General features: G+C 70.4%; 37 protein-coding genes, 1 tRNA gene and 3 pseudogenes. 24 read left to right on the top strand and 17 right to left on the bottom strand.

The annotated features are described in order from the left end of the window. Positions 1–278 precede the first annotated feature (278 nt). From ACFVWD_RS43845 to ACFVWD_RS43825, 5 genes are all read left to right on the top strand, one after another. Entirely contained in the window at positions 279–1,220 is a 942-nt protein-coding gene (locus tag ACFVWD_RS43845; RefSeq protein ID WP_389603585.1) for an ABC transporter ATP-binding protein, read from the top strand. Further along, positions 1,217–2,575 carry an ABC transporter permease gene (locus ACFVWD_RS43840; protein WP_389603583.1) on the top strand — a complete coding sequence of 453 codons (1,359 nt, stop codon included), beginning with the start codon at positions 1,217–1,219 and terminating at the stop codon, positions 2,573–2,575. The genes ACFVWD_RS43845 and ACFVWD_RS43840 overlap by 4 nt, the downstream gene beginning before the upstream one ends. 4 nt (positions 2,576–2,579) lie before the next feature. Next, positions 2,580–5,333, top strand: coding sequence for an alkaline phosphatase family protein (locus tag ACFVWD_RS43835; protein ID WP_389603581.1), 2,754 nt, complete (start codon positions 2,580–2,582; stop codon positions 5,331–5,333). Between the two features lie 226 nt (positions 5,334–5,559). Beyond that, on the top strand, positions 5,560–6,540 hold the full coding sequence (locus tag ACFVWD_RS43830; protein WP_389603579.1) for an ATP-binding cassette domain-containing protein: 981 nt from the start codon (positions 5,560–5,562) through the stop codon (positions 6,538–6,540). Next, on the top strand, positions 6,537–7,328 hold the full coding sequence (locus ACFVWD_RS43825) for an ABC transporter permease (RefSeq protein ID WP_389603578.1): 792 nt from the start codon (positions 6,537–6,539) through the stop codon (positions 7,326–7,328). The genes ACFVWD_RS43830 and ACFVWD_RS43825 overlap by 4 nt, the downstream gene beginning before the upstream one ends. Here the strand turns inward: ACFVWD_RS43825 and ACFVWD_RS43820 are convergent. Beyond that, a complete protein-coding gene (locus tag ACFVWD_RS43820; protein ID WP_389603576.1) occupies positions 7,309–10,443 on the bottom strand; it encodes an ATP-binding protein in 3,135 nt (1,044 codons plus the stop codon). The genes ACFVWD_RS43825 and ACFVWD_RS43820 overlap by 20 nt on opposite strands. A 224-nt stretch (positions 10,444–10,667) precedes the next feature. Beyond that, positions 10,668–11,720, bottom strand: a complete 1,053-nt coding sequence (locus tag ACFVWD_RS43815) for an aldo/keto reductase (RefSeq protein ID WP_389603574.1) — start codon at positions 11,718–11,720, stop codon at positions 10,668–10,670. Between the two features lie 271 nt (positions 11,721–11,991). Here ACFVWD_RS43815 and cpt point away from each other — a divergent pair, with 271 nt between their 5' ends. Further along, a complete protein-coding gene (cpt, locus tag ACFVWD_RS43810; protein ID WP_389603573.1) occupies positions 11,992–12,513 on the top strand; it encodes a chloramphenicol phosphotransferase CPT in 522 nt (173 codons plus the stop codon). Positions 12,514–12,726: 213 nt separating this feature from the next. Here the strand turns inward: cpt and ACFVWD_RS43805 are convergent, their stop codons facing one another. Next, positions 12,727–13,644: a LysR family transcriptional regulator gene (locus ACFVWD_RS43805; protein WP_389603571.1), complete on the bottom strand. Its 918-nt coding sequence runs from the start codon at positions 13,642–13,644 to the stop codon at positions 12,727–12,729. A gap of 100 nt (positions 13,645–13,744) precedes the next feature. Here ACFVWD_RS43805 and ACFVWD_RS43800 point away from each other — a divergent pair, with 100 nt between their 5' ends. Continuing rightward, a complete protein-coding gene (locus tag ACFVWD_RS43800; protein ID WP_389603570.1) occupies positions 13,745–14,761 on the top strand; it encodes an NADP-dependent oxidoreductase in 1,017 nt (338 codons plus the stop codon). A gap of 540 nt (positions 14,762–15,301) precedes the next feature. Here ACFVWD_RS43800 and ACFVWD_RS43795 read toward each other — a convergent pair. Continuing rightward, positions 15,302–16,342, bottom strand: coding sequence for an epoxide hydrolase family protein (locus ACFVWD_RS43795; RefSeq protein WP_389603568.1), 1,041 nt, complete (start codon positions 16,340–16,342; stop codon positions 15,302–15,304). Between the two features lie 37 nt (positions 16,343–16,379). Between ACFVWD_RS43795 and ACFVWD_RS43790 the strand changes: the two genes are divergently transcribed. Next, positions 16,380–16,940, top strand: a complete 561-nt coding sequence (locus tag ACFVWD_RS43790; protein ID WP_389603566.1) for a TetR/AcrR family transcriptional regulator — start codon at positions 16,380–16,382, stop codon at positions 16,938–16,940. A gap of 45 nt (positions 16,941–16,985) precedes the next feature. Here ACFVWD_RS43790 and ACFVWD_RS43785 read toward each other — a convergent pair. Together ACFVWD_RS43785 and ACFVWD_RS43780 are read right to left on the bottom strand one after the other, a co-directional pair. Next, a pseudogene (locus ACFVWD_RS43785) lies at positions 16,986–18,060 on the bottom strand (transposase); the annotation flags it as partial. 264 nt (positions 18,061–18,324) lie between these two features. Then, positions 18,325–18,825, bottom strand: a complete 501-nt coding sequence (locus ACFVWD_RS43780; RefSeq protein WP_389603564.1) for an SMI1/KNR4 family protein — start codon at positions 18,823–18,825, stop codon at positions 18,325–18,327. A 411-nt stretch (positions 18,826–19,236) separates the two neighbouring features. Between ACFVWD_RS43780 and ACFVWD_RS43775 the strand changes: the two genes are divergently transcribed. From ACFVWD_RS43775 to ACFVWD_RS43760, 4 genes and pseudogenes are all read left to right on the top strand, one after another. Continuing rightward, positions 19,237–20,286: an NADP-dependent oxidoreductase gene (locus ACFVWD_RS43775; RefSeq protein ID WP_389603562.1), complete on the top strand. Its 1,050-nt coding sequence runs from the start codon at positions 19,237–19,239 to the stop codon at positions 20,284–20,286. A gap of 48 nt (positions 20,287–20,334) precedes the next feature. Continuing rightward, positions 20,335–20,478: pseudogene (locus ACFVWD_RS43770) on the top strand (MerR family DNA-binding transcriptional regulator); the annotation flags it as partial. A 425-nt stretch (positions 20,479–20,903) separates the two neighbouring features. After that, positions 20,904–21,462 (top strand): annotated as a pseudogene (locus ACFVWD_RS43765) (IS5/IS1182 family transposase); the annotation flags it as partial. A 132-nt stretch (positions 21,463–21,594) separates the two neighbouring features. Then, positions 21,595–22,050, top strand: a complete 456-nt coding sequence (locus ACFVWD_RS43760) for a hypothetical protein (protein WP_389603561.1) — start codon at positions 21,595–21,597, stop codon at positions 22,048–22,050. Between the two features lie 524 nt (positions 22,051–22,574). Here ACFVWD_RS43760 and ACFVWD_RS43755 read toward each other — a convergent pair. Then, the gene (locus ACFVWD_RS43755) at positions 22,575–23,372 is read right to left on the bottom strand and encodes an SAM-dependent methyltransferase (RefSeq protein WP_389603560.1); all 798 of its coding nucleotides are present in this window, start codon (positions 23,370–23,372) and stop codon (positions 22,575–22,577) included. A 253-nt stretch (positions 23,373–23,625) separates the two neighbouring features. Here ACFVWD_RS43755 and ACFVWD_RS43750 point away from each other — a divergent pair, with 253 nt between their 5' ends. The 5 genes from ACFVWD_RS43750 to ACFVWD_RS43730 all read left to right on the top strand — a co-directional run bounded on the left by ACFVWD_RS43750 (position 23,626) and on the right by ACFVWD_RS43730 (position 27,158). Next, positions 23,626–24,300, top strand: a complete 675-nt coding sequence (locus tag ACFVWD_RS43750) for a hypothetical protein (protein ID WP_389603559.1) — start codon at positions 23,626–23,628, stop codon at positions 24,298–24,300. A gap of 120 nt (positions 24,301–24,420) precedes the next feature. Continuing rightward, positions 24,421–25,068 carry a hypothetical protein gene (locus ACFVWD_RS43745; protein WP_389603558.1) on the top strand — a complete coding sequence of 216 codons (648 nt, stop codon included), beginning with the start codon at positions 24,421–24,423 and terminating at the stop codon, positions 25,066–25,068. A gap of 85 nt (positions 25,069–25,153) precedes the next feature. Next, positions 25,154–25,585: a hypothetical protein gene (locus ACFVWD_RS43740; protein WP_389603557.1), complete on the top strand. Its 432-nt coding sequence runs from the start codon at positions 25,154–25,156 to the stop codon at positions 25,583–25,585. Positions 25,586–25,819: 234 nt separating this feature from the next. Beyond that, positions 25,820–26,407, top strand: coding sequence for an RNA polymerase sigma factor (locus ACFVWD_RS43735; protein ID WP_389603588.1), 588 nt, complete (start codon positions 25,820–25,822; stop codon positions 26,405–26,407). After that, positions 26,397–27,158 (top strand): hypothetical protein, encoded by a 762-nt coding sequence (locus tag ACFVWD_RS43730; protein ID WP_389603556.1) that lies wholly within the window; start codon positions 26,397–26,399, stop codon positions 27,156–27,158. The genes ACFVWD_RS43735 and ACFVWD_RS43730 overlap by 11 nt, the downstream gene beginning before the upstream one ends. On the opposite strand, the gene ACFVWD_RS43725 is transcribed toward ACFVWD_RS43730, so the two are convergent. The 4 genes from ACFVWD_RS43725 to ACFVWD_RS43710 all read right to left on the bottom strand — a co-directional run bounded on the left by ACFVWD_RS43725 (position 27,136) and on the right by ACFVWD_RS43710 (position 31,375). After that, entirely contained in the window at positions 27,136–28,083 is a 948-nt protein-coding gene (locus tag ACFVWD_RS43725) for a serine/threonine-protein kinase (RefSeq protein WP_389603554.1), read from the bottom strand. The genes ACFVWD_RS43730 and ACFVWD_RS43725 overlap by 23 nt on opposite strands. Further along, positions 28,080–29,942 carry an ABC transporter ATP-binding protein gene (locus ACFVWD_RS43720; protein ID WP_389603553.1) on the bottom strand — a complete coding sequence of 621 codons (1,863 nt, stop codon included), beginning with the start codon at positions 29,940–29,942 and terminating at the stop codon, positions 28,080–28,082. Before ACFVWD_RS43720 ends, ACFVWD_RS43725 begins: the two co-directional genes overlap by 4 nt. A gap of 122 nt (positions 29,943–30,064) precedes the next feature. Beyond that, a complete protein-coding gene (locus ACFVWD_RS43715) occupies positions 30,065–30,241 on the bottom strand; it encodes a hypothetical protein (protein WP_389603552.1) in 177 nt (58 codons plus the stop codon). A gap of 30 nt (positions 30,242–30,271) precedes the next feature. Beyond that, complete coding sequence (locus ACFVWD_RS43710) at positions 30,272–31,375, bottom strand: helix-turn-helix transcriptional regulator (RefSeq protein WP_389603550.1); 1,104 nt, start codon at positions 31,373–31,375, stop codon at positions 30,272–30,274. A gap of 130 nt (positions 31,376–31,505) precedes the next feature. Between ACFVWD_RS43710 and ACFVWD_RS43705 the strand changes: the two genes are divergently transcribed. Together ACFVWD_RS43705 and ACFVWD_RS43700 are read left to right on the top strand one after the other, a co-directional pair. Beyond that, on the top strand, positions 31,506–32,108 hold the full coding sequence (locus ACFVWD_RS43705) for a DinB family protein (RefSeq protein ID WP_389603586.1): 603 nt from the start codon (positions 31,506–31,508) through the stop codon (positions 32,106–32,108). A 160-nt stretch (positions 32,109–32,268) separates the two neighbouring features. Further along, positions 32,269–33,369, top strand: coding sequence for a winged helix DNA-binding domain-containing protein (locus tag ACFVWD_RS43700; protein ID WP_389603549.1), 1,101 nt, complete (start codon positions 32,269–32,271; stop codon positions 33,367–33,369). 13 nt (positions 33,370–33,382) lie between these two features. Here the strand turns inward: ACFVWD_RS43700 and ACFVWD_RS43695 are convergent, their stop codons facing one another. Continuing rightward, on the bottom strand, positions 33,383–34,363 hold the full coding sequence (locus ACFVWD_RS43695) for a phosphotransferase enzyme family protein (RefSeq protein WP_389603548.1): 981 nt from the start codon (positions 34,361–34,363) through the stop codon (positions 33,383–33,385). A 281-nt stretch (positions 34,364–34,644) separates the two neighbouring features. Here ACFVWD_RS43695 and ACFVWD_RS43690 point away from each other — a divergent pair, with 281 nt between their 5' ends. Continuing rightward, positions 34,645–35,814 (top strand): acyltransferase family protein, encoded by a 1,170-nt coding sequence (locus tag ACFVWD_RS43690; protein ID WP_389603546.1) that lies wholly within the window; start codon positions 34,645–34,647, stop codon positions 35,812–35,814. 70 nt (positions 35,815–35,884) lie between these two features. On the opposite strand, the gene ACFVWD_RS43685 is transcribed toward ACFVWD_RS43690, so the two are convergent. Next, a tRNA-Met gene (locus ACFVWD_RS43685) sits at positions 35,885–35,962 on the bottom strand. A 202-nt stretch (positions 35,963–36,164) separates the two neighbouring features. Here ACFVWD_RS43685 and ACFVWD_RS43680 point away from each other — a divergent pair. Both ACFVWD_RS43680 and ACFVWD_RS43675 read left to right on the top strand, forming a co-directional pair. Next, the gene (locus ACFVWD_RS43680; RefSeq protein WP_389603544.1) at positions 36,165–37,190 is read left to right on the top strand and encodes an MDR family NADP-dependent oxidoreductase; all 1,026 of its coding nucleotides are present in this window, start codon (positions 36,165–36,167) and stop codon (positions 37,188–37,190) included. Positions 37,191–37,261: 71 nt separating this feature from the next. Next, complete coding sequence (locus ACFVWD_RS43675) at positions 37,262–37,726, top strand: MerR family transcriptional regulator (RefSeq protein WP_389603543.1); 465 nt, start codon at positions 37,262–37,264, stop codon at positions 37,724–37,726. 26 nt (positions 37,727–37,752) lie between these two features. Here the strand turns inward: ACFVWD_RS43675 and ACFVWD_RS43670 are convergent, their stop codons facing one another. Further along, on the bottom strand, positions 37,753–39,222 hold the full coding sequence (locus tag ACFVWD_RS43670) for an aldehyde dehydrogenase family protein (protein WP_389603541.1): 1,470 nt from the start codon (positions 39,220–39,222) through the stop codon (positions 37,753–37,755). 79 nt (positions 39,223–39,301) lie between these two features. Continuing rightward, on the bottom strand, positions 39,302–40,048 hold the full coding sequence (locus tag ACFVWD_RS43665; protein WP_389603540.1) for an aquaporin: 747 nt from the start codon (positions 40,046–40,048) through the stop codon (positions 39,302–39,304). Between the two features lie 281 nt (positions 40,049–40,329). Between ACFVWD_RS43665 and ACFVWD_RS43660 the strand changes: the two genes are divergently transcribed. Beyond that, complete coding sequence (locus ACFVWD_RS43660) at positions 40,330–42,060, top strand: IclR family transcriptional regulator C-terminal domain-containing protein (RefSeq protein WP_389603539.1); 1,731 nt, start codon at positions 40,330–40,332, stop codon at positions 42,058–42,060. Between the two features lie 47 nt (positions 42,061–42,107). Here the strand turns inward: ACFVWD_RS43660 and ACFVWD_RS43655 are convergent, their stop codons facing one another. Continuing rightward, a complete protein-coding gene (locus ACFVWD_RS43655) occupies positions 42,108–43,298 on the bottom strand; it encodes an MFS transporter (protein WP_389603538.1) in 1,191 nt (396 codons plus the stop codon). Positions 43,299–43,406: 108 nt separating this feature from the next. After that, positions 43,407–45,332: a glycoside hydrolase family 5 protein gene (locus tag ACFVWD_RS43650; RefSeq protein WP_389603537.1), complete on the bottom strand. Its 1,926-nt coding sequence runs from the start codon at positions 45,330–45,332 to the stop codon at positions 43,407–43,409. 285 nt (positions 45,333–45,617) lie between these two features. On the opposite strand from ACFVWD_RS43650, the gene ACFVWD_RS43645 reads away from it, so the two are divergent. Beyond that, positions 45,618–46,355 (top strand): SAM-dependent methyltransferase, encoded by a 738-nt coding sequence (locus tag ACFVWD_RS43645; RefSeq protein WP_389603535.1) that lies wholly within the window; start codon positions 45,618–45,620, stop codon positions 46,353–46,355. Positions 46,356–46,713 lie beyond the last annotated feature (358 nt).

The raw sequence follows: 46,713 nt of genomic DNA, 5'->3' as shown, positions 1-46,713 counted from the left end.
GCGGCCACCACGCCCACGCCGACACAGTGGCAGCCACCAACGTCCTACGGGCCGGGCTGGTCCGCCGCAACGCCAACCCGGCATAGCGAGAAGCCACCGGCTTCAGCCGGGGGAGGAGTCACAGGAACGGTTGCCCAACTCTGGCTCGATGCTGACCATTTTGTGCACCCGGACTTGCCGACGCCTTGACGATCCGTTTCCTGCATGTTCAACCAGCCGCCTGTGCCTGCGTTGTGTGCCGTCCCTAAGGTCCCTGAGTGTTTCGGAAGAAGGGGCTCATGGACACACCACTCGCAGTCCAGGCTCGCGGGATCACCAAGTGTTTCGGCGACGTCGTGGCACTCGACGGCGTCGATCTGGAGGTGGCGCAGGGGCAGATCCACGGCCTGGTCGGACCGAACGGCGCCGGCAAGACGACGCTGCTCGGTCTCCTGCTGGGCCTGGCCGTCGCCGACAGCGGCCGCCTCGAGATCCTGGGCACGCCGCTCAGGCGTGCGCTCGCCGCCCCCGACGGTGTCGCCGGCTTCGTGGACGGGCCCGGCCTCTACCCCTCGCTCACCGCCCGGCAGAACCTCGCCGCGCTGGCCGCTCTGCGAGGCCGCGACGCACGTACCGCGGGGGTCGACGAGGTGCTCGACCAGGTCGGGCTCACCGATGTCGCCGACGACCAGGCCCGCGGCTTCTCCCTCGGCATGCGTCAACGGCTCGGCCTCGCCGCCGCCCTGCTCACCAAGCCCCGGCTGCTCGTGCTCGACGAACCGTCCAACGGCCTCGACCCGGCCGGTAAAAGGCACGTACACGGTGTCCTCACCCGGCTCGCGGCGGACGGAACCAGCGTCGTGCTCTCCAGCCACCGCATGGACGACCTCCAGGCACTGTGCTCCGAGGCCACCATCGTCGCCACCGGACGGGTCGTCTTCACCGGCCCGCTGAGCAAGCTGGCCGCCGAGAACCGTGAACTCGACTACCGGATGCTCACCTCCGACCCGCAGGCCGCCCGCCAACTGGCCCTCGACACGGCCGGAATCCGCGTCGTCGACGACACCGGGGCACGGCACGACGCCGAGGTGCTCGTCGTACGCGCGCCGGTGCCCGCCCTCGACGAACTGGTGGTGCGGATCGTGCAGGCGGGCATCGCGTTGCGCGAACTCGCCCCCCTGGTGTCGCCGCTCGAAGCCGCGTTCCTCGCCCTCACCGAGCAGAAGGAGAACGGCCGGTGACCGCGACCATCGCCGACGACAACGTTGCCGCAGCCCGCCGCGTCTCGGTTCCGCGCGCCTACCGCTTCGAGCTGGTCAAGCTGGTCTCGCAATGGCGGATCCGCCTGCTGGTCCTCGCCTGCTGGATCGCGCCGGCGCTCTTCGTCGCCGCGGTGAGCCAGCAGAGCACGCTCCCCTCCGACACCCTCTTCGGCCGCTGGATGCACGCCACCGGGTGGGCCGGAGCGCTGGTGATGCTCGGCTTCGCGGGCACCTGGGCGCTCCCGCTGCTGACCTCCCTCGTCGCGGGCGACGTCTTCGCCTCCGAGGACCGGCTCGGCACCTGGCGCCACCTGCTCGTGGCGGTCCGCTCGCCCAGGCGGATCTTCGCCGCGAAGGCACTGGCCAGCCTCACCGTCATCCTGCTGCTCGTGGCAGGGCTGGCCTGTTCCAGCACGGCCGGCGGGATCGTCGCGGTCGGCAACCAGCCGCTGGCAGGACTCGACGGCCACCTGCTGACGCCGGCGGACGCCGCCGGCAAGGTCCTGCTCGCCTGGGTCTGCGTACTCGCCCCGACCCTGGCCCTCGCCGCGATCGGACTGCTCGGGTCCGTCACGCTGGGGCGGTCCCCGATGGGTCTGCTGCTGCCCGCGCTCGTCGCGCTCGCGATGCAGCTCGCCCAGATGATGCCGCTGCCCGTCGCCGTACGCCTCGCCCTGCCCAGCTACGCCTTCATCGCCTGGAACGGTCTGTTCACCAGCCCCACGCAGCTCGGCCCGCTCCTGATCGGCATCGTGGTCAGCCTGCTGTGGGCGGTGACCGCAAGCGTGCTGGCCTACGTGCTTTTCCTGCGGCGCGACTTCACCAACCCGACCTACGACGGCTCGGGGCGCCGCGCGGTTACCGCCGGAGTCCTGCCGCTCGTCGGGCTGGTCGCCGTCACGGTCGCGGTGCTCGCCTCGGCGACCGGGGCCACGGGCTCGGGGATCGAGCAGGACAAAGTGCAGCGCTCGGTCGCCACGGCGTTCGCCCACCTCTATCGCCTGCAAACCGAGCAACTCAACCGTCCCGCCGTCACGGAAGCGCAATTGAAGGCCACGGCGACGTGCGACAAGGGCAGCGTCAAGGTCGCCGTCGCGGGGCCGGGCAACGACTGGCGTTGCGTCGTGTCCTGGCATCTCCCTGGCGTCGAGGTCGTGGGGACGGCGATCTACCAGCTCGACGTCACACCTGACGGTCGTTTCATGGCCGACGGCGACGGACCGAAGGAAGTGAACGGCTACTTCCTGGTCCGCACCCCGACCGGGGACGCACCCAACCCGCTTTGGCAGTTCGACGGCAACGTCGACCTGCTCGACACCGCCCCGAAGGGATAACTCCATGCAGGTAGCACGGCAGCGTCGGAGTATCGAGAAGGAACAGATCAACCTTTTTGGCAGACGCTTCGGCCGCCGGAGCACTCTGGTAGCGGCGGGCATCGCTGTGGCCCTCGCCGTCACGGGCACCGCTGTTGCCTCGACGAGCCAGTTCGGCACCCAGCAGGTCGGCCAGGTCACCGCTCACGGCCAGGTCATCTCGAGCGACCAGTACATCGCCCCGTACGGCAGCCGCACCGTCATCAACAACGGCAAGATCATGTCGTCCTCGGTCAGCCCGGACGGCAGCCATCTCGCGGCCTCGATCGCCGACGGTGATGCGTCGCTGGTGGTCATGGACCTCGAGACCGGGCAGGTGAAGCAGCGCGTCGGCACCGCCTCGACGGACGACCTGCGCATCACGAGCGGCGCCGTCGGCCAGGAGGGCCCGACGTACTCGCCCGATGGTTCGCAGCTGTGGTTGGGCCAGAGCGACGGCTACACCAGGTTCACCGTGAACTCGGACGGCACCCTCGCCAACCCGACGACCATCTCGATCCCGGCCGACGGCTCCAAGCACGCACTGGTGGGTGCCGCGGTGTTCTCGGCCGACGGCTCCACCGTGTACTCCGCGGTCAACGGCCAGAACCGGGTGGCCGCCATTGACGCGGCGACCGGGACCATCAAGCAGAGCTGGGCCGTTGGCAACGCACCCCGCGGCATCGCCGTGGTCGGCAACAAGCTCTACGTCAGCAACGAGGGCGGGCGCCCGGCCAAGGCCGGCGACACCACGATCAACTCCTACGGCACCCAGGTTCCGGCCAACCCGCAGACCGGTGCCACCACCACCGGCACGGTCAGTGTCATCGACCTGGCGGACCCGACCGCAGCCGTCGGGAGCATCGACGTCGGTCTGCACCCGACGGCCCTGTACGCCAAGAACGGGGCGGTGTTCGTCACCAACACCGCCGACAACAATGTGTCGGTCATCGACACCCGCAAGAACAACGTCGTACAGACCATCGCCACCCAGCCGTGGCCGGAGGCATCGGTGGGCTACGAGCCCAACGCGGTGACGCTCACCGACGACGGCCGTCTGCTGGTGACGCTCGGCCGCGCCAACGCCGTCGCCGTCTACCGCTACAAGTCCCCGCAGGAGCCCGCCAGTTACGTCGGCCTGCTCCCGACGGACTACTTCCCCGCGGAGATCACCACCGTGGGCAAGAAGGTGGTCGTCTCCAACACCCGTGGTATCGACGCCCGCCGCCCCACCAACAAGGCCGGGCACGGCACCCACGACACGACGTCGAGCCTGACACAGTTCACCCTGCCGGACGACAGCGTCATCAGGTCCCAGACGGGCAAGGTCTTCCGACAGAACGGCTGGACCCGCGGCTCGGTCTCGCTGGCCCACGGCAAGGGCAACCAGAAGCCGGTACCGGTCCCGGCGCGGCTCGGCGCTCCCTCGACGATCAAGCACGTCTTCATGATCGTCAAGGAGAACCGGACCTACGACCAGGTCTTCGGTGACATGCCGCAGGGCAACGGCGACCCGTCGGTGACGCAGTTCGGCGAGAACGTGACGCCGAACCAGCACGCGCTGGCTTCGCAGTTCGGGCTGTACGACAACACCTACGACATCGGCACGAACTCCGCCGAGGGTCACAACTGGCTGATGCAGGCCGACGACCCGGAGTACACCGAGTCCTCGGCCGGTGAGTACACGCGCAGCTACGACACCGAGGACGACGCTCTCGGCCACCAGAAGTCCGGCTTCATCTGGACGGGTGCGCAGGTGGCTGGGAAGTCCGTCAAGGACTTCGGCGAGTTCCAGTCGTTCGAGAGCAAGCCGACCGGCGCGTCCTGGCAGAACCTGTACTGCGACACCAAGAACATGGAGGCGACCGGGCAGGACACCGCCTACCCCATTCAAACGGGCTCGGCGATCCCGTCGCTCAACAAGGTGTCGGTGCCCGGCTTCCCCCTGTTCGACACCAGCATCCCGGACATCTACAAGGAGCAGATCTGGAAGCAGGACTTCGAGAAGAACGGTCCGGCGAACCTGAACATGTTCTGGCTCTCCAACGACCACACCGGTGGTCCGGCGAACGCGGCCGCTCAGGTCGCGGACAACGACCTCGCGGTCGGACGGATGGTCGACGAGATCTCGCACAGCAAGTACTGGAAGGACTCGGCGATCTTCGTCGTCGAGGACGACTCCCAGGCAGGCCTCGACCACGTCGACGGCCACCGTGCCCCGATCCAGATCATCAGCCCCTGGGCGCAGCACGGCACCGTCGACAGCCACTACTACTCGCAGATCACGATGATCCGGACCATCGAGCAGATCCTCGGGATCCATCCGATGAACCAGAAGGACAGCGCGGCCAGCCCGATGCGGGGGGCGTTCACCCAGCACACCGACTTCACGCCGTTCAAGGCGCTGCCCAACCGGACCTCGCTGACCGACGGCCTGAAGACCCCGCCCGCCTGCGGCGTGGACACCCCGGCGCCGCAGGACCCCAGTGCAGCGGCCGTGCCCTCGGCAAAGGTGCCGGCGGGCAAGCAGGCACTCGCGGCGAAGTGGGAGGAATGGAAGACGCACCAGCGGCTGACCGGGCCGGGTGCCATTCCCGACTTCGCGAACCCCGCACAGATGAACCACTTCACGTGGTACCAGACACATGGGTGGACGAAGCCCTACCCCGGCGAGGACAAGATCTTCGCGCCCAAGGACGTCCCGGGCGCCTACATCCCCTCCTCGGAGTCCGACGGCTGACGCAGGCTCATCGCGTCAAGGGGCCCCTGGCCGGCGTCACCGCCGTCCAGGGGCCCCTTCTGTCCCCACGCGAGCCGAGTTCGCGCTCCTCGTGGTCGAAGTCCGCCGGGCCCGAAGTCCCGCCACCGCGCGGAGGCAACAAGGCATTGCCCTCCGCCGCCCGGTTCCAGGGCACTGAAACCACCGTGAAACCGCGCTGAATGCGCCCTGGCGCAACCTCCTCGGCATGACGACAACGACAACGCACTCACTCGCCATCGCGGCCAAGGGGCTGCGCAAGGCCTACGGGGACAAAGTCGTGCTCGACGGCATCGACCTGGCGGTGCCGACCGGCACCGTCTTCTCCCTGCTCGGCCCGAACGGCGCCGGCAAGACCACGGCCGTGAAGATCCTCTCCACCCTCATCACCGCCGACGCCGGCGACCTGCACGTCGGCGGCCACGACCTGGCCGTCGACCCGCGGGCCGTGCGGGCCGCGATCGGCGTCACCGGGCAGTTCTCCGCCGTCGACGGCCTGATCACCGGCGAGGAGAACATGCTCCTCATGGCGGACCTGCACCACCTCTCCCGCAGCGAGGGCCGCCGTACCGCCGCCGAACTCCTTGAGCGCTTCGACCTCACCGAGGCCGCGAAGAAGCCCGCCCAGAGCTACTCCGGCGGCATGAAGCGCCGCCTCGACCTCGCCATGACCCTCGTCGGCGACCCGCGGATCATCTTCCTTGACGAGCCGACCACCGGCCTCGACCCGCGCGCTCGCCACAACATGTGGGGGATCATCCGGGAGCTGGTCTCCGGCGGCGTCACCGTCTTCCTCACCACCCAGTACCTTGAGGAGGCCGACGAACTCGCCGACCGCATCGCCGTGCTCAACGACGGCAGGATCGCCGCCGAGGGCACCGCCGAGGAGCTGAAGCGGCTCATCCCGGGCGGACACGTCCGGCTCCGCTTCACCGACCCGGCCGCGTACCAGTCCGCCGCCGTCGCCCTGCGCGAGGTCGCCCGCGACGACGAGGCACTGGCACTGCAGATCCCCAGCGGCGGCAGCCAGCGCGAGCTGCGCTCCATTCTCGACTGGCTGGAGTCGACCGGCATCGAGGCGGACGAGCTGACCGTGCACACCCCCGACCTCGACGACGTGTTCTTCGCCCTGACCGGCGCCACCAACGTGCCCAGCCAGCCCAACCAGTCCAAGGAGACTGTCCGATGAGCGCCCTCTCCCTCGCCGTCCGCGACTCGTCCACGATGCTGCGCCGCAATCTGCTGCACGCGTGGCGCTACCCATCCGGAACCCTGAACCTGCTGCTCACGCCGATCATGCTGCTGCTGCTCTTCGTCTACATCTTCGGCGACGTGATGAGCGCGGGCATCGGTGGCGGCGGCGCGGACCGCTCCGAGTACATCGCCTACATCGTCCCGGGCATCCTGATGATGACCATCGGCGGCACCGTGATCGGGGCCGCGGTGTACGTCGCCACCGACATGAACGAGGGCCTCATCGCCCGCTTCCGCACGATGGCGATCCACCGCGGGTCCGTGCTCATCGGGCACGTCGTCGGCAGCGTGCTGCAGTGCATCGCCAGCGTGGTCCTCGTCGGCGCCGTCGCCGTGGCCATCGGCTTCCGGTCCACCGACGCCACGGTCCTGGAGTGGCTGGCGGCGTTCGGGCTGCTCACGCTGTTCGCCCTGGCGCTCACCTGGATCGCGGTCGGGATGGGCCTGGCCAGCCCGAACGCCGAGGCGGCCGCAAACAGTGCACAGCCGCTGATCCTCCTGCCGCTCATCTCGAGCGCCTTCATCCCGGCCGACACGATGCCGGGCTGGTTCCAGCCGATCGCCGAGTACCAGCCGTTCACACCGGCCATCGAGACCCTGCGCGGACTGCTGCTCGGTACCGAGATCGGCAACAACGGGTGGATCGCGATCGCTTGGTGCGTCGGCCTGGCCGCGCTCGGCTACCGCTGGTCGATGGCGTCGTTCAACCGCGACCCGAAGTAGCCGCCATGACAGCGCGGGCTGCCTCCCGCAACTCGTCCCGCTCCAGGGCGGTGTACTCCGACACCGCGTCGGCGTACGCCGCCCTGTCGGCATCCTCGGCAGCCTTGCGGGCGCGGTCCGCCGACATCGTCGGCTGGAACTCGCGCGGCACCCCCAGCCGTTCGGCCAGCGCGATCATCCGTACGGCACCGGTGTCGCCGGACGCGAGCCCCACCATGCCGAGGGCATGCAGCATCGTCCCGAACAAGGGGAGTTCGGAGGGCGAGCCGACCGGATCGCAGAGCAGCGTCCGCAGCCGCTGCCGCAACCGGTCGGCCAACTCCGCGACCAGCCCGAGTCGGTCGGCATGCGCGTGCGCCGTCACCGCCACCGACTGGATCAGGAACACCCACGGGTCGATCCGGGCGTCATCGCCGCGTATCGAGCCGGCCGCGAGCATGCGCTCCACGACGCCGCGCCACAGGCCGAGCCCGACCTCCGTCAGTCCGCGGGCGAGGGCGATCTCGGCGCGCCCACAGAGGTCGGGCCGGTAGAAGTCGTCCTGCTGCGGGGTGTTGTCGCTCTCCGCCTGCCGCAGCCAGTCCTCGGCCTCGTCGGTCTCGCCGCGCTGCAGGCAGGCGAAGACGAGGAGCGAGCGGATGCTGATGTAGTCGTGCCCGTCGCCGAGCCGCGGCAGCACCTTGAGCGCCGCCTTGAGATGTTCGTACGCTTCCTCCCCCCGCCCCGTCCGCAGGCACAGCTCGCTCAGCCGGGAATGCACCATGAGCTGAACGGACGGATTGTCGACCGGCGCCAGTCCCACGACCATCCGGCGGGCCGAGACGAGCGCGCGGTCGATGTCGTGCTCGAACTCCCAGACGTAGCAGGCGACGCACTCGGCGATGCCGGAGAGCAGCGGCCGCTCGCTGCCGTCCTCACCCTCGCAGAGTCCCCGCAGCACGTCGTAGTCGGGAGGCCGTATCTCGGGGATCGCGCTCAGCACGACCGCGGTGGCTCGCATCAGTGTGTCCGGCGGGGCCGGGGGCAGCCGCCGGAGAGTGACCAGCTGGCGTATGGCGCGCGGACCGGGGCCCATGAACACGGTCGCCGTGCCCAACACCGCGGCGGTGCGCGCGACTTCGACGTATTCGGGCTCGGGGTGGTAGTGCGACAGCGGCGGGCCGGTGTCCGCGGCGAGGGCGGCGAGGCGGGGAAAGTTGGTGCCGGTGGACCACAGACTGGCGAGGACGGCGGTGAGGGCGGCGGTGGCGGGGTTGTCCGTACGGGCCAGGGCGTGCCGCAGGGCCAGCACGAGGTTGTCCTGCTCGGCCTTGATCCGCTCCCAGGCGGCCTGCGAATCCGAGCCGAAGGGCGCATCGTGGTACGCGACCCCGAAGTCACGCGCCCAGACGAGGAACCGGCCGACGGCCTCCTCGTCCTCGCCCGCCTCCTCACGCCGGGCCGCGCTGAACTCCCGTACGGTCTCCAGCATCCGGAACCGCACGCCGGCCGGGGTGTCGGCGACGGTGAGCAGCGACTGATCGGCCAGCTGCTCAAGGAGGAACAGCGCATCCTCGCCGAGGACCTGCTCCGCCGCTTCGCCCAGGAAGCCGCCGGGGAAGACGGACAGTGTGCGCAGCGCCGCCCGGGCGTCCTCCGTGAGCAGGTTCCAGCTCCACTCCACGACCGCGTGCAGCGTGCGGTGGCGCTCCGGCACGCCCCGCACCCCGCCGCGCAGCAGCGCGAACCGGTCGCCGAGGCGGCGGGCGATCTCCGGTACCGAAAGGACCCGCACCCGCGCCGCGGCCAGCTCCACGGCGAGCGGCAGCCCGTCGAGGTGGCGGCACAACTCGGCCACCGCGTCCGGCGGCAGCTCCACGCCGGGCCGGGCGGCCCGGGCCCGCTGGGTGAACAGCTCGATGGAGATGTCGAGACCGAGCTCGGGCAGCGCGTACACCGCTTCCGATGTGAGGCCCAGCGAGGCCCGGCTGGTGGCGAGCACCCGCAGGTCCTTCGAGGACGAGACCAGGGCCTGTACGAGGTCGGCGGCTCCCCGGACGACCTGCTCGCAGTTGTCCAGCACCACCAGCGCGGACCCGGAGCCGAGCACGCCCAGGATGCCGGACACCGGGTCGGCCGAGCTGGGGCCGCCCATGGCGCCGACGCCGAGCGCGGAGGCCACCTCCGCGGCCACGTCCTCGTCCGCGGTGACGCCGGCGAGCGGCACGAAATACACCACGCGCTGCTCGGCCCGGCGGCTGACGGCGTGCGCGAGCCGGGTCTTGCCGAGGCCGCCGGGGCCGACGACGGTGACGGCGCGGGAGACACGCAGCAGCCGCTCCACCGCCGCGATGTCCTCGTCCCGGCCGAGCAGCGGGTTCGGCTCGTGCGGCACACCGTGCCTGACCACAGGGGCCTCGCCGCGCAACAGCTCCTGCTGTACGGCCTTGAGCCCGGCGCCCGGATCCGTGCCGAGCGTCTCGCGCAGCTCACGGCGGTACGCCTCGTACCGCATCAGCGCGGCGGACGGGCCCGCCGTCGCCGCCTCACCGCGCAACAGCGCGGCGAGCACTTCCTCGTCGCGCGGATGCTCCGAGGCCGCGACGGCCAGCGGCCCGGCCGCCTCCGCATGCCGCCCCAGCCGGGCCAGCGCGAGCGCCCGCGTGCGTACGAGCGTGCCGCGGACGGGGGCGCGCTCGGTGCGCAGCGCGGCCAGGGGGTCGTCGGTGCTGCCGGCCCCGTCAGGAGTGCCCTCCCACAGGGCGAGCCCGGCCTCGGCCGCGGCCAGCGATCCCGCGTGGTCCCCGGCCCTGGCCCGGTCCGCGCCGGCGGCGGCGTGCAGCAGCAGGGCGGAGCTGTCGACCTGGTCCTCGGCGAGGGTGAGCCGGTATCCGGTCGGCGTGCTCGCGAGGACGTCGGCGCCCAGCTGCGCCCGCGCCCTGGACACGAGGACCTGCACCGCCTTTCCCGGCCGCTCCGGCAGTTCGTCCGGCCACAGCCCTGCCACCAGCCGCTCGGTGCTGCAGCCCGTGCGCAAGTCGCCCGCGAGCAGCGCGAGGAGGCCGCGGAGCCGGGGCGCGGTGATCTCCTGTCCGCGATAGGCGACACGTGGCAGCAGGGTCAGGTCGGTGGTCACCCGTGCAGATTAGCCAAGGCGTCGGCTGCCGGAACTCCCGCCGCAGGCCGAACTCCCACCGCCCGGTCAGCCCCGCCCCATGCGCGCCCGGCTCGGGCCTCGGCCGAGGGACCTCCGGCCGCGCAGGGCGGTGCGGGGGCAGCGGGCGAGGGTGACGGTGACGGGCTGGTCGGGGCAGCTGCTGAGGGCCATGACAGCGGGACCTGCCCAGCGGGGGGCGGACGTCAGGACGGCCGGCTCTTGGGCCGTCGACGGGACTCCGGTTGCAGCGCCGGGTACGGGAGGAAGTGGTCGACCCCTGGCATGTCGCTACCTGGGGGAACGACCTTGTCGACGGCGTCGAGTACGTCCGTGCCGAGGCGGACGTCCGCCGCGGACAGAGCGTCCTCCAGGTGCTGCATGGTGCGGGGCCCGATGATGGTCGAGGTGATCGCGGGATGGTTGCCGACGAACGCCAGAGCCAGCTCGGTCAGCGACAGGCCCGCCTGCCCGGCGATCTCACGCAGGGCGTCCAGAGCGTCGAAACGGGCAGGTGAGGCAAGGTCGTCGGCGTCGCTGACGCTCCCTTGCATGAAGCGGCCGCCCGGGTCGAACCGCGAACCCGCCGACGGCTGTTCGCCGCGCCGGTACTTGCCGGTCAGCCAGCCGCCCGCGAGCGGGCTCCACGAGATCACCGCCATCCGGTGCCGTTGACAGGCCGGCAGCACCGACTGCTCCACCGACCGCGCGAAGACCGAATACTGCGGCTGCTCACACACGAACCGCCCGCTCCCGCTCCGGGAGGCGGCCCACTGGGCCTCGACGATCCATTCCGCGGGGAATGACGACGACCCCAGGTAGAGCACTTTGCCCTGGCGCACGAGGTCGGTCAGCGCGCCGAGGGTCTCCTCCAGGTCGGTGTCCCAGTCGGGCTTGTGCACCTGGTACAGGTCGATGTGGTCGGTACCGAGCCGGCGGAGGCTGTCCTCGACCGCCCGCACGATCCAACGCCGGGAGCCGCCCCGCATGTTGCGGTCCTCGCCCATCGGATAGAAGCACTTGGTCGCGAGCAGCACCTCGTCACGACGTGATTTCACCGCCTGACCGACGATGCGTTCGCTCTCGCCGCGGGAGTACACGTCGGCCGTGTCGATGAAGTTGATCCCTGCGTCCAGGGCACGGTTGATGATCCGTGCACACTCGTCGTGGTCGGGATTCCCGAACGTGCCGAACATCATCGCGCCGAGACACTGGCTGCTCACCTCGACACCGGTCGTACCGAGCTTGCGATAGTCCACGCGATTCCTTCCGTTCAGGCACGCACCCAGCAAGGGCGCCCCGGCCAGGTGCCGTCGCCGTGCGCTCCACCCCGTCTGTGAAATGCTGTTCTACCTATACCAGAATGTCATTCTCAACGACCAGTGTGTCTACGACCCGTCTCCGCCGTCGGGAGACGCACCCGGCGACGGTCGGTGGCCGGACACTGGGTTGTGGCAGCAGAGCAGTGTGCGCCGAAATTCGTTTCGTGCCGTCTCGGAAGCGCCTTACCGTGGCGCGGTGACGACTCGAATGATCATTCTCAACGGTGGTTCCAGCTCGGGGAAGTCCGGGATCGTACGGTGTCTGCAGGCCGTACTGCCGGATCCGTGGCTGGCGTTCGGGTGCGACTCGTTTGTCGACGCCATGCCCGCGAAGATGCAGGCGTCGCACGAGGGAATCGTGTTCGCGGCGGATGGCGAGGTGAGCGTCGGGGCGGACTTCCGGGCGCTGGAGGCTGCCTGGATGGAGGGCGTTGTGGCGATGGCCCGAGCAGGCGCCAGAGTCATCATCGATGACGTCTTCCTCGGCGGAGCGGCATCCCAGAAGCGGTGGCAGAGGGCTCTGGGCGGACTGGATGTGTTGTGGGTCGGCGTCAGGTGTGAGAGTGCGGTCGCCGCAGGCCGTGAGGTCGCACGAGGAGACCGCATCCAGGGGATGGCCGCGTCGCAGACGGACGCGGTTCACGAGGGGGTGCTCTATGACCTGGAGGTGGACACGACGCATACGGAGTCCCTGGTGTGTGCGCGAACCGTCGCCGCCCACGTCAGCTGATCGCAGGATCGACTCCCGGCTCCCGGCTCCCGACTGCCCGGCCGGCAGCCGCAGGCCGCTCAAGCTGCGGCGGCGCTGGACCGGCCTGCCCAGCGGATGTCGTACAGGCCGCCGACCGCGCCCAGCCGTGGAAGAAGCCGTGCGAGGCGCCTCGGAAGAAGGTCGTGGCACACCACGACTGCCTTCGCGAGGCAGTTCGCCCACTCGACCTGATCAAGCCTCGTCGCTGAGAAGGCTCACACCCTGCGGGACCGTCGCCCGTAGTTCCCTCACCAAGGCGCGCACGACAGCGGATCCGGCCAGTTCGGAGGTGGTGACATAGCCGACCTGGCGTGTCGGGCGCTCGGGGCCGAGATCGGTGATGCCGACCGAGTTCGGCGCTCCGACCAAGGACAGTGCCGGCATGATCGCCATTCCGTGACCTCCGCTCACCAAGGAGAGCACCGCTCCGTCGTCCTCCGCCTCGACGGTTGCCTTCGGGATCCAGTCCTGTGCGGCCCACCAGCCGCGGGTGTGCGAGCCACAGCTCTCGGCCCAGTCGACCAGCGGCAGCGAGCGTGGGGCGGCGTGACCCGTCGCGTGCACCAGGGCATACGGCTCTTCAAGGAGTCCGCTCGCGATCAGACCCGGTGGAAGCGGCACGGAGCCGCCCAGCGCGGCGATCGCTATGTCGGCCTTCCCGTCGGCCACTTCGCCCGCGGTGCCCCGCCCCACCTCACGTACGATCCGCACCCGCGGCTCGATCCCGGGGTGCCGGGCGCGCAGCCGCTGCAGGACGGGCGGCAGCAGGTGGAGAGCCGCGCTGCGGAAGGCCGCGATCCGCAGCGGCCCCTCCGCAGCTCCGGGCCGGGCCGCGCCGCGCGCCTCGGCGGTCAGGACGTCCAGCAGACGCAGGATGCGGCGGGCGTGCGCGACGGCCTTCTCTCCGGCAGGGGTGGGGCGGGCTCCGGTGCGGCCGCGTTCGAAGAGGACGGCACCGATCTTGCGCTCGCTGCCGCGAACCGAGTGGGAGACGGCGGACTGGGTCAGACCGAGTGTGTCGGCCGCGGCCGAGAAGCCGCCGGTGTCCGCGACCGCCACCAGGACGCGCAGTTCCTGCGGGGCGAGATCGGAGTCGGTCGTGCGGGCCACGGGGTGCTCACCTCAACGTATGAGAACTGCTCATGGAACGGTGTGTCGCATGAGCCCAACCGGCTGCCCAGGCGGCGCATTCCCGCCCTACGGTCCGGGCATGAACGAGACCGCGCTCACCGTGCACCAGACCGCCCGCCCCCACGGTTTTCCCACCGCCGAGCACTTCGCCTTCGTCGAATCCACGCTTCCCGACCCCGCAGTCGGCAGCGCGCTCGTGGAAAACCTCTACTGGTCCGTCGACCCCTACCACCGCGAGATGATGGACGACGTGCCCGGCGGCTTCACGCTCGACGCACCGCTGGAGGGCCGCACCATCGGGCGGGTGATCGCCTCGCGCACGCCTCGGCTGACCGAGGGCGAGATCGTGTTCCACCGGCAGGGCTGGCGCACGCACGCGGTGGTCAAGTCCGAGGAGATCCGGCAGCTGCCCCGCTTCGACGGGGTGCCCCTGACCGCGTACTTGAGCACTCTCGGCGGCACCGGCCTGACCGCCTATGTGGGCCTGACCCGGATCGCCCGACTCCAGGAGGGGGAGGACCTGTTCGTGTCGGCCGCCGCGGGCGGGGTCGGCACGGCGACCGGGCGGTTCGCCAGACTGCTCGGCGCCGGACGGCTCGTGGGCAGTGCGGGCTCGGCGGCGAAGGCCGGCCACCTCACACGGGAGGTGGGCTATGACGCCGTCTTCGACTACCACGACGGGCCCGCCGCCGACCTGCTCGGCAAGGTCGCGCCGGGCGGCATCGACGTGTTCGTCGACAACGTCGGCGGCGAGCAACTGGCCGCGGCGGTGGGAGCGCTGCGCGAGTTCGGGCGCATCGTCCGCGTCGGCACGATCAGCCAGTACAACACCCCCGACGCGCCGTCACCGCGCTTCAACTACGCGGACATCGTGGAGAAGAGCCTCCGCATGGAGGGCTTCCTGGTCAGCAACTACCGTGACATGCAGGAGGAGTTGTACGAGTTCGCGGTGCCGCATCTGCAGAGCGGCCGACTCGCTCTGGACGAGACGGTGGTTGACGGTTTCGAGCGCATCGTGGACGCGTTCCTGGGAATGCTGCGCGGCGAGAACACCGGCAAGATCATCGTGCGAGACCGCACACGAGCCCGTCCGTGAACTGGCACCCAGACTCCGGTGTCGTGAGGGGAATCCGTGCCCCTCAGGTCACCAAAGAACTCGGTATCGCGGAGCGGCGCCACTTCCAGGACCTCGGCACTGCTGTGTGAAGTGCCACCTGTCTGTCAGTAGCCCTGTGCCACTTCTGCGCCACCAACGACACATAGCGTGGCTGCTGGACCAGTGTGGCGTTGGGACGGCGCGAAGTCTCGCACCCAGCGGCACGCGAGTCGTTCGGCCACGAGGCCGGTCGCGGTCTCGGTGAGCTGCCCCATCTCGCCCGGCCGCCCGCGCGGAAGCGGAGAGGAACGGGCCCCGCGGTGTCTTCCGACGCCGCCGCTGACCGGACCAGCCCGCGACACGCCGTCTGCGGTCGTACCCCGACCATGAGCCCGACCACGCTGCCCACCACCCCGACCACGGCAGGTCGGCGTCAGGCCAGGACGCGGGGTCCTGGGCAAGCCCCCCCACAGAGATGCAACGCCATGGGCCGTTCCGGGCGCACGGCGTTGCGGTGGTGGAGCATCCGCAAGCTCCGTTTCAGCCTCCCAGCTTGACCGTACGGCGTACGTCGTCGGCGTAGGCCTCGGGCTGTTCCCAGGCTGCGAAGTGGCCGCCCGCAGGGTGTTCCACATAATCGCAAATGTTCAGGAACGCCTCGGCGTAGCTTCGCGGCTCCGGCTTGATGTCGCGCGGGAACACGGAGAGCACGGTCGGCGTGTTGATCCGGTCAGGGAGGGCGGCCGGTTCGACATAGGTGGTGAAAGAGGTGCCGATCGTGCCGGTGACCCAGTAGGCGGTGACCCAGGTGAGAAGCTCGTCCGGAGTGAAGGCCGACTCGTCGGACCAGGACTCCAGTTTCTCGATGATCCACGCCGCGAGGCCGGCGGGTGAGTCGCCGAGCGCGACGGCGAGCGTGTTCGGCCGCGTCGACTGCTCCGCGATGTACCCGCCCTCGGTCCGGAACCACTGTGCCGACCGGCGGAGGTAGGCCGCCGCGTCGGGCGCGAGCTTCGCCGGGTCTGCCGTGAGCGCACGCTGTGGGGCGGTGTTCGTGAGGTGCAGGGCGGCAACCCGGTCCGGGTGTTCGGCTGCGAGGATCTCCGCGACGGTGCCACCCACGTCGCCGCCGGACACCGTGTACCGCGAGTGACCGAGCTCCTCGAGAGCGTCCGCGACGATCCCAGCGATCCGGTTGACCGACATACCAGGATCGGTGAGCGGGGCCGCGAACGGGAAGCCCGGCAGCGCGGGAACCACCACGTGCATGTCCGCGAGCAAAGGCAGGACGCGCTCGAACCGCAACACCGAGTCCGGCCAGCCATGCAGCAGCACGACAACCGGCGCGCCGGGATCCGCGGACCGCTGGTGGATCACCCGCAGGTCGGTGTCGCCTGCCTGCACCGTCACCCAGGGGAACGCGCCGATGCGGCGCTCGTGCACGCCCCAGTCATACCCGTTCGCCCAGCGTTCGAGCAGTTCGTCGAGGTGGGTGCCGCTGATGCCGCGCGTCCCGTCGTCACTCCACGGGGTCGTGACACGCCGCGTCCGCTGGAGTCGTTCCCGTATCTCGTCGTTCATGTGTATCAGCGTACACATGATGTGTATGCTGATACACATGACTTTGCGCAATGCGGCCGCCACCAGGCAGCGGATCCTGGAGCACGCGCGACGCCAGTTCGCCCAGCACGGGTACGCGGCGATCACGGTCAAAGGCGTGGCCGACGCGGCCGGGGTGTCGCCCAACCTCATCACGCGCTATTTCGGCGGCAAGGACGGCCTTTTCCTGGCGGCGACCCGGGTGGAGATCCCGGTCTCCAATTCCTTCGACGGCGACCGTTCCGCGCTGGGTTCGCGCCTAGCGGCGAGCATCGTCCAGCGCTGGTTCGGTGCGCCCGGGGAGGATCCGCTGCTCGTGCTGCAACGGGCGTCCGGCGAACGCCCGGAGGCGGCGGAGGCGCTGGCCGCCTTCCTCGACACGAACTCGCTGGAGCCGCTGCACCGCTACCTGCGCGACAGCGGCCTGGACGACGCGGACGCCCGCAGCCGAGCCGCAGCGATCGACGCCTTTGTGCTCGGCGTCTCGACCCGCCTCCGGGTCCTGCGTTCCGAACTCGGTGACCCCGCTGATCTCCAGGCCTGGCTGAGCGCCACGATCCAACGCCTCGCCGACGGGTGATGCACGACAGCAACAAGTACTGAACGTTTGAGGTGTGGGGGGGCAGGCTGCTCGGGTGGTGGGTTGGCCCCAGCGTCCTTGTCGTTCACTGCGGATGCGGATGCAGGCGCGCTCGCGGCGTTGGGCGGCCAGGACGTCGGGACGACGGGCGTTGGCGTTGCGCCAGCGCAGGCAGGCGTGCAGATTTCGGGCCGGGACGGTGTGGTTCGGGTGATTCGAGCCGGCGATCACGAACGTGCGTAACGGCCCGAACTGGGCCTCGATCGGGTTGGCCCAAGACGCGTAGGTCGGGGTGAAGCACAGTTCGACCTTGTTCCGGGCCGCCCACGTTCGGATCTTGACGCCCTTGTGGGCGGACAGGTTGTCCAGGATGACGTAGATCGGTGCCCCGTCCGGCAGCGCTCGGCGGATGGATTTGAGTGCGGCGTGGGTGTTCGCGGTGCCTTTGCGCCGGCGGACGACGCCCCGGAGCTGGTCGTCGCCCACGCTCTAGCAGCCGTGGAACTGCCGGACGCCGTGCAGCTTGTGATCGTTCGTCGGCAGCGGGTCGGGATGCCCGGCGGGCGCCCACCCGACGCCGGCCTGCGGGCGGATCGCGAGGACGCCGAACGCCGCCGCTCTGTTGGGAGACCTCGACGCCAGGGCCTCCTGAGGCGTCCGTTCGGAGCCCACGCGACCACCACCATGAGCATCGGGCCCGCACCGCTCTCCCGCGAGGGCTCGCAGCCACGAAGACGTAAGGCGTCGTGCGCCGGATGCTCACGAGTACGGTCGCGCGCCGCTCTCAGCGGAGGCCTCGTCGGCCAGGGTCCAGAAAGGCGTCGCGGCCCCGCACTCGAACAGTCCGGCGCGGGCGGTCACCACTGCTGGAGCTGTCGACAAGGAATCAGGGTCCGGGCTGGCCATGCCCATCTCGTTGAACCGGTGGATAACCTGCGGATCGTATCCCCGTCCGCCTGCACGAGGCGGGCGATGGCCGACACCTTGTTGCCGCCGGCGGACGCGAGCACGACCATGGCCCGCCGTAACCGGATCGGCGAGCCGGTGCCCCGGCGGGTGATTCTCAGCAGTTGCTGACCTGCCCGGTACTGAGCCGCCGCACACGTACAAGAACTGCCACCGCCCCAGCCTGAACGCCACGACGCCGCCCAGCCGACAGGCTGGACGGCGTGTCAACCAACACCGTGAACGTTCTTGGTCAGGGCACTAGCCTGGCCCCTTCCAGCGACGAGCTTCCGGCGCATGCGGCATTCCGTGGAGCCCGACCTGCGAATTCACGGAACTTCGGGCAGAGCCGTTTTCAAGGATCCCCAGCATCGGCGAACCCATCGCCTTTCCCGTCACTCCGGGCATGGAAGTGACGGGCAGCTGACCCAGGAGTTGGCTACCAGCGCAACGTAATGCTGCCGTCGGCGTTGGTCTCCTCGCGCGCCCTCTCGACGTGATGCTTCCAGGCCGGTATCTCTGCTTCGGCAGTCGCGCGAAGCCAGTCGGTGAAGGAGGCGTAGCTGCGGACGGGAACGTCTTCGTGGTCGCCTTCGGAGTATGACCAGACCTCGGGATCAGGTCCGGTGCCTCGCATGAACTCGAACTGACAGCCCTGGTGCATGAAGAAGACGCGGTCGGTGGGTTCGAAGCGGAAGGGCGATTCGTTCTCCTCGAGCAGCTCGCGGGCAGCTGTCCCCAGGCCAAGGACGTCGGGATGGTAGACGTCCTCCCCCTGCATGAAGCGCCCGGCGCCACCGCCGATCAGGCAAAGGAAGTCTCGGTAGGCATCTGCCATCGGAGCTTGTTGATCACGCTCGACAGTCAGGACGGCCTCGGCCGGCAGGCCCTGAAGCTGATCGGGGCGGGCTGTGGTGCCGTCGGTGATCGCGTCGACCACAGCCCGGACCCGCTGTTTCGGCGTCAGCAGACCAGGTTCATCCCATGCCGCCGGCCACCGCTCCGTCGGCAATGGCATTGCTGGGCCCTCGTCCTGGCGTCGCTTCCACCACATCTGGCACCCCCACCCTCTCCGTGATCGAGAGCCTATGTGTGCTCCGATCCGGCCCCGATTCCGAGGGCCTCACTGGCACGGTCGCCGCCTATGGCGCGATCGTTTTGACGCCTTGGAGGCCGCGCGGGCAGGAGGCGTCGCCGGGCGGGAAGTAACACAGGGCCGGGCTCCGAGGTCATCGAGTCGTGTGCAACTCCGTGCGGGCCAAAAGCCGTTCGGCCTTCACGTACGTCTCGAGGCCGTTACCGGCCGGACGGCTTGACCTTGACGCATGGGTCAATCCGTAGCGTCGTCGGCATGGACACATCTTCGAAGAGCACAGCGTTCTCCAGCCGCTCCGGTATCTCCCGTACCGGGCTGGAAGCCCGGCTGTTCGCACGGCCTGAGGGCCTGCCCGCTCCCGGGGACTTCGAGATCACCGAGGTCGCTGTTCCCAGTCCCGCATCGGGAGAGGTGCTGGTCCGCAATCTGTTCATGTCGCTCGATCCCGGCATGCTCATGCTGATCGCGGGCGAGTCCGGCCTGCCGATGCCCCGCTATGAGGTCGGCGAGGTGATGTACGGCGATGCCATCGGTGAAGTGGTCGCCTCTGTGGATTCATCACTTGGCGCGGGCGACCTGGTGATGCACCGGCTCGGCTGGCGCGAGTACGCCGTGGCGCAGGCCGGGCTGTTCCGCCGCGTCGACCGGGACGCCTACCCGTCACCCTCCACCTACCTGGGCTTCGGACTGGTCGCCTACGTCGGGCTCATGGACGCGGCGGAACTACGGCCCGGCGACACCGTCTTCGTCTCCAGCGCGGCGGGGGCGACCGGGAGCATGGCCGGTCAGATCGCCCGGCTCAAGGGAGCGGCCCGGGTGATCGGCAGCGCCGGTTCGCGGGACAAGGCCGCCCATCTGACCGGGAGACTCGGGTTCGATGCGGCCTTCGACTATCACGACGGACCGATCGTCGACCGGCTGCGCGAGGCCGCACCCGAAGGCATCGACGTCTACTTCGACAACGTGGGTGGCGAACAGCTGCGCGCCGCGATCGAGATCATGAACCCGCATGGCCGCATCGCCGTGTGCGGAGCCCTCAGCCGGCAGAGCGAAGCCAGTCCCGGCGGCGGTCCCGGCGACCTGCTCAGTGTCCTCGGCAAGCGGCTCACCATCCGCGGCTTCTCCGTGGGCGATCACCTTGAGCGTGCTCCGGAGTTCGGCGCGCAATTCCGTACGTGGCTGCGAGAGGGCGCGATCGTCCATGACGAGACGGTGATCGATGGGCTGGCCAATGCACCGCAGGCCCTCCTCGATCTCGTGAACGGCGCGTACACCGGGAAGACGGTGGTCCGGCTCGGGAGTTGACCTTGACGTACGGGTGAAGCTTTATGGTCGGACTCGGAGGTGGCTGCAATGCTGATCGGTGAACTGGCCGCGGAGGCCGGGACCACGACCCGTGCCCTGCGTTACTACGAGGAGCAGGGCCTGTTGGAGTCCGACCGTACGACGGCGGGTTATCGCCTGTATGAGCCCGGTGCGGTACGCAGGGTCCGCAACATCCGTGAGCTTCTGTCCTGTGGGCTCACCGTGGAGGATGTGAAGTCCCTCCTGGCCTACCTCGACGCCGATCTACCCAAGGTGCTCTCCTACTCGCCGCTGTGGGCCGGCCGGGACGGGGGGCGGGCCCCGCCGGCCCACCCGCCCCCCACTCCCCCCCTCGGCGCCCGCCCCCGCGCGGCGGTCCCCCCCGGGCTGGGGCCCGCGCCCACAGCGGGTGGCTCAGCTGGAGGAGCGAATCGCGATCCTCACCGAGCTGCGCGACAGCCTCGTCCACCGCATGCCATGGCTGGCGGCACCCGCCGGCACCTCGGACGAGCCGGCCGCTTGATGGTGAAGTGCCGTGTCCTTTTCGGCCGGACGAGCAATCCGTCCAACGTGCCGCGCAAGACGGCCCGGATCTGCTGCCTGCACGAGGATCGTCCGTGCGTGTCATCCCGGCTTGGCTTGTCGAGCCGTTGCGGGTTCAGTTTTCCGCACTGTTTCCTGAGCGGCCGAGGTTTGCCCCCTGGCCACCCGTTCGGTGTTCACCGCCGCCGTCTCAACGACCGGATCGTCGGCCTGGTATGGGAAGGTATCTCCATCGATGGCTGCATCGCCAAAGCCCCCGGCGGAGAAATGGTTTCCGGGCGCTCTCCGGTCGATCTTGGTAAGCGGGGGGACACGCTCCCTCATGGTCGACGGTACGGCATCCCGCTCGGCCGGGTGCCGGCTGGTGCCAACCGCCACGACTCGCCACTGCCGGCGCCGACTCCGGACAAGCTCGACGACCTCGGCCCACTCCCAGATGTGCTCACCGTCAACCCGGATGCCGGATACGACTCGCAGAACACTCGTGACGAACTGACCAGCCGAAACCTGGCTGGTCGCATCGCGCACAAGGGCGACCAGGCTCCTGTCCAAGCCAGTCGGCGTTGGCACATCGCACGCACCCACGCCCGGCACAACGCCTTCAACCGGCTCCAACGCTGCTACGAACGAAGAGAAATTTGAGAGACGTATGGTCAGGAGCGTCAATGCAGCAGGTCAACCGCATGAGCCGCGCCATGATGAGAACTGGCAGCACACCGGGGGTCTTGCTCCGGCGTGTCGGCGCCGGTGGACATAATCTGGGCTGTGGACCTGAGACCGGAGTTGCTGCCCCCGCCTGTGAGCCGGCAACGGCTGGATGAGTTGAGCTGCGAGATCGATCGGATCGCTGACCTGCTGACCGTCCGTCCGGAGGCCGCTGACAAGGCAATTCGCGCCTTCAACGCGATGACCGGCCACGACTACGTGGCCTTCGACTTTGCCCACTATCACGGAAGCAGCAACGTGGAGGAGTTCGCCAAGGAGGCGGCCAGGCCCACTTGCCGCCGGGTAGCAGACATCACTCGGGACGAACTCGTCGAGATCGTCCGCAGGGTCCTCGTTGCCTCCCCGGAGACCGACTACTACCTGCGCCTGCTCGAAGCCAATGTGCTGCATCCCGGGGTCAGTGGTTTGATCATTCATCCCCCGGAAGACCAGCAAGATGCATCTGCGGAGGAGATCGTCGACGAAGCCCTGCGATACCGGCCGATCGCGCTCTGAGCCGCGAGGATGAGCCTACTCGTCCCGGGCCATCCGCGAGCACCTGCGACGACGCGGCATCCACACCGTGATCCCGCAGCCCTCTGGCCAGATCGACAACCGCAAGCGCGCTTCGCCTGCTGCGTACCGTGGCCGCGCGCGGTCACATGGCAGGCGTTGAAGGCGGCCGACATACTGTCGCTTCCCATCGACGGCGCCTCACCGAGAATCCCCCCGGCGTCCAGCAGTGTGGGCACGGCCGCCATTCAGATCGCCGGTCGGATCGGGGCCATACCGATCGCCGTGACCCGCACCGAGGACACCGGCCTCACGGACACCGCCAGCCACCATGGTTTCGGCGATCCGATACTCACGCGCATGGCTGAGCTGGAGACGCGCAGCCGATATCACTCGGAATGCCCAGTTGCCGGAACCGGGGATCCCGCCTCACCCGCCGTAACCAACCGCGCGGAAGGAAGGCCCCTCATCCGTGATTCTGTTCGTGCCGGCGCCGGCCGCCTCATGGGGCGGCCGGAGAGGCCGGTTCAGCCGATCTTGCGAGCCACGCCCCCGTAGAAGCCGATCTCGCCGGACCGTGCCGGCGGCGGGGTGTCCGGGCGCCAGAACGGGACCTGGGCCAGGCCGGGCTCGACCAGTTCGAAGCCGTCGAAGAACCGCTCTACCTCGGCTCGGGTCCGCAGGTTCAGCGTGGCGGTGGCGTTGTTGTAGACGGCCTGGGCCTCGCTGCGGTCGGCGAAGTCGCCCGTGGCGTGCGAGAGCACGAGGAAGCTGCCGGCCGGCAGCGCGTCGCGAAGGGCGGCGACGGCCTGATCGGGCTTCTCCGCCTCGGTGATGAAGTGGAGGATGGCGACGAGGAGCAGGGCGACCGGCTCGTCGAAGTCGATGACTCGGCGGACGTCGGGGTGGTCGATGATGGCCCGGGGATCGCGCAGGTCGGCGAGCACGATACTGGTCGCGCCGGAGCGGCTGAGCAGAGCGTCGCCGTGTGCCTTCACGATCGGATCGTTGTCGACGTACGCGACGCGCACGTCCGGGGCCACCTCGTGGGCGGTCTCGTGCACGTTCGGGGCGGTGGGCAGCCCGGTGCCGACGTCGAGGATCTGATGGACGCCGCTGCCGACGACGTAACGGACGGCGCGTTGCAGGAAGGCGCGGTTGGCCTGCACGCCGATCCGCACCTCGGGTGCCGCGGAGGCGAGTTGGTCGCCGGCCCGTTGGTCGACCTCGTAGTTGTCCTTGCCGCCCAGCAGGTAGTCGTAGATCCGCGCAGGATGCGGCCTGCTGGTGTCCATCTCCTCGGTGCGGAAGCCGTCCTGACTCACGCTGCGCTCCTCTCGACGACTGCCCCGGCCACCTTGCCCGCGAGCGGCTGACGACAGCCTCGCATATCAACTGCCCTGCCCATGACCGTAGTTACTGGCGCGAGCGATGTGGTCACGGTCGGTGCGCGCAGAAGGCAGCCTCGATCGACAGGGGCATTCGGTGCCGGGCCGGTGCCCGCTCAGGTGGAGGACCGCTGTACAAAAGTGGGTGAAGCGGGGCGGCGGTGGACCGGGGCTCGCGGTCCACCCGGGAGTGCGACCACGTGGAACCACCCCTGGGTCTTATGTCAACGGACGCGAGACGTTCCTCGCCGCCATCCGCTGGGAGGACGACTGGCCGGTGTTCAACGAGGAGCACCACGAGGTGCCGGAGTCCGACAGCGGTTTCCAGGAGGACTTCACCGCACCCGCCCTGCACCCGCGCTGGATCTCTCCCGGCATCCACCCCGCGCGGTTCGCCGTTCCCGCAACGGGCGGCGGCGGTGTGGCACCCACGGCGGCCCACCGGGCGTCCGATGCCCGCCATCTGCTGGGGGTGCGCGCCAGGGACGAGGCGTGGGAGGCGAGCGCGGTCATGGCGGTGAGCGACGCACGTCTCGTGCTACGCCTCGGCGACGCGCTCAGGGCGGGCGTCGAGGCGCGCGGAGCCTCACTCGTCGCACACGTCGTCGTCGGCGGACTCGACCACGCGCTCGCGGACGCCCCGCGACCCGAACACGGGGAGGTGACACTGTGCGTCCGCGCCGTCGAGGCGCACCAGGGTTCCCCGTACGGGGGGCCCGACCTGATCGAACTCGGCCACCTGGACGACAACGGATTCCGACGGCCGGCCCAGTTCGACGGGCGGTACTTCTCGGCCGAGGTCGCCGGAGACGCCGTTTCCTGCCGGAGGCACCGTTGGGCCCGGCACATCAACCCGGGGCCCTGAGCCCCTGATCCGGCGCACCACCCGTACCGATCAACACGGACCAGCCACAATGCCCGTACGCATCAAATGCCCGTACGCATCAAGGGAGAGTTCGTGTCAGTGAAGGGAGCGACATCCCCCATGCTGGTCCGTTCGTCCTCGTTCACGGTCGACCTCGGCGAGAACGGCTACCTGATCGGCTTCACCGACGACTACGAGTACGCCCGGGAGATGCCCTTCGGCTGGCGCTGCGGTCCGGCCACCGACGCCGGCGCCGTCGTCCTCACCACCACCGACACCGGCCCCCTCCAGCTGACCGTCCAGATCCACAACGTCCCGCCGGCACCCGAATCCGGCGCCGAGTGGGAGCCCGCGGAAGAGATCAGCCTGCGGGCCGACCTCCCCACCCTCTGGCTCGCGACGCTCGAACAGGGCGACATCCTCGACGCATGGCCGGACGAGGAACCTCCCCTCCACCTCCCACCCTCGCCCGACGGCACCGACTGGGTGCGGATGCGTCTGTACTGCCATGCCGACGACCCCGAACCCGGCATCGGCGACCACGGGGAGCGCCACCTGGTCCAACTCTGGCGCGCACCCCACACGCCCCCCGTCCACCCCGAAATCAGCGAGGCAGACCGCCAGGCTCGCGTCGACTACGCCGCGGACATGGCCATCCCCGGCATGGCAGAGTCATGCCATGCCTCTATCGATATCCGGCCGACCCGGCAGCCCAACGATGACGGGTCTGGCCCTTGTCGCCGTCCTGAGTCTCGGCGGCTGCGGTGAGCAGCGCGCCACGGACTCGACGGCCGGAGCTCCTACGGGCACATCTCGGAGCGCCGCTTCCGGCGCATCGGGAGCCTCCCCGTACGTGGAGCCGGGGGCAGGCGACGGCGCTCCCCACTACAACGAGAACAACGGCTACCGCCGCCCGGGAGCCATGTCGCCCGCCGGCGCGATGGACGCGGGAAGGGAAGCCGATCGCATCAGGCCGGTCCTGAAGCGGCTGTGGGAGCGGAAGAAGTGGGACCCCGTGACGGTGCGCGCGGCACTGCTCCACCTCGGCTACGAGGAAGAGCGGACCGGGTCGAACGGGAAGCCGCTCGGCGGGACACTGATTGTCCGGGCCATGAACTCGCGCTTCACGGACGGTCGCGAGGTCACGCCCGAGGGAGCGTTGGTCGGCCTCCGTGTCCACGACGACGCCTGCGTCACGGCGTTTGTGCAGAAGTCCAACTACGAGGTGACGACCAACGGCCCGTACCCGGAGACCGGGTGCTTCGAGCCGCCCTACGGCCACTGAGCGTCCCGCCAGGCCACCGAAGGCTCGCCCAAGCCTCACCCCCGACACCGCTGACACCCCCGGCACCCCCGACACCCCCGGCACCACGTCCCCCGCCACCCCCACCATGAGCCCGCTGCCCGCTGCCCGCTGCCCGCTGCCCGCGCCGCGCAGGCGGAAGCGCGGGAGAATCGGAGGGTGAGGTTCCGTGACAGCCGGGCAATCCCCTGGCGGGGGCGGACCGTATGTATGGGTATGTCGAGATTCCGGTTCCCGGTGGGCCGTCTCCCGGACGAGGCTCTGCTGTCCGGGCTGGCCACCGGCGACCCGGAGCTGGCCGTCACCTTCGTACGGAGGTTCCAGCACACGGTCTTCGGTGTCGCCGTCGCCGTCACCGGGGACACACAACTCGCCGAGGACATCGCCCAGCAGACCTTCGAACGTGCCTGGCGGCATGCCCAGATCTACGACTCGCGACGCGGCTCGGTGAAGACCTGGCTGACGACCATCGCGCACAACCTCGCCATCGACGCCGTCCGCGCGCGACGGCCGGAGCCGGTGGCGCCCGAGGATCTCGACGTGGTCCTGGGAGTCGTCAGCGACACCCCCGAACAGCACGTCCTGGCCGACGAGGCGTCCTCCCGGCTGCGGGCGGCGGTGGCGGAACTGCCCCGCGAACAGGGCCGCGCGCTGGTGATGGCGAGCATCTACGGCATGACGGCCCAGGAGGTTGCCGACTGGGAGAACATCCCGCTGGGCACCGCGAAGACGCGCATCAGGACCGCGATGGCCAAGCTGCGCACCACGCTCGCGTCCCCGAAGCGAGGCGACCATGTCCAATGACATGACCTGCGAGAAGCTGCGGGAGATCGGCGCCGAACTCGCTCTCGGCATACTGCCGGGACGCGAGCGGGCCGCAGCGGTCGCCCACCTCGACCGATGCGCGGACTGCCGCGAGTACGTCGGACAGCTGACCCTCGTCGGCGACGGGCTGATCGGACTGCTGCCGGGCTGCGAGCCGCCCGTCGGCTTCGAGACCCGGGTGGCACAGGCGCTGACCCACGGGACGCCGGCCCAGGACGGCCGGGCGCGCGCCCGCGCTTCGGGCGCACGGCGCAGGGCCTTCGGTGGTCGGCTTCGGCTCCGGCTCGCCTCCGTGGTGGCCGCGCTCGTCCTCGCCGTCGGCTTCGGCGGCTGGGCGGTCGGAACGGTGATCGAGAACGTGGTGGCCGGCGCCTCCCGGTCCACCGGCGACGAGACCGACATGCTGCACGGCGATCTGACCTCGGCCGCGGCCCCCAAGCAGTCGGCGGGTGAGGTGTACGCCCACACCGGCTCTCCGGGCTGGATCTACATGACCGTCGACCTCACCGGCACGCGGACGCACACCCCGTACAGCGGCATGGTCTCCTGTCTGCTGGAGCGGCGCGACGGCGGCACGGTCCGGACGGGCAGCTTCACCCTGCACGAGGGCCGCGGGTTCTGGGGCGGCCCGACCCCCGTCGACCCCGCGGCCGTGTCCGGCGCCCGGTTGACGGCGCCCGACGGCACCGTGCTCGCCACCGCCGACCTCACGACGGGCGGGGAAACGTAGCGACGTCCCCGGCTCTCGGGTTCTCGGGCGAGGACGTAAGGGGGCCGTACGCCGGGACGATCGCGCCGAGCGATGCGGCCAGTTCGGTGACCGTCGGCCGGACCGACGCGTCCATGCCCAGGCAGCCGTCGATGGCCGCCGCGAGCGCGCGGGGCAGTCGGCGGCGCGAGCCGATCGACGGTGCGCTCGTCTCCAGCTGCGGACACCCGTGGTGATCGCCGTCGTCCGTGCCCTCCGCGGTCCCGCGGAGGGCGAATGGCACGTCGCCGCTCGCCACCTCGTACAACGTGATGCCGATGCCCCACACGTCGGCGGCGGCTGTCAGCGGGCCGCCGCGCGCCTGCTCCGGCGCGCGGTAGTGGAATGTACCCAACCCGGCCGGGGCGCGCCCGGGCGGCCGCGCCACGCTGAGGTCGAGCACCTTCGCATGGCCGCAGTCCACCACCACGTTGGACGGTTTGAGGTCCAGGTGCAGCAGGCCACGGCCATGCAGGTAGTGGACCGCGGAGCACAACTGCATGCCGAGGAGGGCCACGTCGGCGGCCGCCGGTCGCCGTCGCAGGCGGTGGACGAGATGGGACAGCGTCTCCCCGGTCAGCGTCTCCAGGACGACCAGTGGCTCCGGCCACTCCAGGGTCTCGTAAGCGCGGACCAGGTGCGGGTGGCTGAAGGCGCACAGCCACCGGCCCTCCCGCAGCAGCCGGGCCCGCGGCCGGGCCTCGTCGCGGCGGTCCGGACGTACGACCTTGACGACACACCGGCAGGCCCGCTCCTCGCTCCACGCGTCGTACAGGTCCAGCCAGCCCGTGCGCATGAGGTGCCGGAGGATCTCGTAGCCCGGTGCGGGACGGGTGCCCGGGGCCAGGGGCGGGGGAGCGGGTTCCCCCGCCGTGGGCGCCCGCGCCTGAGTGCGCGTCCCGGTCACGACGCCACCGCCCCCGGCAGCGGGCCGCCCGCCCGGACGGGGCCGGGCACGGCGTGCAACCGGTGGAGACCGGCGTAGGCACCGCCGCGCGCGAGCAGGTCGTCGTGGGTCCCGGTCTCCAGGACCCGCCCGTGGTCCAGTACGACGATCCGCGTGGCGTCGCGGACGGTGAGCAGGTTGTGCGAGATGACGACGGTGGTCCGCCCGGCCATCAGTCGGCGCAGCGGGTCCATGACACGCATGCCCGACCGGGCGTCGAGGCCGGTGGTCGGTTCGTCCAGCAGCAGCACGGGTGCGTCCCTGATCATCGCGCGGGCGATCGCGAGGCGCTGGCGCTGACCGCCGGACAGCGTCCGGCCGCGCTGGCCGACCATCGTGTCGTAGCCGTCGGGCAGCAGCCGGATGAAGTCGTGGGCGTCGGCGGCGCGGGCGGCCGCGACGATCTCCGCATCCGTCGCGCCGGGCCGGCCGTAGGCGATGTTCTCCCGCACCGTGCCGTGGAAGACCAGCGTCTCCTGGAGGACCACCGCGAGGCTCTCCCGCACGTCGGACAGGGCCAGGTCCCGCAGGTCGCTCCCGTCGAGCCGGACCGCGCCCCGGTCGGGGTCGTAGAACCGCAACAGCAGCTTGGCGGCGGTGGACTTGCCCGCGCCGCTCGCGCCGACCAGCGCCAGGCTCTCGCCGGGGGAGACGTGGAACGACACCTCGGACAGCGCCGAGCCCGGCGTACCGGGGTAGCGGAAGGACACGCCGTCGAACTCGACCTCGCCCCGGGCCCGGCCGATCCGGTGGGCGTCGGCGGACTCGACGACCTGGGGGCGCTGGTCCAGCAACTCGATGATCCGTTCCGCGGAGGCCGAAGCGGTGTAGAAGGTGCTGCCGAGGCGGGACAGGTCGCGGATCGGGCTGTAGAGCTTGCCGATCAGGGCCAGGAAGACCAGCAGTCCGCCCAGTGTGAGCTGGCCCTGCGCCAGCTTCCAGGTGCCGAGGCCCATGACGGCGAGGCCACCGGACACCTCGATGAGCTCGACCACCGGCCGGTAGACGGCACGGATGCGCGCCGTGGTCATCGAGGCCTGGAACTTGCCGACGTTCTCGCGCTCGAAGCGGCGCTCCTCCCAGCCCTGCCGGTTGTACGCCTGAACCAGGGCCACGTTCCCCAGCGACTCCTCGGCGACGGCGCTCAGCGAGCCACTGCGCCGCCTGCGCTCCCGGGACGCCTCCCTGGCCAGCCGGGAGAAGTGCCGGGCGGCGCGCCAGAACAGCGGCACGATGACAAGTGAGAGGAGGGTCAGGTCCCAGCGCAGGTAGAACAGCAGCCCGAGGAAGACGCCCAGCCGGATCACGTTGTAGAGAACGTCCGCGACACCGGAGAGCAGGAACGTCTCGACGGCGTCGACGTCACCCGTGACGCGCGACAGTACGTCCCCGAGCCGCCGCCGCTCGAAGAACCCGAGCGAGAGCTGCTGGACGTGCCGGAACACGTCGGCGCGCAAGGTCAGCAGAAAGCGTTCGCCGACCCACGTGGCCGTCATGTCGTCGGCGAACCCCAGAACGCCGGAGGCGACGACCAGCCCCAGGTAGACCGGTGCGATCCAGAGGAAGGGTCGCAGGTCCCGCGGGACGAGCACGTCGTCCACCACGATCTTGAAGAGCCACAGTTCGGTCGCGTCGACCAGGGGACCGGTGAGACTGAACAGCACGAGCGGCACGAGCCAGCGCCGTCGGCCGCGGGTGTAGGGCCAAAAGCGCCGGAAGACCTCGCGCGGCGGCACCGGCGGTGCGGCCGTCACCAGCGGCGCGGACTCCTCGCCCACCGACAGCAGCCGCTCCAGAACATGGCTCGGGACACGCTTCATCGCATGCGTCCGTCATCCGTCTGTCATCCGTCTGTCGTCCGTCATCCGTTCGTCGACCATCGCTCGGACGACGGAGCGGACCGGCTCCGGTCGGTCCTCCGGAGGCCGGTCCGCTCCGGCTTTCACTCGTCGTGACCGGACCGGTGGTCCTCGAAGTCGGAGTGACGGCCGTGCCTGTTCATCGAGTGGTCGTCGTGATCCGAGTGGTCGTTCCTCCCGTGGTCGTGGCCGTGGCCGTGGTCGTGGTCATGACCGTGGTCACCGTGTCTGGCAGGAAAGAGATCACTGAAGATGGCCATGGCATTCCTCCCATTGGGATGTGCCTTGTATCAGATACGGTCCCGGACGTTGTTTGGATGGCTTTTTGACGTAAATAGTTGGTTTTGCCCTATTGGGCTTCCTGCTTGGGCTTCCTGCGTCGGCGCGTCAGTTGCGGCGTTGGCGTAGCGGCGGGCCAAGTGCGCGAAGGCGTCCCTGAGTTCGGTCGGCCCGACGACCTCGATGTCGGCGTCGAACCTGCCGAGGGTGGCCGCCAGACCGGGCCACGACCAAGAGCCCAGGACGAGGCGGCAGCGGTCCGGGCCGAGTTCCTCGACGATCCCCTCACGGGTGTGGCGCAGGACGACGGCGGCGGGGAGGTCGAGGATCACCTCGCCTCGGCAGGGCCAGCCGCCGGAGCCGTCTGCGCCGCCGGAGCCGTCCGCGCCCTGGAACCTGCTGGTCACGAAGGCGGCCACGTTCCCACCGGGCAGTTCGCGCGGGGTGAAACGGGGGCCCGTGGGGGTGCGCGGGCTGATCCTGTCGGCACGGAAGGTGCGCCAGTCGTCGCGGTCGAGGTCCCAGGCGACGAGGTACCAGCGCCCGCCCCACGTGACGAGGTGGTGGGGCTGCACCCGGCGCGGCGGAGCGTCGGCGGGGTCGCCGCCGCCGGTTCCCGCCGGGGATGCGGGGGTGTAGTCGAAGCGCAGCACTTCGCGGGCGTGCACGGCGTCGCCGAGCGTCATGAGCACGCTGCTGTCGACCTGTGGGTTCGGCCGGGCCAGCGGCCGCTCGACGGCGGTGACCCGGAGGGTTTCGATGCGGCGGCGCAGCCGTGCGGGCATGACCTGTCGGACGGTGTTCAGCGCGCGCGCCGCGGCCTCCTCGATCCCGGCACCGGTGGTGGTGGCGATCTGGAGCGCGACGGCGAGGGCGACGGCCTGGTCGTCGTCGAACAGCAACGGGGGCAGTTGTGTGCCTGCGTCGAGCCGGTACCCCCCGTCGGGTCCTTTGGTGGTCACGATGGGGTAGCCGAGCTCGCGCAGGCGGTCGACGTCGCGGCGCACGGTGCGCGGGCTGACGTCCAACCGGCCGGCCAGCAGCGCCCCGGGCCAGTCCCGGCGTGCCTGGAGCAGCGAGAGCAACGACAGCAGCCGCACTGAGGTCTTCTGCATGGCTCCCATGTTGCCCCGAGAAGCGGACACATCCTGACCGCTTCTCCTGCGACTGTTCTTCCGTGCCGGACAGCAGCAACGAACAGCCGGACAACAGCAACCAACAGAAGGACCGATCACCGTGACCGCCATGAACACGCCCTCCACGTCCTCTACGCCCGCCACACCCTCTACGTCCTCCACACTCGACGACGAGCGGGCCGACCTGCTCGCCCAGCTCGCGACCGCGCGAGCCGCCCTGACCAACACGACGCGCGGGCTCAGCGACGAACAGGCCGGCGAGCACCCGACGGTCAGCGCGCTGTGCCTGGGAGGGTTGATCAAGCACGTCGCGTCCATCGAGGAGGGATGGATGCGCTTCGCGGTCGACGGCCCGTCGGCGATGCGCTACGACCTGCCCGACGGTGTCACCTGGGCCGACCTGACGGCCGGTACCGCACGCGAGTTCCCGCAGTGGGTGATCGACCACCAGAACGACTTCCGGATGCTGCCCGGCGAGACGCTGGCCGGGATCGTCGAGCGCTACGAGCAGGTCGCCGCCCGGAGCGAGAAGGTCATCGCCTCCCTGCCCGACCTGTCCACGACACACCCGCTGCCGGAGGCGCCCTGGAACGAGCCTGGAGCGGTGCGCAGCGTGCGCCGGGTGCTGATGCACGTCATCGCCGAGACCGCCCAGCACGCCGGACACGCGGACATCCTGCGCGAGACGCTCGACGGGCAGACGTCGACCTGACCGGTGACGGACCTCGACCGGGCGGCGGCTGCCTGCCTGCCGCCGCCCGGTCCCGACCGCGGGACCCGCACGGAATCGATCAAGACCTGCACGGAACCGAAGGGAACGTCGTCACCGTGAAGATGCGCGAACCGGGGCCGACCGGCATCGGCGTGATCCGATGACCGTTCTCGACACCCGGGCCCTCAACCGCGCGACACTCGCCCGACAACTGCTGCTCGATCACGCCGACCTGCCGGTCCTCGACGCCGTCGCGCACCTGTGCGGTCTCCAGGCACAGGAACCGCAGGAACCGTACGTCGGACTCTGGTCCCGGCTGCGGGCGTTCGATCCGGCGGGACTCTCGGACCTGCTGACCGGGCGGAGTGTGGTGCGGACCCATCTCATGCGCCGTACCGTCCACCTCCTGACCGCCGACGATGCCCTGGCCTGGCGGTCCCGCCACGACGCCATGCTGCGCCAACGGGTGCTCGGCACCTACCGCCGCGAACTGGACGGGATCGACCTGGACGAACTCGCGGCGGCGGGCCGGGCGGTGATGGCCGACGACGAGCCCCGCTCGATGACCGAGCTCGCGCGGGCGCTCGCCGAGCGCTGGCCGGCACCGGGACCACGGGCCCTGGGGGAGATGCTGATCGCCGCCCTCGTCCCGATGGCACAGCTGCCACCGCGCGGGCTGTGGCGCACGAAGGCGGGAGTGCGCAACGTGCCGCTCTCGTCCTGGCTGGGCCGCGAGATCGACCCGCCGACCCAGGATGGCTCCGATCCCGTGGGCCAGGCGCTGGTACGGCGCTATCTGGCCGCGTTCGGCCCCGCCGCCTCCGCCGACCTGCGCGCCTGGTGCGGCCTCGCCGGACTGCCGGCCGCCGTGGCCGCGGTACGCGAGGAGCTGGTCACCTTCCGCGACGAGCGAGGCCGGGAACTGCTGGACCTCCCCGACATGCCGCGCCCCGACCCCGACACACCCGCCCCGGTCCGGTTCCTGCCGGCATTCGACAACGCGCTCCTCGGCTACCACGACCGCGGCCGGATCGTGGACGACGTCCACCGCGGGCTGTCGGTCACAGGCGCCCGTGTCGTCCTGGTCGACGGCCGGGTCGCCGCGACCTGGAACGTCGAGGCAGGCACCGTGAACGTCACGCCAATGCGCCGCTTCTCTTCGGCCGAGCGCACCGCCGTCGCCGAACAGGGGCGGGAACTGGCGTCGTTCCTCTCCGACAGCGAGAGCCATCGTGTACGGGTTGCCGGGGCTCCTGGCTGAGCGGCACACCTGGCTACCGCACGGCATCGAGTGCGGCGGCCAGTCGGGACACGACCTCCAGCTCCGGCATGCTGCGCAAGGTAGCGACGACCTGCCGACTGGCGAACTCGCGCTGCGCGGCGGTCACGGTCTGGTCGATGGCGCACTCGGCCTGTACATGGACGAAGTTCAGGGCCGTCGCGAAAAGCATCGAGAACGACTGCGGACCCTTGATGGTGGCGCCGCCTCCGGCACTTCGATAGGCCCGCGCCAGCCGCCGGGCGGAATCGATGTCCACGTGGTTGCCGCCCGACCATACGTACATGGCGCGCGCGAACTCGCGTTCCGCCGAGGTGACCCCGGCATTGTCCCAATCGAGGAGGACCGGCCCGTCCCGGCCGACCAGAACGTTCTGGGGCTGCAGGTCCAGATGCGACGTCACCAGATCGCCGGGGTCGGCCGGTGTCACCCAGTGCGCCAACTCTGCCGCGGAAGTGTCGATGAACCGGCCCAACGCCTTTGCCCACGGCAGGCCGGCCTGACGAACCTGCTTGTGCAGGGCCCTCCACTCGGCGTCCTGGGGGCACCGCTCATACCAGGAATCCGGCGTCTCGCTCGCGCCCTGTCCCGCCGTGTGGAGGAGTGCCATGGTCCGGCCGAACCAGTCCAGGATGCCCGGATCGGACGCGTCCGCCTTGGCGCCGTCGATCCAGTCGTACAGCTTCACGTAGGACCCGCCTGAAGAAGCGGTGACGTGGGAGACGTATGCACCATGGCGATTGGGAAAGAGCCGCGGCGACGCGATGCCCAGGTCCTCAGCGGCCTGCCGTAATGCGGCCTCCTGGCTGACCTGTTCCTCGTCGCAGCCGAAGAGGAGCTCCTTCACCGCCCATGAGGAGCCGTTCCCGGAGAACCTCCAGATCTGGCCCAAGGCGCCACGGGTGACAGGCGTCATCGCCCATGGCCCGGAGCCGAGTTGGTAGGTCTCCGCTATGAAGTCGGCTGTGAAGCGCATTCAGGAACCTCTCCGGACGCTGATGACGAGGCTTCGCAGTCGGGCCGGTCGAGTCGACCTCACCACAGCCCGAACGAGCTCAATCCAACAACAACTCTTGAGTGAGCCACGAGCACGCGACTGTACAAAGAGCGGGCCGCCTCTCCGCAGGCCGTCGCTCACCCCCAACCCGCCGCGTCACACCCTCCGCCGGACAGCACCCGTCTCGCATCCCTCGCAGGCATCTCGCATCCCGTACAGGACCGGGCCGCTGCAGGACGACACTTGAGAAAGGAAATCCCGTGGCCACTGAGCAAGTACTGACCGGCTCCGCGCCGGCCGACGAGAGCGGCGAAGCCGCCGAGCCGAAACGCCCCCGAGTCTCCCGGCTACCCTCCCTCACCGGCCTGCGGTTCCCCGCCGCGCTGGCCGTCTTCGCCCACCACGCCTTTCTCCCGATACCCCCGCTGCGGCTGCTGTCCGACGACCGTACCGAGTACCGCCTCGCCGACTGGACCTCGCAGGCCGGCGGCCTCGGCGTGTCGTTCTTCTTCGTACTCAGCGGCTTTGTACTGACCTGGTCGGCACGGCGCGGCGACACCACGACGGGGTTCTGGCGGCGCAGGTTCGTCAAGATCTACCCGAACTACGTGGTCGCCTGGGCGCTTGCCATGCTGCTGTTCGCCAGTTCCTACACCTCCACGCATGTCTCCATCGCCAACCTCTTCATGGTCCAGGTGTGGGTGCCCAGCTACTTCACCAACTTCAGTGTGGACTCCCCGAGTTGGTCGCTGGCCGTGGAAGCCGTCTTCTACCTGAGCTTCCCCCTGCTGCTGAGCGTCTTCAGGCGTATCGACGCCCGCCACCTCAAGTACTGGATCACCGGAGCGATCGCCGCGGTGTGGGCCACCCCCGCGCTGGCGTACGCCCTGTTCCCGAAGACCCCACGGGTACCCAGCGGCCAGGACCTCTCGGTCTCGCAGTACTGGTTCAGCTACGTGCTGCCCCCGGTCCGTATGGTCGACTTCGCCCTCGGCATTCTGGTGGCGCTCGCGGTGAAGCACGGGCGCTGGCGGAACATCGGCATGTTCTGGTCGAGCCTGCTGCTGGTCGGCGGGTACGTGCTCACCTTCCATGTGCCCTATCTCTACGGCCAGCGCGCCGCGATGATCCTGCCGATCGCGCTGCTGATCGCGGCCGCGGCCACCGCGGACATAGAGGGCCGCTTCACCTTGTTCCGCAGCCGCACGATGGTCTGGCTGGGCGAGATCTCCTTCGCCTTCTACCTCCTGCACTACACAGCGCTGTCCACGCTCCGAAAGGCCCTCGGCACCCACCAGATGTACTCCACCGCGACAGGCGTGGCGATGCTGGTCGGCACGGCCGCCGTCACGGTCCTGCTGTCCTGGGCGCTCTACGCCCTGGTCGAGGCGCCACTCGTGCGCCGATTCAGTCGGTCACGCCGCGCCTGAGCTCTCGTCGCCCGGATGACTGTAAATGCTTCTGGCCCCTTCGACATGTGGGTGTCGAAGGGGCCAGATTTGGTAGCGGGGGCAGGATTTGAACCATGCGACCTCTGGGTTATGAGCCCAGCGAGCTACCGAGCTGCTCCACCCCGCGTCGGTAGGACCAGTCTACGCCAACAGCCGGACGTGTGAGCGCAATTGTTCCGGATAGGAATCGGCACCGGTCCAACGCACCGATCTCCACGAGAACCAGGCGCGGGCTTGACCTTGACGTGCGCGTCAGGGTTTAGCGTCAGCTCACTCCGGCGGCGGACGTGCGTGGTGCCGCCGCCCCGACCCCGGTCAGGAGGCCGCACATGACCGCAGCCCTTCCCCGCACCGCCCGCGAGGTCCGGCTCACCGCCGTCCCCGGGGGACTGCCCGCGCGGGAACACTTCGCCGTTGTCGAGGCGCCGCTGCCCGAGCCGGAAGCAGGCCAAGTCCTCGTCAGGAACCGGCACTTCCTGGTCTTCCCCGGTCTGCGCACCTTGATCGGAGGGGAGGTCGACGGCCTGCCCCTGCCGCGGCTGCGCACCGGGGACGTGCTGTTCGGTCCCGCCGTCGGCGAGGTCGTGGCCGCGCCGGCCGACAGCCCGCTGCGCCCGGGAGTTGCCGTCGCCCACATGCTCGGCTGGCGGGAGTACGCCCTGGTGGCCGCTGCCGGGTGCACCCCGTTGGACGGTGTGCTGCCCGATCCCGTGGCTTACCTCTCCCCGGGATCCGCGGCCTACGGAGCACTGACCCGCCTCGCCGAAGTCCGCTCCGGTGACGTCGTCTTCGTCACCGGAGCGGCCGGAGCGGTGGGCTCCCTGGCCGGGCAGATCGCCCGACTGCTGGGCGCGGGAAGGGTGATCGGCAGCACCGGTTCGGCGGACAAGGCCGAGCGGCTGGTCTCCGAGCTCGGCTACGACGCGGTGGTGCTGCGAGGCGCCGGGTCCGTCGCAGCCCAACTCGGGCAGGCCGCGCCCGAGGGCATCGACGTCCTGGTGGACACCGTCGCCGGCGAGCAACTGACCGCCGCACTCGCCGCGGCCCGGCAGGGCGCGCGTTTCGCCCTGGTCGGCGCCCTGTCGGGACAGATGTCCGCGCGCCGGGACGGCGGTAGTGCGCCGATGGAGATCGACGCCTTCCGCCTCGTCGTCAAGGGCGTGTCGCTGCGCGGATACAGCGGCGCGGACCACCCCGAGGTCGAGAGGGCATGGACCAGCCGCTTTGGTGACTGGCTGCGCTCTGGAGCGATCAGCTTCCCCCATACACGGATCGCGGGCATCGATCACGCCCCTCAGGCATTGCGGGAACTGATCGAAGGCAGACACTTCGGGGCCGTCGTCGTAGAACTGTAGTGGTGACGGTGTGGCACCCGCTCGCCGGCCGAGAGCGGGCGAAGTACGGGGGAACGGGGGAGTGAGGCAGGATGCGGATCGGGGACGCGGCAGCGGCGGCCGGTACCACACCCAGGGCGCTTCGGTTCTATGAGCAGCGCGGACTCTTGCCCCCGCCCGTCCGTACGGCCTCCGGTCAGCGCGAATACGGGCCTGGAGAGATCGCACGAGTCCGCGTCATCCGGGAGTTGCTCGCCCTCGGGCTCACCATCGAAGACCTGCGCAGCTGCGCCGACCGCCTCGATCTGCTGGCCCAGGATCCGCCCCCGCGGTGTGGCTCCGTCGAACCCGGCGCCCCCGCCTCCGGCGTTGTCGGCCGCAGACTGGCCGCCCTCGACGCCGAGATCGACCGGCTGGCCACCCTGCGCGAGACCCTCGCACGCTGCGCCTCCGGCGAACCGCCGACTCCGAGCCCGGGCCCGGCGGATCACCTGCGCGGCGAGCGCCGGATCACCACGCCGTCACCGCCGCTGCCTTCCGAAGCGAATCCCACCTGACCAGGGAGCCCTTCCCGCCGAAGATGTCAGATCGGGTAGTGGGCGTGGCCCGTGGTCTGGGCGGTGATCCAGCGGGTGTCGGTGAAGGCTTCCGCGCCCGCCTGCCCGCCGAAGCGGCCGTAGCCGGAGCTCTTCACACCGCCGAACGGGGCCTGCGGCTCGTCCGCGATCGACTGGTCGTTGATGTGGACGATGCCGGTACGCAGGCGGCGGGCGACCTCCAGACCGGTCGCCAGGTTCTCGGTGATCACACCGGCGGTCAGCCCGTACGGTGTGTCGTTGGCCAGCGTCACGGCCTCGTCGGCGCTGTCGACCACGTGGATCACGGTCGCCGGGCCGAAGATCTCGTCGTAGTAGATCCTCATCTCCTTGGTGACGCCGGTGAGTACGACCGGACGGATGAGCGTGCCGGGCTCCTCGACCTGCCCGGTGCCCGCGGCCAGCCGTGCTCCCTGGTCCACGGCGTCCGCGACGAGCGCGGCGACCCGACGGGCCGCACCGGCGTTGACCACGGGACCGACCGCCGTGCCCGGGTCGGCCGGATCCCCGTACGGCAGGGCCTGGACTCGAGCGGCGAACCTGGCCGTGAACTCCTCGGCGACCGCGCGGTGCACGATGACACGGTCCACGCACATGCAGATCTGCCCGGCGTTCATGAAGGAGCCGAAGACGGCGGCGTCCACCGCGTAGTCGACGTCCGCGTCCTCCAGGACGAGCAGGGCGTTCTTGCCGCCGAGTTCGAGGACTGCGGGCTTGAGGTGCTGCGCGGCCTGGACGCCGATGACGCGCCCGACCTCCGTGGAACCGGTGAAGTTGACCATCCGTACCCGGTCGTCGGCGATCAGCGCGGACACCACCTCGGCGGCATCGGCGCGGTCGTTGGTGACGACGTTGAGCACGCCCGCGGGCAGCCCGGCCGCGTGCAGGACGTCCGAGATCAGCAGACCGCAGGCGATCGGTGCGTCCTCACTGGGCTTCATCACCACGGTGTTGCCCATCGCGATCGGCATCGCGACCGCGCGCACGCCGAGGATGACGGGCGCGTTCCACGGCGAGATCGCGGCGATCACGCCCTTGGGGACCCGTACCTGCGCCGAGTGGACGCCCTCGGAGTTCGTGGCGAGCGTCTGCCCGGTGGGCCCGCTCACGGCGGCCGCCGCCTCCAGGAGGATGTCGGAGGCCAGCTTGGCGTTGAAGCCGGCCCAGGTCGCCACGCCCCCGACCTCCGCCGCCATCAGCCGGACGACCTCCTCGACGCGCTCCTCCATCAGTTGCGCGGCGCGCAGGAAGATCCGGCGCCGCTCGGCGGGCTTGGTCGCGGCCCACGCCGCGAACGCGGCGTCGGCGGCGTCCACGGCTCGGCGTATGTCCTCGGGGGTTCCGGCGGCGACCTCGGCGCAGACGGCGCCGGTCCAGGGGTTGATGTCGGATGCCGTGCGGCCGGAGGAGGCGGGGACCTCCTGGCCGTTGATGATCAGGCCTCGGACGGTGGACATGGGGTCCTCCTGGGTGAGTGGGATGGGGCGAGTGAGTGGGAGGGGGGAGCGGGGGCCGGGGCGGCCGGTGGCCGTCGGGTCACGCCTCTGCCGACGCGGTCGGGGCGGAGCGGTCCCGGCGCGTGCGCAGGGCGCGGTGTGTGAGGCCGACGAGGGCCGGGGCGACCAGCGGCGCGATCATGTAGTTCCAGAAGTGGTCGTACTGGCCGGACAGCAGCGCCGGGCCGAAGGCGCGCGCCGGGTTGATGCTCGCGCCGGTCACGGTGCCCAGAGTGGCGATGACCACGCCCACGCCGAGCCCGATGACCGCGGGGATCAGCCCCCGCAGCGCGGGTCGGGACATCACCAGCGTGACCGCGACGAACACCGCGGCGAGCGCGGCGCCTTCGACGACGAACAGCTCGACGGCGCCGGTACCGGGCGCGGGATGCACGGCGCCGTACCCGACCTGGCCGACCACCTTGCCCCACACCACCCAGGCCAGCGCGGTCCCGGCCAGGGACCCGGTGAGCTGCGCGGCGACGTACGGCAGGACGGCGCGACCCGGGAAGAGCCCGCACGTCCACAGGAAGACGGTGACGCCGGGGTGGAGATGGCCGCCGGACGCGCGGCCGGGCGGTGAGTACATCAGCGCCGCGATCAGGGCGGCCACGACGGTTCCCGCGACGACGAACAGCGTGTCCGGGTCACCGATCGCCAGTGACGAGCCGGGGAAGGCCAGCCAGCGGACCAGGCTGACCACGGCGAAGAGAAGCACCGTGGTCAGCGCGAACTCGTACGCGCTGTGCCGGATCAGGTCCGCGCGGCTCTGGGCGGAAGTGCTCATGGGAGTCCTCAGGGCAAGGGAGGGGGTCTTGGGGCGCGGCTCGGCTCAGGCCGTGCGGCGGGGAGGCCGGCGCCGGGTGCGGAACGTCCCGCGGTGCGCCCGGCAGGCGACCTGTGCTCTTATCGCTAGTGTTTTTTGCTGAGTGAACTTCTGTTCATTTGCTGAGTGCGGTGAGTCTGCGGGATCGGGTGACGGCTGTCAATGGCCCGCGACCCGGTAGCGTTCTCCGCACGGGTCCGGCCGCATGCGCCGACGAGCGGGGAAGCGCGGGAGGAGAGGCCATGGCACGGGGCGTCACGGGGGCGGAAGCCGGGGCGTCGAAGCAGCCCACGGGCACCGCGTCGCAGGCCGCCGGACCCGAAGCCGGCCGCGGGGAGGCCGTCGGCCCACTGGAACGCGGTCTGGACGTCCTGCGAGTCATGGCCGATTCCGCGGAGGCGGTTCGGCCGGGCGACCTCGTCCGCGCCACCGGCCTGGCCCGTTCGGCCGTGGACCGGATCGCCGCCACCTTGGTTCACCTCGGGTACCTGCGTGCCGAGGGCCGCGATCTCGTGCTCGCCCCGCGCCTCATGGAATTCGGCAACGCCTACCTCGACGCGAGCGGCCTGTCCCGCGCGCTGCGCCCGAACCTGGAGCGGCTGACCCGGACCCTGGACGAGTCGGTCTCGGCGATCGTCCTCGACGGCTTCGACGCGCGCATCGTCGGCACGGCGGTCCCGCCCGGCCGGGTGATCCCCCTCGGCTTCCGCGTCGGCGACCTGCTGCCCTCCGAGCGCTGCGCCGCCGGAGCCGTACTCGCCACGGGCTGGGACCCGCCGACGCACGAGGCCTGGCGGGCCCGGCGCGCCGCCGACCCCCTGGACGCCGGTTTCCCGGCCGTCCCCACGCGCCCCACGGCTCCCCGCCCCGAGCGGACGGAAGCCGACTTCGCGTCCTGGACCACGGCGGCGGCCACGAACGGCTGGGCATTGGACGACCAACTGGTCGCCCCGGGGCTGGTCGCGCTGGCGGTCCCCGTTCGCGACCCCGACGGCCGGCCCGTGTGCGCGATCAGCGTGCTGGCGCACACCAGCCGCCACAGCGCCGACGACCTCCGTGCCCACGCTCTGACCGAGATGAACCGGGCCGCCGAGGACATCGCCGACGCGCTGTACGGCACCTCGCACCCCCTGCCCCCCGCGGCCCCGCCCGCTACCGCCCCCGCATACGCCGACGCCAAGCCCGAACTCGGGCCGTCCTTCCTCCAGGCGCTGGCCAGGGGCCTGGCCGTACTGACCGCGCTGGGCGGACAGTGCGGCGGACTCACCCTCGCCGAGGCCGCTGAGGCCGCCGGACTCTCGTATCAGAGCGCCCGGCGCAATCTGCTGTCGCTGAGTGAACTCTCCTACGTGGAACAGCACGGGCGCCGTTTCCTCCCAGGCCCGCGCGTCCTGGAGCTCGGATACGCGCGACTGTCCACGCTGACCCTCGCCGACATCGCCCGGCCTCATCTGACCGATCTGGTGTCACAGGTACGGGAGTCCGCCTCGCTCGCGGTGCTCGACGGCGCCGAGGTGCGCTACGTCGCACGAGTGGCCACCGGGCAGATCACCAGCGCCCGCATCACCCCCGGCACCCGACTGCCCGCCTACGCCACTTCGATGGGACGCGTCCTGCTCGCGGACCTGCCGCGGGCCCAGTGGCCGGAGCTGATCCGATCTCTCCGCCCGCAAGCCCTGACCCCGCACACCCTCACCTCGACCGAGGCGCTCACCGCGGCTCTCCACCAAGCTGCCGACGACGGATTCGCCCTGGTCGAGCAGGAGTTGGAGGCGGGGCTACGCTCCCTGGCCGTACCCGTCAGAGACCGGACCGGGCGCGCCGTCGCCGCGCTGAACGTCGCGATGCACGCCGGCCCGGAATCACCCGAGCACACCCGGGACGCCATGCTGCCCGCTCTGCGCGCGTGCGCCGCCCGTGTCGCAACCGACCTGGCCCTCGCGAGTGCCCACATTCCCGTGGAGACGGGCTGACACCCCGGAGACAGGAGCAGGTCACACGTCACCGCGTCCGTACGCGCTCACGTCCTCGCCGGCATCGGCCGCCGCAGCAGGTACACAGCCGCGGTCGAGACCAGGACGGCCATGCACACGATGAACGCCAGCCCCGCGCCCTCCAGGCCGATCGGACCCGTCAGGAGCCCCACACCGATCACCGGCACCGAGATACCCGCGTAGGCCACCACGAACAGCGTCGAGATCACCGCTGCGCGCCGGTCCGCGGGAGACGCCCCGGCCAGCGCGGACAGCGCCCCGCGAAACGCCAGCCCCTGCCCGCCCCCGCCGACGAGCGCGCTCAGCACCACCAGCGCCAGCAGGTCCCACCGCAGCGCGCCCGCGAGCAGCGCCAGCCCGGCGAGGAGTCCCGCGCAGCCCAGAGGCAGCGATCGCCCCACCCCGACCCGGCCGACGGCGAGCTGCCCGGCGGTCGAGGCGAAGAAGGCCAGCGCGACGACCAGTCCGCTCACGGCGTGGTTGCGCACGTTCAGCGACTGCGCGAGGAACGCCGGGCTGACCGACGTGAACACTCCGAACAGCGCGAACCCCACGAACGAGGCGATCGCCGCCGGCCCGAACACCGCCCGCACCTGCGCGGGCAGGCCGGGCCGTTGCGGCCGTACGGTGCTCAGCGGCCGCCGCTCCCGCACGGTCTCCGGCAGCCACAGCAGGACGACGGCCGAGCAGGCCACCAGGGCGAGATGCACGGCGAACGTGAGGTACAGCGGCCAGGCGGCGTACTGCGCGAGCACTCCGGAGAGCAGGGGGCCGCAACCGAGGCCGCCCATGTTGGCGGCCGTCGCCACGAACGTGGCCCGGGAGGCGCCGCCGTACGGTGCCAACTCCATCACGTACGCCGTGGCAGCCCCGGTGAACAGACCGGCGGACAGTCCCGACAGCAGCCGCCCCGCATACAGCCAGCCCAGTCCCGTGGCGCACAGGAAGCAGACGGCGCTCGCCGCGGAGAATCCCAGGCCCCACAGCAGCACCGGACGCCTGCCCACGATGTCCGAGGCGTTCCCCGTCAGCAGCAGCACGCCGATGACCCCGAAGGCGTACACGGCGTACACGACGGTGACCGTCAGCTCGGAGAACCCGAACTTCTCCTGGTAGAGGCCGTAGAGGGGAGTCGGCAGCGTGGTGCCGGCCATGCACACGGCGAACACCGCCCCGCTGAGCAAACACTGGCGCCACCCTCGACGATCACCGTCCATGCGGCCGACGGTAACCCCGCACACGGCCGCGGCCCGGTCGGGCCGCGGCCGCCGCGGCGCCTGAAACACCCACCTGCGGCGATTCAGAGGTGAGGGGCGGTGAGGGGCTCAGGGCTTCAGCGGAGTGCACAACAGGGCTGCGGGGCCCGCGGTGCTGCCCACGCGGGTGGTGAAGGCGATACCGGCGGCGTACTCGTCGGCGGAACACTGGCCCTTGTACGCGCCGTAGGCGAAGTCGCCGCCCGCCATGTCGGCGGGCCGGTTGTCGGAGCGGTCGAACCAGACAGTCCGTCCGGTGGACCCCAGCGGGGTGCGGCCGGGCGCGCACAGGGCCGCCGACAAGCGGTCACCGCGGCGGCTGTAGCCGATGAGGAACTGCCCGGCGGGGCACTGGAGCTTGGTGTATCCACTGGCCCAGTCGCCGCCCGCGGGGACATGACGTTCGTCAGTGACGACCGTCTGGGTGTTGCCCGCGGCCCGCAGGTCGCCGGCGGTGGTGTCGGTGCACAGGCCACGCCCGGAGGTGTGGCTGAGGCCGATCAGCCGCAGGCCGTCGGGGCAGGCGGCCTTGTAGGCCCCCGAATCCCAGTCGCCGCCGGCCCGTACCCGCAGAGACTGCACGTAGTCGCCGTGGTCGGTGGTGAGCATGCGCCAGACAGGGACCGGCGTGATGGACCCGGTTCGTGTGGGAGCGGTCATGAGGTGGCTCCAGGCGGTGCCGCGCCAGTCGCCCTGGTCGAGGATGCCGTGCCGTCGCCCGGCGGTGTCGTAGCGCAGCAGGGCCCAGTCGTCGTGGCCCTCCCAGCCGACCAGGGGCCAGTAGGCGAAGTCGGCGTCATGGTCGGCGAAGTAGTCGGTGATGTTGCCGAACCAGGTGCGGGCCGCGGTGCCCGTCTCATTGGCGCCTATGCCGAATTCGCTGATCCACACCGGCGCGGTGTAGTGCTGCCCTTCCGTGGTGACGAAGAAGGCCTGGTCGGCGAGGACCTGGTACAGCTGGTCGCGGGTCAGGTCCTGGTAGCGGGCGTCGTGGGTCTCGCCGATTCCGGTGGCGCCGCTGTGGTGGGGGCCGGTGTAGCCGTAGAAGTGGGCGGAGTAGACCAGCTTGTGGGCGTCCACGAGGGTGTGCGAGAGCGTGCGCACGGGGGCGAGGGTGGGTCGGTCGTGCGGCAGCCCGTCGACGGGTACGCCGGTCCAGTTGATGCCCTCGATGACGATGAGGAGGTTGGGGTTGGCCTCGGTGAGGATGCGGTCGGCGGCTTGCTGGGCGGCCGCGTACCAGTCGTGGCCGTCGCCCATGCCCCAGTTGGGGTCGTCCAGTACGTCGCGGCGTACCTCGTTGTAGAGGTCGGCGCCCACGACGCGGGAGTCGGTGGCGTATCGGCGGGCCATGAAGACCCAGTCGTCCGTCCACTGCTGGGTGGACTGGCTGCTGTTCCACCGTTCGTTGCCGTCGATGCCGCAGCACCAACGGGAGGTGTTCGTATGGTTGTTGAGGATGACAGCGAACCCGTCCTGGGTGAGGGCGGCCACGACGGCGTCGTAGATCTGCAGGGGTGTCCTGCCGCGCAGTTGCGGATTGGCGGCGACGGCCACGTCCGGGACGGGGGCTGTCGTGTGGATCATCTCGTTGGAGAACGGCAGCCGAATGCTGTTGATGCCGAGTTCGTGGAAGTCGGCGAGCAGTGCGGGCAGCGGGGCACGGTCGAGGCCGAGTGGGATGCCGTAGGAGTCCTGGCCGGCGTGGTGGTTGGCGGGGTCGGTGATGTTGCCGCTTCCGGTCCAAGAGCCCTGTGCGCCGTCCCAGTTGGCCGACTTCAGCCGGAACCGGTTGCCCCGGGCGTCGACGATGTACCGGCCCTGGGTCGACAGCGGCGGCTGCCAGGAGTCGGCCGCCGAGGCGGTGGCCCGGGGGAGGGTCTTGGCGGCGACGGGCTCCGGGACGGCGGCGACCGCCGTCGGAGCCGTGGTCAGCAGCGCGAGAACCGCCGTTGCTGATGTCAGGTACTTGACAATTCTACTTATGGTCGGCATCCGGTCCTCTGTGGGGGCGCTGGGGTGAAGCTGACGAGTCGGTGTCGCGAGGGACGGGCGCCTGTGTGAGTGGCGCCCTTCCAGGGTGACATCAAGGCCGGACCTGGTCACCGGTCTTGGCGGCGGCCGTCAGCCTACAATTGGCGGCGGCCGTCGGTGTGTGAATGGACTGCAGCCGGGTCTGTCCGATCCGTTCGGTGCGGTCCTGGAGGAAAGGGATCCGTTCGGTGCGGCCGTGGAGGAAAAGCAGGTGCGTGCGGCCTCTGCCCGTGCCAGGCTCCGCCGGTGAACCGTGAACAGATCTCCAGACTGGCCCATGCGGATCATCCGATTGCGGCCCCGCTCGACGACGATTCGGTGCGCCGACTGCTGGAACGCGGCATCCCGCGAGGCGGCGCCCGTGTACTCGACCTCGGCTGCGGTGGCGGGGAGTGGCTCCTGCGCGCCCTGGCCGCGCATCCGCGACTGCAGGCCGAGGGCGTCGACATCTCCGAGAGTGCGCTGGCGGATGCTCGGAGGACCGCGAGCATCCGCGGCCTGCGAGATCGCCTCGTCCTCCATCGCGAGGATGCCGCGGACTTCGCTGCCCCACACACGTTCGACCTGGTGATCAGCGTCGGCGCCACGCATGCCTTCGGCGGCCTGCTCGCCACCCTCGAGGCGGCACGCAAGCACCTGGCTCCCGGCGGATGCGTCCTGGTCGGTGACGGATTCTGGTCACACGAGCCTTCCCCCGACGCCGTGGAGATGCTCGGCGACCTCGCCGACCTGCCGACCACCGTGGACCGCGTCATCTCTGACGGATGGACACCCGTCGACGGGCACATCAGCACGCGCCGGGAGCTCGACGACTACGAATGGGCATGGACGGGGTCACTGGCCTCATGGGCCTTGGACCACCCCGACGATCCGGACAGTTCCCAGGCGCTGGCGGCAGCCACCACCCACCGCACCGAATGGCTGCGTGTCTACCGGGACGCCTTCGGCTTCGTCTGCCTGATCCTGCGCCCGACGTCCGACTGAGGCCGCCCTCGCCGGACCGGTGAACCCCCGTGCCCCTGCATCACCGTCCATGCCGGTCATCGCTCGGTCAACCCTTCGCCGCACATTGCCCCCATGATCACCGTGCGCCTCCGCCCCAACGCCGGTGCCTCCGAGCAGAGTGATCCAGCAGGTCGGTCCGCGTGCGGACCGACCTGCGTGCCGGAGAGCTGACGCAACCTCAAGAAGGGGTGTTCATGACAGGGTTGACTCGCCGTAGACTCCTGGGTTCGGCAGCCGGTGTACTGGGCGGCGCCGCGGCACTCTCCCTCCTTCCGCCGAGCGTCCAGAAGGCCGTCGCGGCCGGACCGCGGGAACGCGGCTCGCTCCGCGACATCGA

It is taken from the genome of Streptomyces sp. NPDC058086 (assembly GCF_042885015.1).
Classification (GTDB): domain Bacteria; phylum Actinomycetota; class Actinomycetes; order Streptomycetales; family Streptomycetaceae; genus Streptomyces.
Note: the sequence above shows the minus strand (reverse complement) of the source record. Positions and strands in the feature narration are given on the sequence as shown.

Bases quoted from the DNA above. Each gene is read 5' to 3' on its own strand.
- ACFVWD_RS43845 (WP_389603585.1), top strand. From the start codon at position 279: ATGGACACACCACTCGCAGTCCAGGCTCGCGGGATCACCAAGTGTTTC.
- ACFVWD_RS43835 (WP_389603581.1), top strand. From the start codon at position 2,580: ATGCAGGTAGCACGGCAGCGTCGGAGTATCGAGAAGGAACAGATCAAC.
- ACFVWD_RS43830 (WP_389603579.1), top strand. From the start codon at position 5,560: ATGACGACAACGACAACGCACTCACTCGCCATCGCGGCCAAGGGGCTG.
- ACFVWD_RS43825 (WP_389603578.1), top strand. From the start codon at position 6,537: ATGAGCGCCCTCTCCCTCGCCGTCCGCGACTCGTCCACGATGCTGCGC.
- cpt (WP_389603573.1), top strand. From the start codon at position 11,992: ATGATCATTCTCAACGGTGGTTCCAGCTCGGGGAAGTCCGGGATCGTA.
- ACFVWD_RS43800 (WP_389603570.1), top strand. From the start codon at position 13,745: ATGAACGAGACCGCGCTCACCGTGCACCAGACCGCCCGCCCCCACGGT.
- ACFVWD_RS43795 (WP_389603568.1), bottom strand. From the start codon at position 16,342: ATGAACGACGAGATACGGGAACGACTCCAGCGGACGCGGCGTGTCACG.
- ACFVWD_RS43790 (WP_389603566.1), top strand. From the start codon at position 16,380: ATGACTTTGCGCAATGCGGCCGCCACCAGGCAGCGGATCCTGGAGCAC.
- ACFVWD_RS43775 (WP_389603562.1), top strand. From the start codon at position 19,237: ATGGACACATCTTCGAAGAGCACAGCGTTCTCCAGCCGCTCCGGTATC.
- ACFVWD_RS43745 (WP_389603558.1), top strand. From the start codon at position 24,421: ATGCTGGTCCGTTCGTCCTCGTTCACGGTCGACCTCGGCGAGAACGGC.
- ACFVWD_RS43735 (WP_389603588.1), top strand. From the start codon at position 25,820: ATGTCGAGATTCCGGTTCCCGGTGGGCCGTCTCCCGGACGAGGCTCTG.
- ACFVWD_RS43730 (WP_389603556.1), top strand. From the start codon at position 26,397: ATGTCCAATGACATGACCTGCGAGAAGCTGCGGGAGATCGGCGCCGAA.
- ACFVWD_RS43720 (WP_389603553.1), bottom strand. From the start codon at position 29,942: ATGAAGCGTGTCCCGAGCCATGTTCTGGAGCGGCTGCTGTCGGTGGGC.
- ACFVWD_RS43715 (WP_389603552.1), bottom strand. From the start codon at position 30,241: ATGGCCATCTTCAGTGATCTCTTTCCTGCCAGACACGGTGACCACGGT.
- ACFVWD_RS43710 (WP_389603550.1), bottom strand. From the start codon at position 31,375: ATGCAGAAGACCTCAGTGCGGCTGCTGTCGTTGCTCTCGCTGCTCCAG.
- ACFVWD_RS43705 (WP_389603586.1), top strand. From the start codon at position 31,506: ATGAACACGCCCTCCACGTCCTCTACGCCCGCCACACCCTCTACGTCC.
- ACFVWD_RS43700 (WP_389603549.1), top strand. From the start codon at position 32,269: ATGACCGTTCTCGACACCCGGGCCCTCAACCGCGCGACACTCGCCCGA.
- ACFVWD_RS43695 (WP_389603548.1), bottom strand. From the start codon at position 34,363: ATGCGCTTCACAGCCGACTTCATAGCGGAGACCTACCAACTCGGCTCC.
- ACFVWD_RS43680 (WP_389603544.1), top strand. From the start codon at position 36,165: ATGACCGCAGCCCTTCCCCGCACCGCCCGCGAGGTCCGGCTCACCGCC.
- ACFVWD_RS43675 (WP_389603543.1), top strand. From the start codon at position 37,262: ATGCGGATCGGGGACGCGGCAGCGGCGGCCGGTACCACACCCAGGGCG.
- ACFVWD_RS43670 (WP_389603541.1), bottom strand. From the start codon at position 39,222: ATGTCCACCGTCCGAGGCCTGATCATCAACGGCCAGGAGGTCCCCGCC.
- ACFVWD_RS43665 (WP_389603540.1), bottom strand. From the start codon at position 40,048: ATGAGCACTTCCGCCCAGAGCCGCGCGGACCTGATCCGGCACAGCGCG.
- ACFVWD_RS43660 (WP_389603539.1), top strand. From the start codon at position 40,330: ATGGCACGGGGCGTCACGGGGGCGGAAGCCGGGGCGTCGAAGCAGCCC.
- ACFVWD_RS43655 (WP_389603538.1), bottom strand. From the start codon at position 43,298: ATGGACGGTGATCGTCGAGGGTGGCGCCAGTGTTTGCTCAGCGGGGCG.
- ACFVWD_RS43650 (WP_389603537.1), bottom strand. From the start codon at position 45,332: ATGCCGACCATAAGTAGAATTGTCAAGTACCTGACATCAGCAACGGCG.